Source organism: Chryseobacterium sp. MMO-72 (assembly GCF_037146035.1).
In the GTDB taxonomy this organism is placed as follows: domain Bacteria; phylum Bacteroidota; class Bacteroidia; order Flavobacteriales; family Weeksellaceae; genus Chryseobacterium; species Chryseobacterium indicum.
On record NZ_JBBCWG010000005.1, the window covers coordinates 171653 to 229323 of the forward strand.

56 protein-coding genes (2 of these 56 running past the window's edge) are annotated in these 57671 nt (G+C 35.1%); 28 read left to right on the forward strand and 28 right to left on the reverse strand.

Annotated elements, in window-relative coordinates; genetic code table 11:
* On the forward strand, nt 1-5 hold the final stretch of the coding sequence (locus tag WFH39_RS09515; protein ID WP_336689726.1) for a Maf family nucleotide pyrophosphatase. Its footprint begins 565 nt before the window's first position; 5 of the gene's 570 nt are visible here — the last part of the coding sequence; its start codon lies beyond the left edge, outside the window; its stop codon occupies nt 3-5.
* Between the two features lie 71 nt (nt 6-76).
* A complete protein-coding gene (porW, locus tag WFH39_RS09520) occupies nt 77-2662 on the forward strand; it encodes a type IX secretion system periplasmic lipoprotein PorW/SprE (protein ID WP_336689727.1) in 2586 nt (861 codons plus the stop codon).
* Between the two features lie 17 nt (nt 2663-2679).
* On the opposite strand, the gene tsaB is transcribed toward porW, so the two are convergent.
* The 12 genes from tsaB to rpiB all read right to left on the reverse strand — a co-directional run bounded on the left by tsaB (nt 2680) and on the right by rpiB (nt 12972).
* The gene (gene tsaB / locus WFH39_RS09525; protein WP_336689728.1) at nt 2680-3363 is read right to left on the reverse strand and encodes a tRNA (adenosine(37)-N6)-threonylcarbamoyltransferase complex dimerization subunit type 1 TsaB; all 684 of its coding nucleotides are present in this window, start codon (nt 3361-3363) and stop codon (nt 2680-2682) included.
* A gap of 53 nt (nt 3364-3416) precedes the next feature.
* On the reverse strand, nt 3417-3848 hold the full coding sequence (locus WFH39_RS09530; RefSeq protein WP_336689729.1) for a hypothetical protein: 432 nt from the start codon (nt 3846-3848) through the stop codon (nt 3417-3419).
* Between the two features lie 15 nt (nt 3849-3863).
* Complete coding sequence (locus WFH39_RS09535) at nt 3864-4616, reverse strand: SDR family NAD(P)-dependent oxidoreductase (protein ID WP_336689730.1); 753 nt, start codon at nt 4614-4616, stop codon at nt 3864-3866.
* 9 nt (nt 4617-4625) lie between these two features.
* A complete protein-coding gene (locus tag WFH39_RS09540) occupies nt 4626-5456 on the reverse strand; it encodes a hypothetical protein (protein WP_336689731.1) in 831 nt (276 codons plus the stop codon).
* 2 nt (nt 5457-5458) lie between these two features.
* Entirely contained in the window at nt 5459-5830 is a 372-nt protein-coding gene (locus WFH39_RS09545; protein ID WP_214587798.1) for a YraN family protein, read from the reverse strand.
* On the reverse strand, nt 5830-6333 hold the full coding sequence (locus WFH39_RS09550; protein WP_336689732.1) for a hypothetical protein: 504 nt from the start codon (nt 6331-6333) through the stop codon (nt 5830-5832). The genes WFH39_RS09545 and WFH39_RS09550 overlap by 1 nt, the downstream gene beginning before the upstream one ends.
* Nucleotides 6334-7719 carry an AAA family ATPase gene (locus tag WFH39_RS09555; RefSeq protein ID WP_336689733.1) on the reverse strand — a complete coding sequence of 462 codons (1386 nt, stop codon included), beginning with the start codon at nt 7717-7719 and terminating at the stop codon, nt 6334-6336.
* Nucleotides 7720-7730: 11 nt separating this feature from the next.
* On the reverse strand, nt 7731-8687 hold the full coding sequence (locus tag WFH39_RS09560; protein WP_336689734.1) for a S66 peptidase family protein: 957 nt from the start codon (nt 8685-8687) through the stop codon (nt 7731-7733).
* A complete protein-coding gene (locus WFH39_RS09565; protein ID WP_076391058.1) occupies nt 8680-9369 on the reverse strand; it encodes a LysE family translocator in 690 nt (229 codons plus the stop codon). The genes WFH39_RS09560 and WFH39_RS09565 overlap by 8 nt, the downstream gene beginning before the upstream one ends.
* Before the next feature lie 90 nt (nt 9370-9459).
* Nucleotides 9460-9942, reverse strand: coding sequence for a hypothetical protein (locus WFH39_RS09570; protein ID WP_336689735.1), 483 nt, complete (start codon nt 9940-9942; stop codon nt 9460-9462).
* Nucleotides 9943-10049: 107 nt separating this feature from the next.
* Complete coding sequence (gene rnr / locus WFH39_RS09575) at nt 10050-12203, reverse strand: ribonuclease R (RefSeq protein WP_336689736.1); 2154 nt, start codon at nt 12201-12203, stop codon at nt 10050-10052.
* A 334-nt stretch (nt 12204-12537) separates the two neighbouring features.
* Complete coding sequence (rpiB, locus tag WFH39_RS09580) at nt 12538-12972, reverse strand: ribose 5-phosphate isomerase B (RefSeq protein WP_116098708.1); 435 nt, start codon at nt 12970-12972, stop codon at nt 12538-12540.
* A gap of 637 nt (nt 12973-13609) precedes the next feature.
* Here rpiB and WFH39_RS09585 point away from each other — a divergent pair.
* Complete coding sequence (locus WFH39_RS09585) at nt 13610-14800, forward strand: phosphoglycerate kinase (RefSeq protein WP_336689737.1); 1191 nt, start codon at nt 13610-13612, stop codon at nt 14798-14800.
* Between the two features lie 860 nt (nt 14801-15660).
* Here WFH39_RS09585 and WFH39_RS09590 read toward each other — a convergent pair.
* The 8 genes from WFH39_RS09590 to WFH39_RS09625 all read right to left on the reverse strand — a co-directional run bounded on the left by WFH39_RS09590 (nt 15661) and on the right by WFH39_RS09625 (nt 24947).
* Nucleotides 15661-16482, reverse strand: coding sequence for a class I SAM-dependent methyltransferase (locus WFH39_RS09590; RefSeq protein WP_336689738.1), 822 nt, complete (start codon nt 16480-16482; stop codon nt 15661-15663).
* Between the two features lie 112 nt (nt 16483-16594).
* The gene (mnmG, locus tag WFH39_RS09595) at nt 16595-18457 is read right to left on the reverse strand and encodes a tRNA uridine-5-carboxymethylaminomethyl(34) synthesis enzyme MnmG (RefSeq protein WP_336689739.1); all 1863 of its coding nucleotides are present in this window, start codon (nt 18455-18457) and stop codon (nt 16595-16597) included.
* Nucleotides 18458-18654: 197 nt separating this feature from the next.
* Entirely contained in the window at nt 18655-19062 is a 408-nt protein-coding gene (gene ybeY, locus WFH39_RS09600; RefSeq protein WP_076391051.1) for an rRNA maturation RNase YbeY, read from the reverse strand.
* 7 nt (nt 19063-19069) lie between these two features.
* On the reverse strand, nt 19070-21229 hold the full coding sequence (locus WFH39_RS09605; RefSeq protein WP_336689740.1) for a patatin-like phospholipase family protein: 2160 nt from the start codon (nt 21227-21229) through the stop codon (nt 19070-19072).
* A 3-nt stretch (nt 21230-21232) separates the two neighbouring features.
* Nucleotides 21233-23680 carry a bifunctional UDP-N-acetylmuramoyl-tripeptide:D-alanyl-D-alanine ligase/alanine racemase gene (locus WFH39_RS09610; RefSeq protein ID WP_336689741.1) on the reverse strand — a complete coding sequence of 816 codons (2448 nt, stop codon included), beginning with the start codon at nt 23678-23680 and terminating at the stop codon, nt 21233-21235.
* A 3-nt stretch (nt 23681-23683) separates the two neighbouring features.
* Nucleotides 23684-23986: a type II toxin-antitoxin system RelE/ParE family toxin gene (locus WFH39_RS09615; RefSeq protein WP_108408670.1), complete on the reverse strand. Its 303-nt coding sequence runs from the start codon at nt 23984-23986 to the stop codon at nt 23684-23686.
* Nucleotides 23964-24302, reverse strand: a complete 339-nt coding sequence (locus WFH39_RS09620; protein ID WP_076391047.1) for a hypothetical protein — start codon at nt 24300-24302, stop codon at nt 23964-23966. The genes WFH39_RS09615 and WFH39_RS09620 overlap by 23 nt, the downstream gene beginning before the upstream one ends.
* 54 nt (nt 24303-24356) lie before the next feature.
* On the reverse strand, nt 24357-24947 hold the full coding sequence (locus WFH39_RS09625; protein WP_076391046.1) for a thymidine kinase: 591 nt from the start codon (nt 24945-24947) through the stop codon (nt 24357-24359).
* A gap of 60 nt (nt 24948-25007) precedes the next feature.
* Here WFH39_RS09625 and WFH39_RS09630 point away from each other — a divergent pair, with 60 nt between their 5' ends.
* The 5 genes from WFH39_RS09630 to WFH39_RS09650 all read left to right on the forward strand — a co-directional run bounded on the left by WFH39_RS09630 (nt 25008) and on the right by WFH39_RS09650 (nt 31019).
* Nucleotides 25008-26501: a hypothetical protein gene (locus WFH39_RS09630; protein ID WP_336689742.1), complete on the forward strand. Its 1494-nt coding sequence runs from the start codon at nt 25008-25010 to the stop codon at nt 26499-26501.
* A gap of 8 nt (nt 26502-26509) precedes the next feature.
* On the forward strand, nt 26510-27184 hold the full coding sequence (gene rsmI / locus WFH39_RS09635; RefSeq protein WP_076391044.1) for a 16S rRNA (cytidine(1402)-2'-O)-methyltransferase: 675 nt from the start codon (nt 26510-26512) through the stop codon (nt 27182-27184).
* Entirely contained in the window at nt 27185-28660 is a 1476-nt protein-coding gene (locus WFH39_RS09640; RefSeq protein ID WP_336689743.1) for a WG repeat-containing protein, read from the forward strand.
* A 290-nt stretch (nt 28661-28950) separates the two neighbouring features.
* A complete protein-coding gene (gene fabG / locus WFH39_RS09645; RefSeq protein ID WP_214587784.1) occupies nt 28951-29694 on the forward strand; it encodes a 3-oxoacyl-[acyl-carrier-protein] reductase in 744 nt (247 codons plus the stop codon).
* Nucleotides 29695-29699: 5 nt separating this feature from the next.
* A complete protein-coding gene (locus tag WFH39_RS09650; protein WP_336689744.1) occupies nt 29700-31019 on the forward strand; it encodes a DUF6056 family protein in 1320 nt (439 codons plus the stop codon).
* Nucleotides 31020-31022: 3 nt separating this feature from the next.
* Here WFH39_RS09650 and WFH39_RS09655 read toward each other — a convergent pair whose 3' ends face one another.
* Both WFH39_RS09655 and WFH39_RS09660 read right to left on the reverse strand, forming a co-directional pair.
* Entirely contained in the window at nt 31023-31757 is a 735-nt protein-coding gene (locus WFH39_RS09655) for a DUF1835 domain-containing protein (protein ID WP_336689745.1), read from the reverse strand.
* Nucleotides 31758-31760: 3 nt separating this feature from the next.
* The gene (locus WFH39_RS09660) at nt 31761-32801 is read right to left on the reverse strand and encodes a GMP reductase (protein ID WP_336689746.1); all 1041 of its coding nucleotides are present in this window, start codon (nt 32799-32801) and stop codon (nt 31761-31763) included.
* 401 nt (nt 32802-33202) lie between these two features.
* Between WFH39_RS09660 and WFH39_RS09665 the strand changes: the two genes are divergently transcribed.
* The 5 genes from WFH39_RS09665 to WFH39_RS09685 are packed head-to-tail and all read left to right on the forward strand — an operon-like array spanning nt 33203 to nt 36326.
* The gene (locus WFH39_RS09665) at nt 33203-33949 is read left to right on the forward strand and encodes a prolipoprotein diacylglyceryl transferase (protein WP_336689747.1); all 747 of its coding nucleotides are present in this window, start codon (nt 33203-33205) and stop codon (nt 33947-33949) included.
* 10 nt (nt 33950-33959) lie between these two features.
* Nucleotides 33960-34193 carry a hypothetical protein gene (locus tag WFH39_RS09670; RefSeq protein WP_271248779.1) on the forward strand — a complete coding sequence of 78 codons (234 nt, stop codon included), beginning with the start codon at nt 33960-33962 and terminating at the stop codon, nt 34191-34193.
* 12 nt (nt 34194-34205) lie between these two features.
* A complete protein-coding gene (locus tag WFH39_RS09675; protein WP_290263888.1) occupies nt 34206-34412 on the forward strand; it encodes a hypothetical protein in 207 nt (68 codons plus the stop codon).
* A gap of 13 nt (nt 34413-34425) precedes the next feature.
* Nucleotides 34426-35829 carry a radical SAM protein gene (locus tag WFH39_RS09680; RefSeq protein ID WP_336689748.1) on the forward strand — a complete coding sequence of 468 codons (1404 nt, stop codon included), beginning with the start codon at nt 34426-34428 and terminating at the stop codon, nt 35827-35829.
* A gap of 41 nt (nt 35830-35870) precedes the next feature.
* Complete coding sequence (locus WFH39_RS09685; protein ID WP_336689749.1) at nt 35871-36326, forward strand: hypothetical protein; 456 nt, start codon at nt 35871-35873, stop codon at nt 36324-36326.
* Nucleotides 36327-36359: 33 nt separating this feature from the next.
* On the opposite strand, the gene surE is transcribed toward WFH39_RS09685, so the two are convergent.
* Entirely contained in the window at nt 36360-37130 is a 771-nt protein-coding gene (gene surE, locus WFH39_RS09690; protein ID WP_235132182.1) for a 5'/3'-nucleotidase SurE, read from the reverse strand.
* 282 nt (nt 37131-37412) lie between these two features.
* Here surE and WFH39_RS09695 point away from each other — a divergent pair, with 282 nt between their 5' ends.
* Nucleotides 37413-39542 carry a carboxy terminal-processing peptidase gene (locus WFH39_RS09695; protein ID WP_336689750.1) on the forward strand — a complete coding sequence of 710 codons (2130 nt, stop codon included), beginning with the start codon at nt 37413-37415 and terminating at the stop codon, nt 39540-39542.
* 70 nt (nt 39543-39612) lie between these two features.
* Here the strand turns inward: WFH39_RS09695 and WFH39_RS09700 are convergent, their stop codons facing one another.
* The gene (locus WFH39_RS09700; protein WP_336689751.1) at nt 39613-40116 is read right to left on the reverse strand and encodes a superoxide dismutase family protein; all 504 of its coding nucleotides are present in this window, start codon (nt 40114-40116) and stop codon (nt 39613-39615) included.
* Nucleotides 40117-40261: 145 nt separating this feature from the next.
* Here WFH39_RS09700 and WFH39_RS09705 point away from each other — a divergent pair, with 145 nt between their 5' ends.
* The 9 genes from WFH39_RS09705 to WFH39_RS09745 all read left to right on the forward strand — a co-directional run bounded on the left by WFH39_RS09705 (nt 40262) and on the right by WFH39_RS09745 (nt 48832).
* Nucleotides 40262-41164 (forward strand): AraC family transcriptional regulator, encoded by a 903-nt coding sequence (locus WFH39_RS09705; protein WP_336689752.1) that lies wholly within the window; start codon nt 40262-40264, stop codon nt 41162-41164.
* A gap of 222 nt (nt 41165-41386) precedes the next feature.
* Complete coding sequence (locus WFH39_RS09710) at nt 41387-43627, forward strand: TonB-dependent receptor (RefSeq protein ID WP_336689753.1); 2241 nt, start codon at nt 41387-41389, stop codon at nt 43625-43627.
* 70 nt (nt 43628-43697) lie between these two features.
* A complete protein-coding gene (locus WFH39_RS09715; protein ID WP_290263868.1) occupies nt 43698-44348 on the forward strand; it encodes a hypothetical protein in 651 nt (216 codons plus the stop codon).
* A 305-nt stretch (nt 44349-44653) separates the two neighbouring features.
* Nucleotides 44654-45976, forward strand: coding sequence for a 2TM domain-containing protein (locus WFH39_RS09720; protein ID WP_336689754.1), 1323 nt, complete (start codon nt 44654-44656; stop codon nt 45974-45976).
* Nucleotides 45977-45981: 5 nt separating this feature from the next.
* Nucleotides 45982-46290 (forward strand): 2TM domain-containing protein, encoded by a 309-nt coding sequence (locus WFH39_RS09725; RefSeq protein WP_336689755.1) that lies wholly within the window; start codon nt 45982-45984, stop codon nt 46288-46290.
* Between the two features lie 30 nt (nt 46291-46320).
* A complete protein-coding gene (locus tag WFH39_RS09730; protein ID WP_336689756.1) occupies nt 46321-46887 on the forward strand; it encodes a methyltransferase family protein in 567 nt (188 codons plus the stop codon).
* A gap of 539 nt (nt 46888-47426) precedes the next feature.
* Nucleotides 47427-47720, forward strand: coding sequence for a 2TM domain-containing protein (locus WFH39_RS09735; protein ID WP_336689757.1), 294 nt, complete (start codon nt 47427-47429; stop codon nt 47718-47720).
* 35 nt (nt 47721-47755) lie between these two features.
* Entirely contained in the window at nt 47756-48031 is a 276-nt protein-coding gene (locus tag WFH39_RS09740; RefSeq protein WP_235132173.1) for a 2TM domain-containing protein, read from the forward strand.
* 57 nt (nt 48032-48088) lie between these two features.
* Nucleotides 48089-48832 carry a LytR/AlgR family response regulator transcription factor gene (locus WFH39_RS09745; protein WP_235132172.1) on the forward strand — a complete coding sequence of 248 codons (744 nt, stop codon included), beginning with the start codon at nt 48089-48091 and terminating at the stop codon, nt 48830-48832.
* A gap of 62 nt (nt 48833-48894) precedes the next feature.
* Here WFH39_RS09745 and WFH39_RS09750 read toward each other — a convergent pair whose 3' ends face one another.
* Nucleotides 48895-49791, reverse strand: coding sequence for a hypothetical protein (locus tag WFH39_RS09750; RefSeq protein WP_336689758.1), 897 nt, complete (start codon nt 49789-49791; stop codon nt 48895-48897).
* 112 nt (nt 49792-49903) lie between these two features.
* Between WFH39_RS09750 and WFH39_RS09755 the strand changes: the two genes are divergently transcribed.
* Nucleotides 49904-50665: a glycine-rich domain-containing protein gene (locus WFH39_RS09755; RefSeq protein WP_336689759.1), complete on the forward strand. Its 762-nt coding sequence runs from the start codon at nt 49904-49906 to the stop codon at nt 50663-50665.
* A 16-nt stretch (nt 50666-50681) separates the two neighbouring features.
* Nucleotides 50682-51032, forward strand: coding sequence for a hypothetical protein (locus tag WFH39_RS09760; protein ID WP_336689760.1), 351 nt, complete (start codon nt 50682-50684; stop codon nt 51030-51032).
* A gap of 71 nt (nt 51033-51103) precedes the next feature.
* Here the strand turns inward: WFH39_RS09760 and mnmA are convergent, their stop codons facing one another.
* Complete coding sequence (gene mnmA, locus WFH39_RS09765; RefSeq protein ID WP_336689761.1) at nt 51104-52291, reverse strand: tRNA 2-thiouridine(34) synthase MnmA; 1188 nt, start codon at nt 52289-52291, stop codon at nt 51104-51106.
* 117 nt (nt 52292-52408) lie between these two features.
* Between mnmA and WFH39_RS09770 the strand changes: the two genes are divergently transcribed.
* Nucleotides 52409-52936, forward strand: a complete 528-nt coding sequence (locus WFH39_RS09770) for a hypothetical protein (RefSeq protein ID WP_336689762.1) — start codon at nt 52409-52411, stop codon at nt 52934-52936.
* On the opposite strand, the gene WFH39_RS09775 is transcribed toward WFH39_RS09770, so the two are convergent.
* Both WFH39_RS09775 and WFH39_RS09780 read right to left on the reverse strand, forming a co-directional pair.
* Complete coding sequence (locus WFH39_RS09775) at nt 52933-53883, reverse strand: Gfo/Idh/MocA family protein (protein WP_336689763.1); 951 nt, start codon at nt 53881-53883, stop codon at nt 52933-52935. The genes WFH39_RS09770 and WFH39_RS09775 overlap by 4 nt on opposite strands.
* 128 nt (nt 53884-54011) lie before the next feature.
* Entirely contained in the window at nt 54012-56549 is a 2538-nt protein-coding gene (locus tag WFH39_RS09780; RefSeq protein WP_214587758.1) for an ATP-dependent Clp protease ATP-binding subunit, read from the reverse strand.
* A 152-nt stretch (nt 56550-56701) separates the two neighbouring features.
* Here WFH39_RS09780 and WFH39_RS09785 point away from each other — a divergent pair, with 152 nt between their 5' ends.
* The gene (locus tag WFH39_RS09785) at nt 56702-56926 is read left to right on the forward strand and encodes a uroporphyrinogen decarboxylase (RefSeq protein WP_336689764.1); all 225 of its coding nucleotides are present in this window, start codon (nt 56702-56704) and stop codon (nt 56924-56926) included.
* A protein-coding gene (locus WFH39_RS09790; protein WP_336689765.1) for a glycosyltransferase crosses the window boundary here: on the forward strand, nt 56926-57671 show its 5' portion. It continues 349 nt past the right edge of the window; 746 of the gene's 1095 nt are visible here — the first part of the coding sequence; its start codon is at nt 56926-56928; its stop codon lies off the right edge, out of view. Before WFH39_RS09785 ends, WFH39_RS09790 begins: the two co-directional genes overlap by 1 nt.

Consider the following 57671-nt stretch of genomic DNA (forward strand, 5'->3'; position numbering starts at 1 on the left):
CGTAAAATTTTATTATTTTTACAAAATCATCAATTCTACTGATAATAAAAAGTAGATTAGCGAGTTATATTTAATAATGAAAAAGAATATTTTATTCCTTTTGATACTCTGTATCGTTGCTTCATGCGCCACAAAGGTGAAAAAGCCGGAGCAGCGGTCTAAGTTTATGAAAGGATTTACCACATATTACAACACATTATTTAATGCAAAAGATGCTTTAAATAATGAGTTTGAGACCCGCGATAAAGGACATAAAGATAATTTTTATGCGCCTTATATTCCCATTCTTACCTATGAAGATCAGCCTTTGGGAAGTGATCTGGGGCAATCTGCAGCTTTCGCGGAAAATTCTATGAAAATGGGAGAGATCAACCGTCCTCAGCAAAACAGCGATTCTCGCGGCGGCCGTACTCCGGGAATACCTTCAGGAATGCCCGGAAATCCGATGTCGGGAGGACCGGGTTCAGCTACAGGAGAGCCGAGCCAACCCGAACAAAAAGGAGCAACGACTCTGGAAATTGCAGAAGCAAAAGCTTTAAAAGCAATCAACAAATATTCCGTGCTGCGACATGGAGAAGAGCAGAACAAACAGATTTTTGATGCGTATATGATCCTTGCACAGGCGAGAATTTACAGAGGAAAATCTCTTGAAGCTCTTGATGCACTTAATTATGTTTTTACGCACATGAAGGATGATAAAAGGCTTCCTTTAGCCAGAATTTATCAGGGGTTAGCGTATGATCAGATCAAAAATTACCATAAAGCTCATGAGACTTTTGCCAAATTAAGAGGGGATAAAATTTCCAAGCAATACGAAAAATTATTAAGCATTTATTACGCTGAATCTCTTTTGGATGCCGGAAAAAAAGAAGAAGCAGTAAAAGAGCTGGATAATGCTTTTGAACTGAACAGCAACAGGAAACTAAAGAGCAGAATTGCTTATCTGAGAGGGCAGGTTCTGGAAGGTCTTAATCAGAATGAGAAAGCCAGAGAAAGCTTCATGGCTGCTTATAAATACGCCAATGATTTTGAATTTGAGGTAAAATCCCAGATCGAAATTGCCAAAACCTTCAACGGAAACGGAGATTACAGCGGAGCAAGAAAATACCTTGAAGACATCAGTAAAAAAGGAACTTACGGATCGCGAAAGAATGAATTTTATTATGCTTTGGGACTCATGGCCAATAAAGCCGGAAAAAAAGAGGAGGCTCAGGAATTTTTCAGAAAATCTCTGAAAGAAAAAGTTTCCGACGGGCAGATCCGAGGTCTTACATACTATGAAATCGGGAAGGGATATCTGGATAAAAACGACTACATCGGAGCCGGAGCGTATTATGATTCTGCCTTGGCTGTAATGACGTATGAACCTTCCAAGGTTCTTCTTACGGATCAGTCAACCTACATCAAAAAGATTTCAAAAAACTATTATCTGATCAAAAAGAACGACAGTATTCTTAATCTGGCAAAAATGTCTACCGATCAGAAAACAGATTTTTTCAATAAATACATTGCTAAAATCAAGGCAAAAGAAGAAAGGGAAGAACTGGAAAGAAAACGTGCAGAAAGATCCAAAGGATTTGATACGGGAGATTATAATGCAACTTCCATATTTGCCAACAGCTCAAATTCTTTTGAAGATTTCGGAGTGGCAACCAAAGGATTTTATTTCAGTAATACAGGAACCGTTTCTAAAGGAACACAGACCTTTAAACAGACCTGGGGCGACAGAGCTTTGGTAGATAACTGGCGTTTTTCCAAGAAAATGGCAACCATTGAAGATTTAAAGAATGATGCTCTGGGAACTACTGCAGCGCCAAATCCGAGACGTTTTGAACCGGCTTTTTACATAGAGCAGATTCCGACGGATGTTGCAAAACTGGATCAGCTGAAAAAAGACAGAGATACCGCTTCTTTAGGTTTGGGAGTTATGTATCAGAATTATTTTACCAATACCCCTTTAGCTACAAAAACCCTGTATGATCTGGTGGATGTAAAACCTGAAGAAAAAGTAATGCTGCAGGCTTTATACGAGATTTTTGCCATGAATTATGAAAAAAATCCACAAGCTTCGGAAAGAGCAAAACAAATTCTTTTAAAGGATTATCCTTATACATCATACGCTGAATTTGCAAGAAATCCTAAGAGCAATTCTTTCGTAAAATCTTCTGCAGATGTAGAAAACCAGTACAAACAGGCATTTGCTTTATATGAATCTGAAAAGTTCGGGGAAAGTAAAGATCTTATTGACCGTACGATACAGCAAAATCCGAAAGATGCTTTAGTTCCGAAATTATATTTGCTGAATGCATTTAACTCAGGAAAATCGAGTGGGAAAGAGGTAATGATTCTCCAACTGGAACAGATTGCCCTGAATTACGGTAAAACTCCGGAAGGCGAGAAAGCCAAAGAAATGCTTAATTATCTGAAAAGTGATCTGAGCTTTCAGGCTACCGACAACAGAGGAAATTCGATCCCTCAAAATCCGGGAAATTCCGGAAGCAATATTCCGCAGCAGCCGATGCAGCAGAATAATGAGATTGGCAAAACTCAGAAAATGCAGGGAAATAATTCCCAAAGCCAGCCGATGAACAATAATGGAAACGGCCCTCCAAAAAAACCGAATAATATGCCCGCCAATACAGTACCGGCAAAACCACAGTAAAAATAAAAAGCGAAGAACTACTCTTCGCTTTTATTTTTTTTCTTTACTCCATGAAAATCTTTGAGATAGAAAGGCTCAAAATAAGCAATATCTTCAAACTCTTCCCGATCTATTTTTTCAAGTGCTTTTTTAATAAGATATTTTGCAGAAGGATAAACGGTTTCATCAAATACGGCATTCGGAAGCTGTAAAATCTCTTTTGCTTTCTTGGCTCCATCTCCTGCAAAAAGGATTTTTTTATCTTTGAATTCTTCAAAAGAAGTTTCGTCTAAAATTTTAGCCTCCGTTGCAGAAATTTCTTTGCCTGTTTTTCCGTCATAAACCGCCGTATAAACCTCCATTCGTCTCGCATCGATCATTGGTATTATCAAATCGTAGTTTTGATCTAAAAAAGGCTCTATGATGCTTTCCATAGAATTTACCGCAATCAATGGAATTTTAAGTCCGTAGCAAAAGCCTTTTGCAGAAGCCGCACCAATTCTCAATCCGGTATAAGAACCGGGACCTTTTCCCAGACAAACCGCTTCAATCTCCTTCATGGAAATTCCGGCTCCTTCCAATGCCCATTCTACAAAAGTATGCAGACTTTCAGACTGTTTGTAGTTTTCAGAAACTTCTTCCGTTACGCACAATAACTTTTCGTTATCGGAGATGGCTACGGAACAGTTTTTTGACGAGGTTTCGAGATATAGAATTTTCATTTTTCAAATTTAAAATCAACAACAAAATCCAAATTGATTGTTTCAGTGCAAATTTATGGCTTTATTTCCACACTTTGCCTGCTCCAGAGTTTCCAGACCGATTTCTCTTTTTTCCAGATTTCCAGCAATGCAAGAATCATTTCGAATTTCTGGCTTTTGTAGGTTCCTGAAACTTTTATTTTTCTTCTAAGTGAGCAGATATTTTTATCTTTTTTAAGCTCTGAAATTTCAATCTGTTCGATCTTATCATAAATGACTTTTTTCGAGCTGAAATCTCTCTTAAAATCCGAATAGTTCTGAATCCATCCATTGGAATGCCCGAAAGAAACATCATCTTCGAATAAATCTAAAACTCTGGAATCGTTATTCTGTATCAGAGAATCCAGTTTTACCGTCTGAGAAAGGAGTTGTTTTTCGTCTTTTGAATACTTCTGTGAGTATCCAAAAATATAACAGAAGACCAATAACAAAGATAAGAGTTTCATAATCAAAAACTCAGATTAAGACTTTCTGTGAATGGTTCTTGGTTCCGCCTGAGCAGAAGGGTAGATCGTCATATCCGAAATACAGACGTGTTTCGGAGCATTGACGCAGTAAGCGATGGAATCTGCAATATCTTCGGCTTTCAGAGGCTCATAACCGGCGTAAACTGTTGCAGCTCTTTCGCTGTCTCCTTTAAATCTTACCATCGAAAAATCTGTTTCTACCGCTCCCGGCTGAATATTTGTTACTTTGATTCCGAATTCCGTCAGTTCAATTCGCATTCCTTCGGAAATAACATCCACTGCTTTTTTTGTGGCACAATAGACCACACCATTTGCATAAGTCTGTCTCGCTGCAACGGAACTGATGTTGACGATATGTCCTGAATTTCGTTCTTTCATTCCCGGAATGATCATTTTAGAAACGTACAGAAGTCCTTTCACATTTCCGTCGATCATCGAATCCCAATCATCCGTTTTTCCGGCAGACAAAGGATCTAATCCATGAGCATTTCCGGCATTGTTAATTAAAACATCAATATTTTTCCATTCCGAAGGAAGAGAACTGATTGCCGTTTTCACTTCTTCAAGATTTCTGACATCGAATTTCAAACTAAATATTTCGGTATATTGTGAAAGTTCATTTTTTACATCTTCAAGAACTTCCGACCTTCTTCCGCAGATAATTATTCTGTTTCCCTGTTTTGCCAGAAGTTCGGCGGTAGATTTTCCGATTCCGGAAGTTGCTCCGGTGATTAATACTGTTTTCATTTTTACTTTTTATTTTTGAATTGTATTATGGTCTTTTAATCTTTTCATCAGAAGTGTATAGATCCAAAATTCAAACCATGGAATACTCATTAAAAGCACCCAGATCAATAAAATTCCTTTTAGAATGGTCGTAAACTGCGATTTTAAAATCATTAAGAACAGATTCTGAATTTTCTGAACGATGGATTTTTCAATATTTTCAGGATTCAGTACTACAAGTTTTTCTGATATTGCATCAAACTCTCCATAAGAAAGCTCATTCGTAATGCCTCCATTGGGAACGGAATCCAAAATTCCATATATAATAAATGAATAGATTTTATCTCCATACCGATTCACAAACATGGAAGCCATCCAGTTTTTTGGAAGATCTATCATATCATTTTTAATGTGGTATGCTTTCGCGATATCAATGACTTTAATCTTTGTGTTGTTATTTTTCTGACTGAGATCTTTAACAACTTTTCTGAGATCTTCAATAAAAACTTTTTTAGACCTGTTGTCTTTAAAGATATAGTATGTACTGGAATTATAGACCTGCTCGGAAATGGAATAACTGTCTTTCTTTAATGCAGAATACACTCCGCAAAATAATCCAATTTTTAAAGAAAAAACGATGTTGACAATAAAAATAGCAGGAATATAAAGTTTAACAAACCAGTTGTAGTATTTCTGGCTGCGCGATAAAGCTTTGTATTTTTTTAGGATGATGACCAAAAAGGAACTTATCAGTAAACCTAAAACAAGGAAAAGGAAGCAGAAAAGAACAATTTTTAAAGGATAATTCTTTAAAACGTATCCTACAGTGCTGTATATTGTTTCCCAATGTATATTCTGCATAATCAGTTGGCGTCAAATGCTTCAAAAGCATCGGTGATATGTTCGATCATAAGATTTTTATTTTCGTCAGGAAGAACGGAAATGATATCAAATCGTACTTCCTGATTTTTATTGTATTCTTCCATAAAATAATTGGCAGCCGAAACAATCAACTTAATTTTTCGTTTGTTTACGGCTTCCTGTGGAAGATTAAACACATCGGTAGAACGTGCCTTTACTTCAACGACTACAATTAAACTATCTTTTTCGGCAACCAAATCCAGCTCTGCTTTTTGGTATCGAAAGTTTCTTACCAAAATTTTATAACCGTTTTTCTGTAAATATTCAGCGGCCAATTCTTCTGCTTTTTTACCAAAATCGTTGTGATCTGCCATTAAATTTTATTGAATCTTATTAAATCTAAGACATCAGATTTATATGAAAAATAATTTTCTTCAATTTTATGTATACAATCTGACGGTTTGGTTTTAGTTTTAAATTTTCTTATGTCTGCCTCAGAAATTCTAATTTTATAAAACTTACAATTTGACTTTTGTATTTTTTTTCCTATCCTTTCTAATGTTCCGATTATGTAGTTTGTAAATTCCTCACACGCTTTCAATTGCTTGCTTGCATCATTATTCGCTTTTCCTTTTTTTAATTCAATATGAAGTATAAATAATTTATAAAAAATAATATAATCAGCCATTTTCTTTAATCCAGATTCATTTGAAAAATGATTTAGAAAGTCTTTATTAACATCTATACCAAATTTGCAAAAAATAAAATTTTCTCCATTTATTGTAATTCTCATTCCTGCTTCTTTTTCCTCTAAAAACTTTCCTGAACAAATATATGTTTCACTAATTGATTCTTTAATAATCTCTAAAAAACTCATCTACTGATTATATTTTAAATTGAAATATAGACTATTAGAGATTTCGTTTAAATCTTCTATAGTTTTATCTAATGTTTTTACTTCAAATCCGTTCCTGTCAATTTTAATTGGTATAACCTCGGTTTGTTTTGCCTTATCATTTTTAAAGTTGAAAAAGTAAGCTCCAATATCGTCCAATCTAATAAATTCACCCTTTTCAACATCATATAAATCAGAAAATTTCTTTTTATCTTTAAGAGAAGAAAACATTATAAGATTATTAATCTCTCTAATTATATAGTCACTATGAGTACTAATCACTAATCTTAAACCTTTATTTATAAGTCTTGCAAAGATTCTAGTTAGCTTCACTTGATTATCAGGATGCAAATTAAGTTCTGGTTCATCTATTATTAATAAATCATTGTAACTAGCTAAATGTTTAAGATAAATAACTAAACTTGAAAGAGTTTTAACTATTGAAGAACTTTGATGAAATGAAAGTTTAATTTTAGGTGCTTTTTCACTTGCAAATTCTACGTTTCCTTCATTTGTTATATCAACTTTCCCTTTTAAAAGTTCTTTTTCTATCTCAAGAGCAAAGTCATAAAATATACTGTCTTTCTTCTTAATATTTTCTAAATCTTCTGCTACTCTTAAACCATCTCTAATTGGTTGGGGATATCTTGTTGATCTTTTTAGTAACAATTCTATTGGATTTATATCTTTTTTTCCGGCAGATAATTCTTTAATTAATTCAAATCTTTCATTATTATTTATAGATAATTCATCACTAAATGTATATATTGAATTTCTTTCAACAGGAAAAATTGTCGAAGAAGTAACAGGATAAAATGACAATATTGAATAAATACTAGAGAGAAGCAATATTTCTATAAAGCTAATAAAATCATTATTTTTTATTAATTTTTCACTAATACTTATCTTGACATCAAATGAATCCTCGCTTTTAAAAATACTGAAGTCAAATCCAAAAATTTTTACAGGCTCATTAATCTCTATTTTTTTTATATTTTCTATAAATTCTTTATCAGTTGTGATAGAAGTTATCTGAGTATCCTTAAAATACTTTTCGGATTTATTTTCTGATAGTGCAAAAATATTCCAAAGACTTTCCTTTACCGAAATAAAAATTTGATTTTTATATTCAATAAGTAATTCTTTATCTATATTTATTGTGGTTTCATTATTCTCTAATAAGTCTCTTAAATACTTTTTTTCTAAAGAATTTCTAATACTTCGATTATTGTGAGAAGTGAGAGCATAAATTAAATAAGCTAAATATGTTTTTCCTGTTCCATTAGGACCACAAAAAACAGATAATTTTTTACTAAGATCTATTTCTGCTGTTTTTATTGCTCCAAATTTTTGTACATGAATTACCATACATTACTTTTTTATAAATTTATAATATTCTTCTTAAATTCAACAATAGTCTTAGCCTTACTCTTAACCTCTAATCTCACATTTCCACCAATAATCAACGGTCTGTTGTCTTTGATGTGTCCATTCGGGAAACCGAAAACTGTTGGGAAATCATACTTTGAAATTCTGTCGGCAATTAACTTGTAGGCAAATTCATCAAAGCTTTCTTCGTATTGTTTATTTTCTTTTTCATCGCCCATATTGGTCATTCCGCCGATAATCAAACCTGAAATTTTATTAAAAACTCCGGCTAATTCAAGACTCATGATCATTCTGTCGAGAGCATAAAAATTTTCGCCGATATCTTCAATGAAAAGAATTTTATCTTTAAAATCAAAGGAATATTTCGTTCCTAAAAGCGCATAAATCAGGGCTAAATTTCCACCAACCAAATGTCCTTCCACCTTTCCTTTTTTATTAAACTGATGAGAGGAGAGGGTATATGTAAGAGATTTTCCTTTTAAAACATCAAAAATAAGATCGTAGCTTTCTTCGGTAACGCCAAAGCTCGATGTTTTTACAGTCTGTCCGTGAATGGATGCAAAGCCTTTTTTCAGCAGATAACTCTGGATCACCGTATTGTCTGAGTAGCCAATGTACCATTTCGGATTTTTGGCAAAGTTTTTAAGATTAAGCTCCTGAATAAGATGCTGACAACCGTAACCGCCTCTTGAAGCCCAGACTGCAGAAATTTCGCTGTCATTGAAAGCCCAGTTCATGTCTTTTAATCTTTCCTGCTCCGTTCCTGCGTAATTGTATCCGTTTGCATATTTCGTGTAAAGATGTTCTCCCAAAACGGTTTCGAAACCTTTATTTTTAATCATTTCGATTCCCTTTTCAAGCTGGGAAGATTCAACGGATCCTGCAGGAGAAATAATGGCTATTTTATCGCCTTTTTTCAGAGATTTGGGAAAGATAATTTTATTCATTTGTCTTTTTGTATTTTACTTCGGTTTTCTCTGCTTCTTCCAGTCTTTTATCAAACTGATTGAATTTCTTAAAGCTCTGCAAGAAAATAAAGAAACTGAATATGATGAGAATTCCGCCAACAATTCTTCTGATTCTGTTGGCTAATTTTTGGGTAAGTCTGTCATGAAACTGCTTTGCAAGGAATATTTTTACCAGATCGATAAAGAGATACGTTCCGATGACGATTCCGATGTATAAAATGAAATTACTGGTATCCGGATACTGATTTCTTACTGAAATAACGGTGACAAGCCAGAAAAGGATGACTCCGACATTCAGAAGATTAAAGAAAAAACCGTTGACGAAGGTTTTAAAATAATTTTGATTGATGAATTTTTCTTCTCCGGGAATATGCATCTTGGTTTTGGTAACCATCATCACAATTCCGTAGACAAAGATCAGAATGGCGGTAATTCTGTAAAATCCAGGATGTTTATCAATGAGCGTTACTATATCTGCACTCGCATAATACGCTGCCAAAATGCACAGAAGATCTGCAGAAATAACGCCTAAATCCAGTGCTAAAGCATGTTTCGGACCTCTCGAAAAGCTGGTTTCAATTAAAAGGAAAAAAATCGGTCCTATAAAAACCAGACTCAGCATGAATCCTAAAACGATGGCAGATAATATAAGTTCAAACATTCAGTGGTGTTTTCAATGAAATAATTTCATCTATTTATACAAAGTTAGTTTTTATGTTGTAAAAAGCAAATAAGAAAAGCATCGGATCAATTAATACTTATCAAACTCATACAATTCATAATATTCTATAAGTTTATCTTTGTATTCCTGCCTCAATTTCGGGAAAACATAAAAAATCCATTGCTTAGAATAGATATAATGCGCTAAAAAATTTCTTTTAAAGGAATAATATGATTCCAGATAGTTCTTCCAACTTTCATGATATTTTTCAAGTGAAGAAAGAGATTCAGGATCATTTTTTCTGATCTTTTCATGAAGTTTTATATAAATATTTTCAATTTCTTCTTTCCATGAATTTTCTTCAATTCTAAAATTATTAATTACATCGACATCAGATCCTTTACCGTCATCAAAACTTTTAATTTGGGATAAAGCAGATTTCAGAGACGGACTGTACGGTAAGCTGTCTTCTATAAAATGAGACTGATCGCTCTTTTCAGTAACTATTTTCTGTTCATTTCTTTTGCATTCAATACATAATAACAAGCCCAGTAAAACAGCTACAGTATTCATATTTCTTATAAATCTAAAACAGTATTTTCCCATCAAATAAATTTTAAGTAAAATAAAAAAAACTGCAATCTCTTGCAGTTTCTAAATATAGTTCTTTGTTGTAAAATCTAATCAACAATCTTGAAATCCAATTGTTTTTGAATCAGATTTGCTTTTACCACTTTGATCTGAACCTGATCTCCCAACTGGTATTTTTTACCATGCCTGTTTCCGTACACAGCGTGAGTTTTTGCATCATAAGAGTAAGAATCGTCGGTTAAATCTCTTAATTTGATTAATCCTTCCGCACCGTTTTCCGGGATTTCTACCCAGAAACCGAATTCCGCAACACCCGAAATAACCCCGTTGAAAGTTTCTCCCAAATGTTTTTCCATAAATTTCACCTGCATGAATTTTATCGAATCTCTTTCCGCATCTGCCGCCAGTCTTTCCATATAACTGCAGTGTTTTGCTTTTTCTTCAAGATCTGCCTTGTTCGGAGATTTTCCGCCATCAAGATAATGTTGCAACAATCTGTGTGCAATTAAATCCGGATAACGACGGATAGGAGAGGTGAAGTGGCTGTAATAATCGAATCCCAATCCGTAATGACCGATAGGTTCTGTAGAATAAACCGCCTTGCTCATGCTTCGCATCGCCAGAGTTTCGATCATATTTTCTTCGCCTTTTCCTTTTACATCGTGCAATAATTTGTTTAAAGATTCCGCAACTTTTTTGGTATTCGCCAAGTCCATTTTATATCCGAAAGTCGAAACAAAATCTCTCAAAGATTCCAGTTTTGCAGGATCCGGATCGTCGTGAACCCTGTAAATAAAAGTATTTTGTGAAATTTCTCCTCTTTTGTTCAGAGAAACAAATTCCGATACTTTTTTATTCGCCAACAGCATAAATTCTTCGATCAAATGATTGGAATCTTTGCTTATTTTAAAGTAAACTCCCACCGGTTCGTTGTTTTCATCCAGATTGAACCGTACTTCGCTTCTGTCGAAAGTAATTGCTCCGTCTTTGATTCTTTTCTGACGCATGATTTTTGCCAATTGATCCAAAACAAGAATTTCTTCTTTAAAATCGCCGTCTTTTCCTTCAATTCTTTCCTGTGCTTCTTCGTATGTAAATCGTCTGTCTGAATGAATTACCGTTCTTCCGAACCACTGTTTTTTGATTTCAGCTTTGTCATTCAGCTCAAAAACAGCTGAAAAAGTGAATTTATCTTCGTGCGGACGAAGCGAACAGACATCATTACTTAAAACTTCCGGAAGCATCGGTACAACACGGTCTACCAGATATACTGAAGTGGCTCTCTGGTAAGCTTCATCATCCAGAATTGTTCCCGGAACCACATAATGCGAAACATCCGCAATATGAACTCCGATTTCCCAGTTTCCATTGTCTAATTTTCTGATGGATAACGCATCATCAAAGTCTTTTGCATCTTTCGGGTCGATGGTGAAGGTTGTAATTCCACGCATATCCCATCTTTTTGCAACCTCTTCTTCATTAATGCTTCTGTCGATTTTATCCGCATCTCTTTCCACTTCTTCAGGAAATTCGTAAGGCAGTCCGTATTCGGCAAGAATAGAATGGATCTCTGTTTCATGTTCTCCGGGTGCTCCTAAAACCTGGATAATTTCTCCTTCCGGATTTTTATCTCCAGGTCTCCATTCCGTCATTTTTACGATCACTTTATTGCCGTCTTCCGCACCTCCAAATTTAGGTTTAGGAACAAAAATATCAGTATTAATGGTCTTTTTGTCGCAAACTACAAAACCAAAATCTTTATGAGGAACGATTTGCAAAGTTCCCACGAATTCCGTTCTCGTTCTTTCCAGAACTTCCAGAACAGAGCCTTCCAGCTTTTTACCTTTGTAAGTGTAGGTTACAATTAATACTTTATCGCCCTGCAAAGCATCTTTTACATTCTTTGAGTGTATAAAAATATCATCTTCAAGACCTTCCACATTTACATAAGCATTACCGGACTGGTTGAAATCGATAATTCCTGTTAACGTTCCTTTGATATTAAGGTTAACGATATATTTTCCTTTTTCTGTTTCTTTAATTCTTTCGGCAGCCTGCAATCTGTGCAGTGCCTGAATCACAAGTTCTCTCTGTCTTGGATTCTTATAATCTATTCCGTCTGAAATCTGCTTATAATTATAGACTTTTGTGGAATTTTCATTCATAAATCTAAGGATCAGTTTTCCGATTTCCTTTAGTTTATGTTCGTTTTTCTGACTTATATATTTTCTTTTTTTTGCCATTTTAATTTGTAATTAGTTAATTTTTAATTCCGATCATTTCAATCAGAATGATTTAAAAATACCGAATAATCGTGAGATTTTTAAATCTTAAAGTTTAGTTCACTGGTAAAAACCCATCAATTTTCCTTCCATTTATTCTACAACGGAAGTTTTAGTTTTGTATAAATTTAATACAAATATGGAGAAGAGTGGAGAAAAACCTTTTAATAATGTGTTTTTAAATTTTCTACAGGCTTGTATGGAAATAATAGATTGTAATTTCTATTGGACGCTGCAAATATACAAAATAAAAAATAAATAAGGCTTGCAATTTGATTTACAAGCCTTTATACTTTTAGCAGAATGCAATTTTATCTACTCTGTTCTGATGTCTGCCTCCTTCAAAGTCTGTAGAAAGGAATTTTTCAGCAATTTCAATAGCCAATTCCTTTGATATGAATCTTGCAGGGATCGAAATCATATTGGCATCGTTGTGCTGTCTTGCCAAGGAAGCAATCTCCGGCATCCAGCAAAGCGCACAGCGAATCTTCTGATGTTTGTTGGCGGTGATCTGAACTCCGTTTCCGCTTCCGCACAGCAAAATTCCCAGTTCATTTTCTCCGTTTTCAACCGACGTAGCTGCCGGATGTACAAAGTCCGGATAATCCACACTGTCTGTGGAAAACGTGCCAAAATCCTGAATTTCAAATCGTTCAGAAAGATAGTTCTTAACAATCTCCTTGTATTCATAGCCTGCGTGGTCTGCAGCAATTGCTATTTTTCTTTTCATAATACTTGTATTAAGCCTTTAATAGATTTATTCCACACAAAGTTAAGTATAATGTGGATAAGTCTTAAATTTTTGGGAGTTAATTGTGAAAACGCTTGTGGGTAACTGTTGAAAAAAGTTCTAAAACTAAAGTTTCGTAACATTGAAAAATTTTGTAATGGAATTTTACTTTCATAGATCCGACATTTTTTTTCACAAAGTTATTGGGGAGAATTCTCAGGATTTTCCATAAAATATTTATTAATAATAGTAAATTCTGAAAGTTACCCACAATTGTTAATAACGATATGAAATACTCTAATATCAATGGATTACAATGTATATAAGTTGTGAATTGGCTTAAAATTAAATGTGGTAAAGTATTTCATTAAAATTTATCCCCTAAACTAACAATACTCAACAACAGTATCATTTTTCTTTTTTTAAGAGAAAAGAAATTATGTTGATTGAGGAATGATGAGTCTGCGGGAAACTTTTTGAAAACTTTTCAAAGCTTGAATCGTTCTGAAAATTTTAAAATCTTACATTTGTGAAACAAAATTTGAACGAAATGAATGAACTCGACCTGCCGGAAAAAATGAAGCCAATGGATTCTCAAAGTCGGTTCACTTTACCCGAAAAAATATAAAATGTACATATGAAAACAATCAATGATTTCAATTTCAATGAAAAGAAGGCTCTTGTAAGAGTGGATTTCAATGTTCCGCAGGACGACCAGCTGAAAGTTACAGACAATACGAGAATTGTTGCGGTAAAGCCGACCGTAGATAAAATCCTTAAAGATGGCGGTTCTGTAATTCTGATGGCTCACTTGGGAAGACCAAAAGGAGAGGTTAAAGACGAGTTTTCGCTGAAACATATCGTAGACGAGGTTTCTGAGGTTTTAGGACAGGAAGTTAAGTTTGTGGACGAATGTGTTGGAGAAAAGGCTGAAAAGGCTGCTTCTGAGCTTAAGCCGGGAGAAATTCTTTTGTTGGAGAATCTGCGTTTTCATAACGAAGAGGAAAAAGGCGATGAAGCTTTTGCAGAACAGCTTTCTAAATTAGCAGATGCGTATGTGAATGATGCATTCGGGACAGCTCACAGAGCACATGCTTCAACGGCGGTTATTGCTAAATTTTTTCCATCAACTAAATTTTTCGGTTTATTGATGGCTAAAGAGCTTCAGGCGATTGATAAAGTACTAAAAAGCGGTGAAAGACCTGTTACAGCTATTCTTGGTGGTTCTAAAGTTTCAACTAAAATTACCATTATAGAAAATATTTTACAGGCAGTTGATAATTTAATCATCGGAGGCGGAATGGCGTTTACTTTCATTAAGGCTTTAGGCGGAAAGATCGGAACTTCATTAGTGGAAGAAGATAAGTTACCTTTAGCACTGGAGATTTTAGAAAAAGCGAAAGAGCATAAAGTGAAAGTTTATCTTCCGTCTGATACAGTAATTGCTGAAAGTTTCAGTAATGATGCTGACAGAAAAGAAGTGGATATTTACGAAATTCCTGAAGGATGGATGGGATTGGATGCAGGTCCGAAATCTAGAGATCAGTTCAATGATGTCTTGTTAAATTCCAGAACCATTCTTTGGAACGGACCGATCGGAGTTTTCGAAATGTCGAATTTTGCAGCAGGAACTGTTGCATTGGGAGACAGTATTGCCGAAGCTACAAAATTGGGAGCTTTCTCTTTAGTTGGAGGAGGAGACAGTGTTGCGTTTGTGAAGCAATTCGGTTACGGAGAAAAAGTAAGTTATGTTTCTACCGGTGGAGGAGCGATGTTGGAAAGTCTGGAAGGTTTGGAACTTCCGGGCGTTGCTGCCATTAACAATTAAGAAAATTAATTTATATACTTTAAGTCCGCCGAAAAAATCGGCGGACTTTTTTTATTAAGCTTTTTCAAACTCATTTTAAATTTAACCGCAAAAGATGCAAAAGACTTTATCGGATTAATGTAAAGTATTTCAGAAGTCTGCAAAGAGAAAAATCTTTGATTTTTTTACTTATGTATTCTTTTTCAGTTTAAGTATTAAATTTAATAAACTAAAGTGTTTAAATCGTTTGTTATATAAAAGTTTATTATGAAGCTTTAAAATTTTTATAAATTATTTTTAAAGTTTAAATATTGTTCTTAAAGTGCGATCAGTATTTTTAATTTTCAAATACGAAGAACAAATTAACAATTTTCATTTTTGATTTATCAAAGAATAAATTCTCAAATTTTGAAAATTACCAGAGTATTGAAATTTCTACAATTGACCAAAAATTTTTGCGGATTCATTTTTTACTTAGTTTGCTCATATTTGAGCCAATTTCAAAATTTACCCGAAAATCAAAAAATATGATGATGGTGTAATGATTAAAATTTTCAATATTCTCAAAAAGCTATAAATTGAAGTTTTTAAAATATTTTTGATTTTACTCAGTTTACATAAAATTCAAATTTGCTTTATGCGAAATGTGTTGGGTGAAAAAAAATAGAGTCAAATTTTGAGTTATTAACTTTTTACTAACAGATTTTAAAATTCTGGAGTGATTTTTTCCAAAATTTAATCTTGGAAAAAAATATTCTGAAAATTGAATCGAGTAGGGGAGTCGATAAATAATAAAATCCCGGAGAATTTCCCGGGATTTTGACTTTCAAGTCTCAAATTCTGAAAAATTGACCTTCAGAAATGGCTTAAATTTCGATTTTCTACTTTTTTTCGATAATGTATATCAAACTTGAAAATTCGTTCGAAAAAAGGGCTTTTACGTTAGAAATCGTTCCGAAGATAGTTGCTTTTAGCCAAAATAGGGATGATTTCTTATATTTTTCGCTCAACATTGAGATGTAATAAGAATCTAAAATCAAAGGTTTAATTTTTCTCATTTTCCAGTTGGGTTTTTTGGCAATCAGATTTTCCATGCCGTTTTTTGAAAAATGATAAATATGTCTCGGAACATCATACGCTGCCCAATATTCTTTATAATGTTTCGCATCGTAGGAAGTAGGATTGGGAACGGCAATAATCAACAGTCCTTTGTCTTTCAGTTTACGGTTGAAAATTTCCAGCATCTCGTCCTGATTTTCGATATGTTCAAAAACATGCCATAAAGTAATTGCGTCCAGACTTTTATCTTCAATGGAATGAATATTATCTAAAATAGTAGCTTTTGAAATTTTATTCTGGGCTGCTTTTCTTGCATCTTCATCCGGTTCAAAACCGAAAGTTTCGAAATCATTCTCTATAAACTTTACAAATTCTCCGGCTCCGCAACCGTAATCCAATACTTTTGATCCTTTGTTGATTCGGTCTAAAAGTATATTTTTTTTGTACTGCAAATTAAAGGACTGTAAAAATTTATACAGTTTTTCTTTAAGACTTCCGGAATCCTGATGGTGGGAAATATAATCTTCACTTTCATAATATTTCGAAATATTGGATGGAATAGGGGAGGTCTTGAAAACTCCCTTTGTATCTGTTTCAATAATTTCAAAAATTTCCTGAGATAGAAAATGATCTTTTATTTTCATTTGATTTTTCTTTAAAATTAAAAATTAAGATATTCAGACCTTTGTATAAGCTCATAAATACCTTAATTTTTGATTGTATTTTTATGAATGTTTCACGTGAAACATTTTCGTTTTAGCGTCCTAAATAGACCAATAAAACGTTAATATCTGCAGGCGAAACTCCGCTGATTCTTCCAGCCTGTGCAATTGTTTTTGGTTTTACATTCGTCATCTTCTGCTTTGCTTCAGCAGAAAGACTTGAGATCTTAGTATAATCGAAATCTTCCGGAATTTTTATGTTTTCCAGACGGTTCAGTTTGGCTACATTCTCTTTTTCTTTCTCAATATAGCCTCTGTACTTAATATTCACTTCTGCCTGTTCTCTTACTTCATCATCAAATTTAGTAGAAACTTCGTTGATAAAGTCAATCTGATCCAGCTTTTCCAACGTCATATTGGGTCTTGTAAGAATCTGCGCTGCTCTGTAAGCCTGATCAACAGGGCTGCTTTCGATCGTTTCCAAAATAGGATTAATTATTCCCGGCTTTAAAGAAGTTTCGCGAAGGAAGTTTTCAAGTTCCTCACTTTGAGCGACTTTCTCATTTACTCTTTTTAAACGTTCTTCTTTGGCTAAGCCTAAATCAAAAGCTTTTTGAGTTAATCTGATGTCTGCGTTATCCTGTCTCAAAAGAAGTCTGTATTCTGCTCTTGAGGTAAACATTCTGTACGGCTCTTCTGTTCCTTTTGTGATAAGATCATCAATTAAAACTCCGATGTAAGCTTCGTCTCGATTAAGGATAAATTCATCCTGTTCTTTTACTTTGTTGTGAGCGTTAATTCCCGCAATAAGACCTTGTCCGGCTGCTTCTTCGTATCCCGTTGTCCCGTTGATCTGTCCCGCGAAGTACAAGTTATCAATTAATTTTGTCTCCAAGGTATGCTTCAATTGGGTAGGAGGGAAGTAGTCATATTCAATAGCATAGCCTGGACGGAATACTTTTACGTTTTCGAATCCCGGAATATGTTTCATTGCTTTGATCTGCACATCTTCAGGAAGGGAAGAACTGAATCCGTTTACATAGATCTCAACTGTTTTCCAGCCTTCAGGTTCTACAAACAACTGGTGTCTGTTTCTCTCTGCAAAACGGTTGATCTTATCTTCAATACTCGGACAATATCTTGGCCCTAAACTTTGAATTGTACCATTGAACATTGGGCTTCTGTCGAAACCTTCACGTAAAATATCATGTACGGTTTCGTTGGTATAAACGATGTGACAGCTTAATTGTTTGGTTAATTTAGGAGTGTCTAAATAACTGAATTTTTGAGGATTTTCATCTCCTTTCTGTTCTTCCATTTTAGAATAATCCAGACTTCTTCCGTCTACGCGGGGTGGGGTACCGGTCTTCATTCTTCCTGCTTCAAAACCTAAAGAAACGAGCTGTTCTGTAATTCCGAAAGCTCTTGGTTCACCCATTCTTCCGCCTCCTAATTGTTTATCTCCAACGTGGATCAAACCATTAAGGAAAGTTCCGTTGGTAAGAACTACAGAACGTCCTTTTATCTCTATTCCTAATGACGTAACCACTCCGGCAACTTTATTATTTTCGATAATAAGCTGCTTTACCATGTCCTGAAAGAAATCAAGATTGGGTGTATTTTCTAAAGCCAAACGCCATTCTTCTGCGAAAAGCATTCTGTCGTTTTGTGTTCTTGGTGACCACATGGCAGGACCTTTGGAAAGATTCAGCATCTTGAACTGGATCGCAGATTTGTCTGCTACAATTCCGGAATATCCTCCCATCGCATCGATCTCTCTTACGATCTGTCCTTTTGCAATTCCTCCCATTGCAGGGTTGCAGCTCATCTGTCCGATGGTCTGCATATTCATTGTAATAAGCAGCGTCTTTGAACCTAAATTGGCTGCTGCAGCGGCGGCTTCACATCCTGCGTGACCGGCACCGACTACGATTACATCATATATTTCTGAAATCATTTTTTTTGCTTGTTTTAAGCCTTAATTTTTACTCTTTTTTACAAATGTTTCACGTGAAACATTTGTAAATTTTATTGTCTTAAATCTGTTCTGTTGCGCTTTATTTAGCCCCGATCGCAGCATTTGTCTGAGCTCATTTTCTTTTGAAAAAAGAAAATAGCGAGTGCGGAGAGCGGGATTAAGCTCCTAAAAAAAACTTAATGGTATTTTGCTAAATAATGATCTTCTTTTCCTCGCATCTGCAGTTCTTCTTCTTCTGTTTTATCTTTATATCCGCAAAGGTGCAGAATTCCGTGAGCCAAAACTCTTCGTAATTCTTCTTCGTAATTTCTGGATAGGGTAGAAGCGTTGTCTGAAATGCGCTGCAAAGATACAAAAATCTCGCCGCTTATGGTCTTCCCTTTTACATAGTCAAATGTAATGATATCAGTATAGTAATCGTGCTGTAAATAATCCTGATTTACCTTGAGTAAATATTCGTCGTCACAGAAAATATAATTGATCTCGCCCAACTTTTTTTCTTCTGAAAGAATAAGGTCTTCCAGCCATTTTTTGTATTCTGTGTTTACCGATTCGGGTAAGTTTTCGTAAAAAAATTGTATCATTTTGTAATTAAAACCAGTGTCCTAAAATAACACTGAATATGCCTTTTTGATTGTTTTTAAGTGAATGGCTGAAGTTGATTTTGATCTGCCCGAAAGGAGATTTGTATCCAGCCGTTAATCCTACTGAACTGAAGTTTAATTTTACCGCATCCTCAAAGGTTATATCATTGGAAAGGTTGGCAAAAGAGAAGTTTCCGCTCAGGAAATAGTTTTTATTGAATTTAAACTGAAGGTCGTTTGAAATTAAAACCACATTATTACTATTTAGCTGAGCAAAATAGAACCCTGAAAAGCTTCTGTAGTTTACGATATTCTGTTCAAAAATTCCGCCCAGTCTGTATTTGTAAAAGTCGGGAAGGTTTTCTCCGATGGTAATTCCTCCGTAAAGATTGAGTCTGTAGGAAAATTGTTTTGAAAGAGGAAGATTTATTCTGATATCTGCTTTTACCTGAACGAGTCTTTTTTCTACTTCAGATTTTAAAAGATCAATTACTTTTCCTTCTGCATTAATGTAAATTCCGCGGGTAGGGAAGTCTCTGTCGTTTTGGGTGTCGCTTTTCAGAAATATGTACGGATTAAGAAATCTGCTGTATCTTTTATTATCGCCATTGAATTCTGCTTCGAAATAATCGTGACTGATCCCGCCGCCGATGGCAAACTTATCTTTCCAGATCGACTGAATATAAGCTTCATTTCTCAGCCAGATCCATTTGTCGACTTCATTGTTATTGACGTCTTTCAAATTAAAGCTCATTCCCGAAGAATAAATTCCGAAGCCCGGAATGTATCCGTTATCAATAAAATAGTTTAAATAATATCGGGGTTTATCTCCTACAACAATGTCCAGCGAAAGATTTGAATTTCGAGATAAAAGTCGTTTTGCTGAATAGTTTAAAAGAAGTCCGGTTTTGAAAATTTCGTCGTAATGCAGTCCGAATTTTAGAAAATGTCTTGTATCGTCTTCGGTAACGTAGAGCTTAAGGTAATTTGAATTGTTTCCGGAAATTATATCGTAATTGATGAATTTGTAATTGTTGGTGGCGACCAATTTATCAATCTGTTTATTGATGCTTCCGTAGGTTTGGAGAGAAGGGAGCCGCAGTCCCATTTTCCCTAAAACATAATTTTTACCGTAAATTCTGCTTCCTTCAATTTCGAGACTGTCAATTTTATAAACATTAGAATAAATAGGGCTCATTTGCTGTCTTATTCTGTCGAAAGGTCTCTTGGGTAGCTGATCGAGAATATCGACGTATTTTAAGCCTTCTACGTAGCCGCTGTCGAGAATTTTTTTCTTATCATCATAGCTTGTGGCTGTCATGCCCGTTAAATTAGGTTTAATGTTGATATCGGTATACTGATACTGTCTTTTGGTATCTTTTTTAATTCCGAAATCGATGACCTGATTTAAGATGGCAATAATGCTGTTCAGATCTTCACGTTTGGAAAGATCCTGATTAAGATCAACCCCGATAACGATATCAATTCCTTTATCTTTTAAAGGTTTGGAAGGGTAGTTCACCGTCATCGCTCCATCAATATAAATACTGTCGTTAATTTTTACAGGATCCATGAGTGACGGAAATGCAGAACTTGCCATAATCGACTGTACCAAATCTCCTTTTTCAAAAATCTGCATATTGCCGCTTTCCAGATTGGTGGCGACACACATAAAAGGAATCGGGAGTTTGGAGAAATCGTCAATATTGGAAACATTTTTGAAAAGTTCCTTCAACAGATAGACATTTTTCTGTCCGGAACTGATGGAAGAGGGAAGGGTAATTTTTCCGTTTTTAAGAGGAATAGACAAAAGATATTTGTCAACGGATTTATTAAAGAAAGTTGTTTCCTGTCGTTTTGCTTTGGGATCAGTGATTAAAGAATAGAAATCGGTGTCCATTACAATCTTTTCTATCTCTTTTCCGGAATATCCTGAAGCGTACAGTCCGCCTACAATGGCTCCCATACTTGTTCCTGCAATATAATCTACTTTTACGCCCAGAGAATCCAGCACTTTAAGTACGCCTACATGAGAAAATCCTTTAGCTCCGCCACCTGCAAGAGAAAGTCCTATTTTGGGATTTTTCGAAATAACGAGGTCTTTCTTTACCTGAGACTGAATCAGAAGCAATTGAAAGGCAAATAAAATAATCAGGAGCTTTCTCATAGGCTAATCTTTAATATAAATCCGTTTCACACGGGGCGAAATGGAGGTTAAAACTTCATAGGTTATTGTTTTGCAGTAGTCTGCGAATTCTTTTAAACTTGGTTTTGCGTTAAAAACGGTAACAGTATCGCCTTCCTTTACATTCGGGATATGATCTACATTAATCATCATCATATCCATACAGATGCTTCCTACAATCGGAGCAAGGGTTTTGTGGATTCCTACATTTCCGACCTGGTTTCCGATTAATCTTGGGATTCCATCGGCATATCCTACAGGAATAGTGGCTATTTTTGTCTGATGATCTGTTTTAAATCGACGGCTGTAACCTACTGATTCTCCGTTTTCTACCGTAGAAATTTGAGAGATTACCGTTTTAAAGCTTACGACAGATCTCAGTTGTTTCTGTATTTCACTATTTGGTGATTCTCCTAACATTCCAATCCCGATTCTTACCATATCATATTGATGATTGGTGTAATTGGTTATTCCTGAAGAATTTAAAATATGTCGGATAGGAGTGTACCCTAATTTTTCTATCAAATAGGTTGAGTTTTTTTCAAAAGTTTCAAGCTGATGGAATGTAAATTCTTTTTCATCCGGCAAATCTGAAGAAGAAAGATGGCTGAAAATACTCTGAACTTTTACATTCATTGAATTTAAAGTCTCACTTAACTGATCCAGTTCATTGCCTTTAAAACCAAGACGATGCATTCCTGTTTCCAGTTTGATGTGAATCGGATATTTTTTATCATATCCGGATTTCTGAACGGCTTCATAGAATAATTCCAGAACTCTGAAACTGTAAATTTCCGGTTCCAGATTATACGCAATCACCGTTTCATAACTATGCTGTTCAGGATTCATAACCACAATAGGAACCGTAATTCCTTTTTTTCTGAGTTCTACACCTTCATCAACAAAAGCAACCCCAAGATAATCTATGTGATGATGCTGCAAAAATTCCGAAATCTCATAACTTCCTAAACCATAAGAGTTTGCTTTTACCATCGCCATCATTTTTGTGGTTGGTTTTAATAAAGATTTATGGTAATTGATGTTATGAAGAATAGCATTTAAATTAATTTCTAAAACCGTATCATGTTTTCTGAGCTCAAGCAGATCTTTAAGTCTTTCTATTTCAAATTTCCTTGCTCCTTTTAATAAAATGATCTGGTTTTCAATTTCTGTAAGATATTTACTTTCAATCAATTCCTTAGTATTGATGAAAGTAAAAGTTTTAGTTTTAAATAATTCACTAAATTTTGATATTTCGTCACCGATCAGGAAAACAGAATCGAATTTCTGTTCGTTTACAAGCTCGGAAACTTCTTCATAAAGTTCTTTCGAATTAGAATTTACCCCTACAATATCTGTAAGAACCAGAGATTTTTTCGGTTTATTGTATTCATTAAGAAATTGAAGCGCGGTTTTCAGAGAATCAAGATCAAGGTTAAAAGAATCGTTGATGACAATGTTGTTCTTAATTCCTTCAATCGCTTCAAGTCTCATTTCAACGGCCTTTAAAGCGTTGATTTTTTCGACGATCTTTTCGTTTTCAATACCAAGTTCCTTTAAAACCGTTACAAGCGCCAAAGCATTCGTTAAAGTCGCTTCATCTCTCTGATGCACCGGAAAAGAAATTTCTTCGTTGAAATAATGTACCGTTACATCTTCGTTTTTCGAAATATTGTTTTTGAAGTAAACTTCGTTGTCATCCTTAAAGCCGTAAGAAATTAATTTTTTACCTGAATATAATGCCTTTATCTTTTTGTCAACCAAAGAATTATCTCCGTTGTAAATAACCGTTTCAGAATGTTTGAATAATTTGATCTTTTCATCAATCAGCTCCTCCTCCGATTGGAAGTTGGCAAGATGAGCAGTTCCGATGTGGGTAAGCAAACCAATCTGCGGATGGAAAATATTTTCGAGCTTTTCCATTTCGTCTGGCTTTGAAATGCCTACTTCAAAAATTCCTAATTGATGAGAATTATTAATCTGAAGCAGAGAAAGAGGAAGTCCGATCTGGGAATTGAAACTTTTTGGGCTTTTCACCGTTGGAAATTCATTCCACAGACATTGATACAGCCACTCTTTTAAAATCGTTTTTCCGTTACTTCCTGTAATTCCAATGGATCTTAAATGAGCATTTTCAAAATGAAATTTAGCTAATTTCTGAAGAAATTCAACCGAATTTTCAACAATGATCCACGTAATATTTTCAAACTGCGGATGATGATGTTCGGAAATGATGACATTTATTCCACGGTCGATCGCAGATTCAATGAATTTTTCTCCGGAATTTTTTGGAGTATTGATCGCTATAAACGCAGTATTTTTAGTAGAATAAATAATTCTGCTGTCGAAAGCGATATTCCTGATTATTATATTTTTGTCTCCAATAATCTTCGCATTGGTGATTTCTGCGATATGGTTTGTCGTGTAGTTCATAAACTACTTTTCTGTAATTAGGTTATAATTAGAATCAGGATTTCGGAAGTTATTAATCATATTTAAAAGATTTATTTGATTTCCTGAAATTTCATAAATGATAGAGTTGTGTTTCGTAATTAATAATTTGTGAAACGCTGTGTCTTCATATTTTTGATGAATAAGATTTCCATTTTCAAGCAGAGAAATTTTTCTTTCTAAAATTTCATAAAAATCTTCCAAAACATCGAACCCCCAGTTTTCAATAAGAAAATCTTCTAGAATTTCTAAATCCGATTTGGCTCTATTTGTCCAAAAAATATTCATTTTTCTTTTTTGCAATTCTTTCCTTTGCTTCATTCATCACTGCCATATGTTCGGTTATCCGTCCGTTTTTTACGTCGTCTAAACCTTCCTGAATAGCATTGAGAATATCATCATGCGAAATTTTTTCCGGTTCTATAATTTCCGCAATCTTCAGCAATTCCTCCGGAAGAAATTTTTTCTCTTTCATTTTTCTGAAAAACGTAGGCTCGGAAATTCCGCTTTTTTCAATGATGTATTTCATTTTGAAAGGCGAATTTTTCAGAATCTCGTCAATAGAATTGCTGATCTTGATGTAATTTTTAATTTCTAATATCATTTTCTGATAGTTTTCACTATTAAATTTTAAACAAAATTAATAATAAATTTGATATTAAATCTCTTTTTTATTCAAAACTTCATCCACAAAAACTCTTCTGCTTACCGCATCGTAAGATTCTGTCTCTCCAAGTTCTACAAGATCTTTTCCTGCGGAAGTTCTCATGGAATAGTTGGCAAGATTTCCTGTTCTTCTACAGATTGCGTGTACTTTTGTAACATATTCTGCAGTTGCCATCAGATTCGGCATTGGTCCGAAAGGTCTCCCGAGAAAATCCATATCCAGACCTGCAATAACTACTCTTATTCCGCCATTTGCCAGTTGATTGGCTATATCCACAATGCTTTCATCAAAAAACTGTGCTTCATCAATTCCTACTACATGACAATTGGAAGCCAGCAAAAGAATTTCGCTGGGATTTTCTACCGCCGTGCTTCGGATTTTATTCTGATTGTGCGAAACCACATCTTCATCCGAATACCGCGTATCCAGTTTTGGTTTAAAAATCTCCACATTCTGCCCTGCCATTTCAGCTCTTCTCAGCCTTCGGATCAACTCTTCGGTTTTTCCGGAAAACATTGAGCCACAAATAACTTCCATCCAACCACTTTGTTTGGAATGATTAATTGTATTTTCTAAAAACATTTGTTAAATTAGCCGTATATTTTTAAGATCAAAAGTAAGCAATTTTAACAAGATTCTTCTATGCAGAACATCCAAGATTTAAAGGAAAAGATTTTTTTTGAATCCAAGAATATCATTGGTATTTTGGATAAAATAAGCAACGTAGACGAACTTTCGTCAAAGCAGGATCTTGTGGAAGAACTTGCCAACAGGATTTCGTTTCTGCGTCTGCTGGAAAAAAATTTAGAGTATTTCGGAAGTGAAAATTCTTCGCTGATTTCAGAAAATAAAGAAAAATTTTCTTCACCCGCTCCTTTGCAGGAATCCCATGATTTCAGCAGTGAAGTAACGGAAGAAGAAGCTATTTTCAATAATGAGCTTAATGAAATTGACGGAAGCGAATCCGGAAATTATTCAACTGAAGTGACTGAAGAAGAGGCAATTTTTAACAATCAATTAAATGAGATTGTAGAAGGTGAACTTCACGAAACTTTAATTAATTTTGCAGAAGAAAATTCGCAGGATGAAATTCAGAATGATCTGAAAGAGAATGAAGATGTTTTCAATGCTCAGTTAAATGAACTTGATGAATATGAAACTTCTGAAAATAGCGGAGCGGATCTGAATTTTGTGGATGAAGAAAGAATTCTGGCAAATTCCGAACCCGAAAATGATGAAGAGCTCTCGGAAGAAATGTTTAATGAAAACAAAACAGAAGAAGAAGTTATTTTTAATCATCAGTTAAATGAAATTGATGAATTTGAAAACGAAATTTCGGACAATCGTGGAGATATTCTGAATGATTTTGATGAAGAAGAAAAGATTCAAAGCAATTATCAGTATAAAAATGAAGAAGAACTGAAAGAAATTCCAAGCATTTTTGATGGTGAAGTTTTAGATGAAAATGAGGAAATTTTAGTGGAAGAAAATGATAATCAGTATTCTTCCCGCACAATGATGGAACAGGGCGAATTGGCGACCGATACTTCAAATGCTGAAAACATCGTTAATGAAATTAAAAACGAAGCCGTTGTTGAAGAAAAACAAGAGCAGCCTATTTTAGCGGAAATTAATGACAGAAGAAAAATTGTTGAGATAAACAAACCTGTTTCGGAAGAGAAAGAACATTTAAAATCTGATGAAAGCTTTGAAAATCTCGAAGCCTATCATCATGATAAAAAGATAAAACTGGCAAATATCAAAGGTCTGAAAGCAGTACAGTCGCTTTTTGATGATGATCATCTTGAAAGAGATATGCTGGAAAAAGCAACTCCTGTTGAGAAAAAAGAAGAGACAGGAAGTATTTTAAAGACCAATATTCCAACCGATTTTATGGAAGCGGAAAAGAAAAAGCCTGAGTTTAAACTTGATTTGAATGACAGGATTGCTTTCACAAAAACACTGTTCGGAGGAAGCCAGACGGAACTGAATGAAGTGGTGAATAACCTGAACAGTTTCAGAACACTGGAGGAGGCAAAAGAATACCTGAGTGATCTTTATTATGCCAAAAAATGGAGCAAAGTGGACGAATATGCACAGAGACTGTGGATATTGGTGGAAAATAAATTTTTATAAACTAAATTTTGAGCGGAATCTTATATTTTGTTCCTACACCGATCGGGAACCTCGAAGATATGACCTACAGAGCGGTAAATGTACTGAAAGAGGTTGATTATATTTTATGTGAAGACACAAGAACTTCCGGAATTCTTTTAAAGCATTTCGAGATTTCCAAGCCTTTAAAATCTTATCATTTACACAACGAGCATCAGACAACGGAAAAAGTAATTACAGACCTTAAAAGCGGTCAGAATATTGCGATTATTACCGATGCAGGAACTCCCGGAATCTCAGATCCGGGTTATTTGCTGGCAAAAGCAGGTTCCGATCATCATATCGAAATGATCTGTTTACCGGGAGCAACCGCTTTTGTTCCGGCTTTGGTGGTTTCAGGATTACCGAATAACGAATTTCTATTTGCCGGATTTCTTCCTCAGAAAAAAGGCAGACAAACGAAGCTGAAGCAGCTTGCAGAAGAGAAAAAAACAATCGTTTTATACGAAAGTCCGCATAAAATCAATACCACACTGGAGCAGATTAAAGAATTTTTCGGCGAAGAAACCAAGGTTAGCTTAAGCCGTGAGATTTCCAAAAAGTTCGAAGAAACCAAACGCGGAACAATTCTTGAACTCATTGAGTTTTCCAAAAGCAAAACGTTAAAAGGTGAGATTGTTCTCATCGTAAATAATTCCATTTAATTGAAAAATTTAATTTTCGTGCTGCTTTCGTCGGTCTGTTTCGGGCAGACGGATCAGTATAAACAGATACTTTTAACAAAAAAAATAGGCAAAGAAGTCCGTTTCTATTCCAAAGGATACGGAATGATTTCTGACGTCAAAACCGGAAAATCCGGAATTGTAGATTCTCTGGGCAATATCACCTTTGAGTATCCCGCAAAAAGTGAAATTTCACATTTATGGAAAAACAGGTTTGTTTTGAGGGTAAAAGCGGGAAATTCCAATGGAAAAACGGCGATCATTGATGCAAACGGAAAGGAAGTTATTCCTATGGATCTTTTCAAATTGAGAACCTGGGAAAATAAAGACAGGCTGATTTACTCAAAAAAAGGAAAGGAATGTGTTTACGATTTTAACGGAAAAGAAATTATTCCGTTCTCTGAAAAAATAGTTTTTGGAAGCGAAAACAGATTCTTTGTTAAAAATAACGGAGTCTGGCTGATTTATGATTTTGATGGAATACAGATTTCAGACCGTCCTTTTACCGATGATCTTCGTTTCTACAAAAGCAGAACTTATCTTTCGAAAGGTGAAAAATCGGGAGAAGTTATTGATAATAATGGTAAAACCTTAAGTACGATTTCGGATCATAACGTGGACAATATCAATGCGTTTCCTTATTTGGTAACTTTGGATACTTCCAAAAATAAATACGGAATTATTGATGAAAAAGAAAATACCATTGCCGATGAAATATATGATCAGGCTTTTGTGGGCAGAGAATATATTTACCTTACCAAAGAAGACAAAGTAAGCATTTTTTCTAAGAAAGAAGGGAAGGTGTATGATCTTGATTATCATTATGTAAACCCACTTTTTAATGGATTGTTTAAAACCTCTCAAGATCAGAAAAATCCTAAAACTGCCGTTGTGCGTCTAAACGGAGAAGTGGTTTTTCCGAAGGAATATGACAGGGTAGAAGGATTGAGCATTGCAGGAGAAAAATATCTCTATCTGAGAAAAGACGATGAAGAAAAAATTCTGGATAAAAATTTAAAAAATATCCTGAATGACGATTACCAAATCGAAAAAATATTCCCCAATACACTGATTGTCAATAAAAACGAAACCTTTTACACATTTTCACCAAAAACAGGAAATTATAAAGAATTAAAAGGATTTAAAGAAGTAAAACCTTTTGAGCTTTATCCTACTTTAGTCGGAAAAAGCATAGACAATTTCTACGGGATGATGGATGAAAACGGAAATGAAATTGTTCCTTTCGTCTACAATGACATCACCACTTTTTTAGGTGTTAATGAATTTGTGGTGAAAAAAGATAATAAATTCGGCGTTACCAACGATAAAAATGAGCCTTTAACGGAAATTGTCTATGATAAGTTTTTTCCGGATAAAAAAGGCATCAGACTTACCAAAGGAAAAGAAACAGAATTTATCTACTTTACAGAGCAAAAAGACAGAAGTTTTATTGATTAATTGCATAAGTGGAAAATATTTGAGGTCTTTGCTGAGTGAAACGCCTTTGCGAACACAAGAACAGTTGGTATATAAAAGAATCTTAGCGACCCTTTGCGTTAAAAAGCAGTATGATTAATAACGAATATCAAAAAAACAGTCATAAATTTTCGCTAAAAAAGTGATTTAAAATGCATTGAATAACATTTTGTAATATCTTTGCGCACTGTTTTATTTCTGTAAAATTAAATGCTGTATATTAGCCAACTTTCAAAAGGCTAATACGTTATAAAGAAAAATAATTGTCATATATGAAACTATTAGAAGGAAAAGTAGCGCTAATTACGGGAGCTACACGAGGAATCGGGAAAGGAATTGCCGAAATGTACGCCGAACAGGGTGCAAAAGTAGCATTCACTTACGCCGGATCTGTAGAAAAAGCGAAGGAATTGGAAGCAGCTTTAAGTTCTGTAACTCAAATTAAAGGATATCAGTCTGATGCATCAGATTTTGATGCCGCTCAAACTTTAGTGGACGAAGTAATGGCTGAGTTTGGAAAAATTGATATTTTGGTAAACAATGCGGGAATTACAAAAGACAATCTGCTTCTGAGAATGTCGAAGGATGACTGGGATAAAGTAATTAAAGTAAATTTAGATTCTGTATTTAACCTTACCAAAGCGGTGATTAAGCCCATGATGAAGGCAAAAGCAGGATCAATCATCAACATGACTTCTGTAGTAGGAATCAGCGGAAATGCAGGACAGGCGAACTATGCAGCTTCTAAAGCGGGAGTTATCGGTTTCACTAAATCTGTCGCATTGGAATTAGGTTCAAGAAACATCCGTTGCAACGCAATTGCTCCGGGATTCATTCAGACAGAAATGACGGATGCTTTAGATGACAAAGCAAAAGAAAAATGGAACGAAGCTATTCCGATGAAAAAACTGGGACAGACCAGAGATATTGCAAATGCATGCGTATTTTTAGGAAGTGAAATGTCTTCTTACGTTACAGGACAGACGTTAAACGTTGATGGAGGTCTTTTGACATAAAATATATGAAAACGGTACAGAATATTACCTTATTCTTGTCGGTTTTACTACTAATCGGTCTGGTTTACTTTTCTTTTTTTAATGTATATCAGACCGATGATTATATCTATTCCTATGGAACAAAAAAATTAGGATTTTTAGGGAATGTCTGCGATTTTTATATGCATTGGGGAGGAAGATATTTTGGCTACACCATTAATATGGTGAATCCTGTTTCTAAAGATCCGTTCAATATACTCCCGAAAATTTATCCTGTATTTTTACTCACTTCATTTCTTGCAGTCGTCATTTTAAATTTCAGACTGTATTTTAATTATACCTTTACAGAAGCCCTAAAAAAGAGCCTGTTATTGTTTTTTATTTATACGGTTGGATTAATCAGTTTACCGGAACATTATTTTTGGATCACAGGATCTAATGTCTATTTCCTGCCGGTTATTTTATCATGTCTTTTATTCTTTTTTTATGGAAAGTTTCAGCAATCACACAAAAAACTGTTCTTCTTTTTAAGCGCTGTTATCATTTTTATTCTGATGGGGGCAAATGAAATCATTGCGCTGCTTTTGTTAGGAGTATTGAGCTTTATAGGCTTTGAAAAACCATCAAAGGAAAATAAAATTCTTTTAACCATCGGAATTATCGGATTTCTTATCAGCTTTTTAGCTCCGGGAAATTTTAACAGAATGGTAAAGTCTGATGATGCTTTTTATTGGATATGGACCAAAAGAGCGGCTTTTTTCACTTTTAATTTTGGGTATATTTTTATAAAAACAGTATTTCTTATTCCTTTGTTTACAGCCTTATTTTTTGAAGAATTTACGATCTTAAAAAGCAAAATTAACTTTACCAAAGCCTGTATAATCTGCATGATTTCATTGCTGCCTTTAATGTTTTTGGGCTATCTTATTAATATTGTAGGAAGACAGAACGATAATATTGTCATCTTCTTTTTAGCTACCCTTTCTTTTCTTTTACTATACAAAAAGGAGAATTTAAAAAGACTTTGGTGGATCAGTTTGTTTGTCATCTTTCTGCCGGAAACAGATTTTTTCAGTCAGAGTTATTCAGGGTTTAATATAGATTACAACATGAATAATTTCGTTAAAGAAATTTTTGTAACCGATTTAAAAGAATATGATAAGGAAATAAGAGACAGAATTACAGTCATTCAGAATTCTAAAGAAGATTCTTTAAAGATTGACAGAATCAGGGAAGTTCCTAAAATCCTGTACTTTGATGAATTATCTTCCGCAAAAGAAGAGAAAAAGTACGTTAATGATCAGTTGGAAAAATTTTTCAGCAAGAAAAGCATTGTTGTAAAATAAGCGCTATTTTTCCTGAAAAACTTTATCATAAATAAGCTTTACCTGCAAATCTCCGAATCCGAAAATTCCCAACTCCTCACGGAACTTTTCAAACACCTCACTAAAATCTGTTATGCCGTTCAGGATTAAATTTTGAATAAAAACTTCAGGATTAATGTTTTGATAAGCAGTAATTAATTCAGGTGAAAAATGAAAGCAATCAGATTGAATTTCAGAAAGTTGCTTTAATTTATTTTGATGATTACTTTGATAAGCTTCCCATAAATTCAGCCCCAATTCAAGATCCTTTTGTTTAAATAAAACTCTTGAATTTAATGTTTCTTCCAAATCAAAACGGTCAGAATCCGAAAATCCCTTCCATTGGTTTTCTTTCGATGCTTTTGGAAAAATCCTGTAGATGTTGATATTTTTATCCTTCGGAATCAGCGTTAAGCAAAACCACATATTAACCTGACAAAAAAGATCATCTTCAAACCAAAGATGTACCTCAGAATCTTCCGGAATCTGCATTATTTTATTGCATTCTGAAACCAATTTACGGTAATAATTTTCTTTTGTATCACCATAATTTTCAGCAATAAATTCTGATCTTACTTTCCAGAAAACATCCAGATTTTCAGCCTGTAAAGAACCTGCAACTAAAGCTTCTCTACAGATAATCATCTCGCTGGAAATTGTTGTTTCTTTCAATTGTTCAGCGAGACAATCACCATTTATAATGTTAAATATTTTGTTCAATAGTTACTCTTTAAATATCTGATTTTCCTGCTCCTGAACTCTGATGAAAGTCGTTCTTTTCGACAGCTCTTTCAGTTTTGAAGCCCCCACATAAGTACAGGTAGAACGAACGCCGCCTAAAATATCTTTTACCGTTTCCAGAACCGGACCTTTGTAAGCTACTTTTACGGTTTTTCCTTCCGAAGCACGGTATTCTGCAACACCTCCCGAATGTTTATCCATGGCTGTTTTCGAGCTCATTCCGTAAAAAAGTCTGTATTTTTTGCCGTTTTCTTCCACCATTTCACCACCGCTTTCATCGTGTCCGGCAAACATTCCGCCCAACATTACAAAATCTGCACCGCCGCCAAAGGCTTTCGCCACATCTCCCGGAACTTTACAGCCGCCATCCGCAATAATATGGCCTCCTAAACCATGTGCCGCATCAGAACACTCTATAATTGCCGAAAGTTGAGGATATCCCACTCCGGTTTTCACTCTCGTTGTACAAACCGAACCGGGACCAATCCCGACTTTAATGATATCTGCACCGACTAAAAGAAGTTCTTCCACCATTTCTCCGGTTACAACATTTCCGGCAATGATAATTTTATCTGGAAAATTTGCCCTTGCCTTCTTCACAAATTCAACAAAATGCTCAGAATAACCATTGGCTACATCAATGCAGAGAAACTCGATTTTAGGATGCAGATCGAGGATGGTTTTTATCTTTTCTTCGTCTGCTTTTCCGGTTCCCGTGCTTAATGCGATATACTGATAAATGTTTTCCGGCTGAGAATCTAAAAAATCTGACCATTCTTCCACAGAATAATGCTTATGAACCGCTGTGATGATTTTTTCTTTTGCCAGTTCAACCGCCATTTCAAATGTTCCCACCGTATCCATATTAGCAGCAATCACAGGAACGCCTTTCCATTTTTTTCGGGTATGTTTAAATGTAAATTCTCTTTCAAGATCAACTTCAGAACGGGATTTCAGGGTAGAACGTTTCGGACGGAACATTACATCCTTAAAACCCAGTTTAATATCATATTCTATTCTCATAATTCGGATAATTATTTTAATTAAATTTATGAAAAAGATTGATTCTAATCTTTATTTAAAAGGATTTTATAAATTATTTAATACAATTTGAACCTTTATTTAAAAGCTAACTAAATCATAAATACGATCAGAAAAATCGACATATGAAGCTGAAGCGTTAAGAAAATTACAATTTATTTCGTTAAAAAATTCCCACTGTTTGAAGCGCGAGGCAAATTTTTAATCAAAAGACCCCAATTGAATTCGCGCAAGTTTTGGGAATTTTAGGAATGAATTTTAATTTTTAGCATTCAGATTCAAAGTCTTGAACTTTTCGTTCTTTTGTTTCAAGACAAAAGAACCACATATAAAATTTAAAGAAATTCGAATAAGTTTTAATTAAAAATAATACTTTTGAAACCATGGAATTTCCTGTGACCTTTCACCTATTTGGTAAAACGATTCTCGCTCATCCGCTGTTTGAAGCGGCAGGAATTTTTATCGGAATGCGGTTTTATTTTTATCTAAAACGAAAATCGAAAGAGAAAATGTCTTTCAATACGTCGGCTGCGGTATTAATTGGTGCAACAGCGGGAGCATTAATCGGATCAAAATTAATTGGAAATCTCGAAAACCCCATCAGACTTTTAGAGCATTTTGATCTGAAAATCATCTGGACAAATAATACAATTGTTGGCGGATTGGCTTTTGGCTTAATTGGTGTTGAATGGGCAAAAAAAATTGTCGCGCATAAAGAAAGTACCGGAGATTTGATTGTCTATCCACTGATCTTAGCAATGATTATTGGCAGAATCGGCTGCTTTCTTACCGGAATTTATGAAGAAACATACGGAATTCCTACTGATTTTATTTTCGGAATGCATCTGGGAGACCAATTTCTCAGACATCCTGTGGCATTATATGAAATAGCGTTTCTCATTCTTTTATGGATCGTTTTAAAAATTATCCAGAATGCAAAAAAATATCCTTCAGGTTTCGTTTTTCAGTTGTTTATGGTCAGTTATTTTAGCTTCCGACTGTTGCTGGACTTCATCAAGCCGAAAGTAGAAATTTTAGGAAATTTAGGAACCATACAGCTTGTTTGTATAGCCGTAATTTTTTATTATTTCTTAAAATTGAGAAAAACAAAATTTGTAACTTCACATTAAATATCAAATCATGAAATTACTCACATTTCTTGAAGTCGGAGATCTTGGTGGTCTTGTTGTAATGATTATCGGGATTATTGCCTTTGTATTATTGATGATATCGCTTGTTGTTGCCGTAATTACAAAAGTTATTTACGAATGGAATAATGAAAGAAAATTTTCAACGGGTCAGTTTTGGATGACTGTTCTGATTTCCATGCTTGTTGGCGGATTGATCAGTGGTTTTGTTTGTGGTGGAATGTAAAAACAGTTAAGAATGGATTTGTTGATTTCAATAATAACAGCACTTTTTATATTCGGAGGAATTATTTTTGGAATTTCATTTATAGTAGCAAAAATTACCGAAGCTATTTTTCATTGGAAGAATGAAAATTTTTCAAAGAAGCAATTTTGGCAGACTGTCACTATTTCCATGCTTATCTGTTTGATAATTAGTGGAATTATTTGCGGAGGAGCTTTATAAATTAAAAATTATTATGCCAGTAAGAAATTATACCTATTACGATTATACCATAAGTCTTTGTCCCGAATGTCTGAAAAGAGTGGGAGCAAAGATCATTATTGAGGATGAAGTAGTTTTTATGACGAAAAGATGTCCGGATCACGGATTTTTCAAAACTAAAATTGCTTCTGATGTTCAGTATTATAAAAACATCAGAAATTACAATAAAGCTTCTGAAATGCCGCATCATTTTGGAACCGATGTAGAATATGGCTGTCCTTACGATTGTGGTTTATGTGTTGATCATGAGCAACATAGCTGCCTTTCTATTGTGGAAGTAACAGATCGATGCAATCTTACCTGTCCTACCTGTTACGCAATGTCTTCACCACATTACGGAAGTCACAGAAGTCTGGAAGAAATCGAAGCGATGTTTGATATCATTGTTAAAAATGAAGGCGAACCGGATGTTGTTCAGATCAGTGGAGGAGAACCGACAATTCATCCTGAATTTTTTAAAATTATGGATATTGCGAAGTCGAAACCCATCAAACATTTAATGCTGAATACGAACGGGGTAAGAATTGCCAATGATCCCGGTTTTGCCGAAAAACTGGCAACGTACGCTCCGGAATTTGAAATTTACCTTCAGTTTGATTCCTTTAAACCGGAAGTTCTGGAAGATTTCAGAGGAAAAGATTTAACAGACGTACGAATGAAAGCTTTAGAGAAATTGAATGCTTTAAATCTTTCTACAACCCTCGTCATTGTTCTTCAGAAAGATAAAAATATTGACGAAATCGGAAAAATTATTGATTTTGCCCTGAAACAGAAATGCGTCCGCGGAATTACCTTTCAGCCTGTAGAAATTGCAGGAAGAAACCGCGAAGATTCTGCTCATGAAAAAATTACTTTAACTGAAGTGAGGCAGGAAATTCTCAATCAGTTTCCTTTGCTGAATTCGGATGATATCATTCCGGTTCCGTGCAATCCCGATGCTTTGGCGATGGGATATATTCTGAAACTGGAAGGCGAAACGATTCCTTTAACACGATACATCAATCCTGCTGATTTACTGAACAATGAAACCCGAAATACCATTGTTTACGAACAGGATACCGGATTGCAGATGCAGCTTCTGGATATTTTCAGCACCGGAATTTCTGTGGATAAAGTAAAACCTAAAGTTAATCAGTTATTGTGCTGTCTTCCTGACGTTTCCGCACCTAATCTGGATTACGATAACCTGTTCAGAATTATCATCATGAACTTTATGGATGCGCATGATTTTGATGTCCGCGCTGTGAAAAAATCCTGCGTTCACATTGTGAATAAAGACCTGAAAATGATTCCTTTCGAAACCATGAATTTATTTTACCGTGATGATAAAAGCAAATATCTGGAGGAATTGAGGAAAGAGGATAGAGTTTTATTTTAAGACATTAAAGAATGAGATCAAGGATTAACATCGAATCATTAATGATCGTATATTTTTTAACGTTTTTATCTACAATAGTCTTTACTTTCATTATTATTGATGATTTTGGAAGTTTTAAGATATTATATATTCTGAGAGATATTTTTTTTGTTTCAGCATTGATTTTATTTTGGAATTTTTTCTTTAAAATTCACACAAAAATTATAATAACTGATGGTATGATTATCTTTAAAAAATTTTTTAAAACTGAAACAATTAAAATAGATGATCTAGATTTTTGTTTTGAAAAAATAGAAAGAGCCAAATATCAGTCGTACAATGTTTTATATCTTGTTAAAGATAATAGAGTGGTAGAAAGAATTTCAAGTTTTGATTATTCCAATTATATTGATCTTAAAAAAAAACTTAATCTAACAGAATATCAATACATAAGATTTTCCGTCTTTGATATGATTAGAATTTTATTCGGTGTAAGAGTTTCTATTGCAAAAAAATAAGGCGTAAAAAAATTTACGCCTCAATATTTATATTTAATCAAATTTCATTACCTCATTCAGCGTATTCATATACTCATAAGCGGTAAGATCGAATTTCACCGGAACAATAGAAATGTACCCATTTGCTAAAGCGGTTTCATCGGCGTCTTCAGATTCGTCCATATTGTTGAAATATCCGGTCAGCCAGTAATATTTTTTCCCGTGAGGATTTACCCTTTCATCAAAGCTTTCTTCCCATTTTGCGTGTGCCTGTTTGCAGACTTTTACCCCTTTTATTTCCTCTTTCGGAAGTTTCGGAATATTTACGTTTAATACAATTCCTTTCGGCATAGGGTTTTCCAGAGTTCTTTTCACAATATTCTGAATGTATTCTTTTGCCTGCGTAAAATCTGCTTCCCAACTGAAATCCAGCAAAGAAAATCCGATGGCAGGAAGACTTTCCACACCCGCTTCTACCGCAGCAGACATTGTTCCCGAATAAATCACATTAATGGAAGAATTCGCTCCGTGATTGATTCCTGAAACCACAATATCCGGTCTTCGCGGAAGAATTTTGTCAAGAGCCATCTTTACACAGTCAACAGGAGTTCCGCTGCAGGAAAAATCCTTTTGCGGACCTTCGAGATGTACTTCTTCGTAACTTAAAGTAGAATTTATGGTAATCGCATGACCTTTACCGCTTTGCGGAGAATTGGGTGCTACAACAACTACTTCTCCGATTTCGTTCATAAAACTGATAAGATTTCTGATTCCCGGTGCTGTAATTCCGTCGTCATTCGTAACCAGAATAAGTGGTCTTTCCATATAAATTTTTTAATTGTAACAAATATACTATAAAAGACTTTCTTCGGAAAAAACTTTGGGTTTAAATATTTTGGAGTGTGAAATAATGGTTTTTGAATTTTTGATCTTTTAAACCATACTTTCAACAGTAAAAATTAAGATAAATCCTGATCTTAATAAAAATCCTTAAAAGTAACAGATATTTAGAAATAAGGTATTAAATTTGATAGTTTGTAACGGAGAATAAAAAATAACTACTTATTACAATACTTTTTTAAAATTAATAAAATACATTACAGATTTATGTGGAAAAATTTTAAGCTAAATAAATTTTTACTCCTAATTCCATTAACAAGTCTAATGTTTTGTTTCAACTCGCCAAAGAATGATGACGAAAAGATGCAGACGATAATGGTGAGCGTGAAAAATACACTTTCTTATTTGCATTACAGCCCAAAACCCATCAACGATGCCTATTCTAAAGATGTTTATAAGCATTATTTCGAGATGGTAGATCCGGGAAAAAGATATTTCATTCAATCGGATATGGATGAATTCGGGAAGCACGAAACGAAACTGGATGATTATATCAATCAGGGTGATCTTACTTTCTACAAACTTACTATCGACAGATTATACCAGAGAGTAGACGAAATCGATAAAATTACACAGGATATTTTCAGCAAGCCGATTAATCTGGAAGAAGATGAAACGCTTATTTTAGAACCGAAAATGAAAAAAGTTCCTGCAAACAAGCAGGAGCAGTATAACGAGTGGAAAAAATTCATCAAATACAATATCCTTCAGGAAATCGAATCGATGAACAGCAAAGAAGAAGCTCAGAAAGAGAAAAAAGATTCTGTACAGAAATACAACCTGAAAGATACCATAAAATATCAGCCTCTTGCGCCGGATCAGAAGCTCAAAAAAGCAACCGATGAGGTGAAAGATCTTGTGAAAGAAACCTTTACGAGATTCAAAAAGAGAAAGAAAATGGACTGGTTTACCGTGTACATGAATGCTTATACGGAAGTTTTCGATCCGCACACCAACTATTATTCTCCAAAGGATAAAGAAGATTTTGATACCAATTTCACCGGAAAAGTAATCGGAATCGGAGCCATTATTCAGGAGAAAAAAGGAAATCTTTATCTGGGAGCTTTAACGATCGGTGCTCCGGCGTGGAAATCCAAACAGCTTTCTGAAGGGGATAAAATCTTAAAAGTAAAATCTAAACCGAAAGAAGATGCGGTAAATGTCGTAGGAATGCTTTCTGATGAAGCCGTAAGACTCATCAGAGGTGAAAAAGGAACTCCGGTCACTTTAACGGTTCAGAAAAAAGACGGAACGATAAAAGATGTAACCATGATCCGTGAAGAAGTTGCCATTGAAGATACTTTCGCGAGAAGTATTATTGTAAACTCTCCGAATGGTAAAAAATACGGTTTCATTAATTTGCCAAGCTTCAACGCGGACTTTGAAAATCCTAACGGAAGAAATGCTTCAGATGATATTAAAAATGAGATCATTAAGCTTAAAGCTCAGGGAATTGAAGGGATTGTTCTGGATCTTAGAAACAATGGAGGAGGTTCTTTAACGGAAGTTGGAGACATCATGGGACTTTTCATGCAGGCAGGACCGTATGTACAGGTAAAAGACGGAAACGGGAAAATTCAGACGTTAAAAAATAAAAATGAAACTCCGATCTGGACAGGACCATTGGTAATCATGCAGAACGAACTTTCTGCTTCAGCTTCTGAGATCTTAGCAGGAGTAATGCAGGATTATGGAAGAGCAATGATTATCGGTTCGCCGCAGTCTTTCGGAAAAGGAACCGTACAGACTTTTGTGGATCTGAACAGATTCTTAAATACAGAAGACGATTTCGGATCTTTAAAACTGACGATCCAGAAATTCTACAGAATTACAGGAGAATCTACTCAGAGAAAAGGAATTGTTTCAGACATTCAGATGAAAGATTTCTTTACCTATGCGGAGATAGGAGAAAGATATGACGATTATGCTCTGGCTTGGGATAAAATTCCTTCCACAAGTTTCCAGAAGCTTAATTATTTCAACATTCAGGCATTGGAAAAAGCAAGCAACGACAGAATGGCTAAAAATGCAAAATACCAGTTGCTTTTGGAGTCTGCTCAGTGGAGAGAAAAACTGGATAAAGAGGAAACCATTACTTTGAATATCAATAAATTCAATGATGTAATGAAGCAGAGAAAAGCGCAGATCGAAAAATTCAAATCATTAACGAAATTTGAAAACGGTCTTCAGTTTACAATGTATCAGAACGAAATTGAAAGAGAGAAAAAAGACGAAGCCTTCAAGAAAAAATCTGAAATCTGGATCAAAAATCTGAAAAAAGACCTTTACCTTCAGGAAGCAATGAATATTATTGCAGATATGAGTGTAAAATTTTAATATTCAGATCGAAATATAAAAATACCGCTACTTTTTGTTAGCGGTATTTTTTATTGATAGAAGCGAAAAATTATTTAATCTCCACACAACCCACTCTTCCTCCTGCATTACCGGTTGGCTGCGTATGAAAATCGTCGGCCGCGGCGTGAATAATCATTCCCTTTCCGATAATGTTTTTAGAATCATCAGAACATCCGAGACACCATTTATTCGTTTTAAAAGTCAGCGTTGCCACACCATCCTGATTGGCAACAAGATTTCCGATATCTCCCATGTGGAAATGCTCTGCACCCCATTTTCCATGATCGTTTTTAGATGGATTCCAGTGTCCTCCCGTAGAAGTTCCGTCCGCTGCGGAGCAGTCTCCTTTTTCATGGATGTGTACTGCGTGAATTCCCGGCGTAAGATTCGTAACATCCAGTTTCATAATAACTTCGTCTCCTTTTTGGGTGAATTTTGCCGTTCCGCCTGTTTGAGTGTTGCTCTTAGACAGAACCTGATACGTCTTTGTTGTTCCGCATGAAACCGCAAAAAACGCATATCCTGCCAATAATGCTAATGTTGTACCTTTCATTTTTAAATGATTTAAAGTGATTGTCGGATAAAGTTAGACAACATTTTTCAAAGCACATTACAATTCCTTTCTTTTTTCATCAATAGCAATAAAAGACAAATCATTTTCATCCGATGTCGGTACCTTTGCAGGAAATGCTTTTAACTTGGAAGAATACAGAAAAAGAATGGTGAAAGCTATTCAGTACATTGACGACAATCTCGATACCGAACTTTCCTTAGAAAAAGTTGCGGAAGTTGCAGCGTATTCTCCCTTTCATTTTCACAGGATTTTCAGACTGATGACCAATGAAACCCTTCAAAGCTATATCATTCGCAAAAGAATTGAAAAAAGCGCCTTTTATTTGGCTGTAAAAAAGAACATAAGTGTAAAAAATATTTATCTTGAATTAGGTTTCTCCAACCATTCGGCATTTAACAAATCATTTAAAAAGCATTACGGAAAATCTCCCTCAGAATTCAGAAATTCGGCTCCCGAAAAATTTCATAAAATTCAATTAAAACAAAGCAAGAACGGACAAACGGATGCGGTTTTCCAACAATACATTTGCAATATAGAAAACCTGTTAAAATGGACCGCAATGAATTTAAAAATTAAAGTTACCGAACTTCCGGAGATGAATCTCGCAGCAGTAATGAGCCTTGGAATTGCTAATGTTGAATCCTCTTACAACACCTTAATAGATTGGGCAGAAAAGAAAAAGCTATTTCCCGCAGAAAATATAAAAATGATTTCCGTTTATCATGATAGCTTTAAAGTGACCCCTCCCGATAAAGTAAGAATTCACGCCTGTATGCTCCTGCAGGAAAAATTACAACAGCAGGAAGACCAGATTTTCCCTGAAACCCTTGAAGCCGGAAAATTCATAGTCGGAAGCGGAGAAGTCACCTTAAATGACTTTGAACAATGCTGGGTTTCCCTTTTTCTATGGATGAATGAAAATCATTATTCTGTAAGAAAAGCTTTTCCTTTCGAAATCTACCATACCAATTACAAAGAACATCCCGAAGGAAAAATGCTCGTCGATTTCTGCATTCCCATCAATTAAATTCAACGCAGTTTAATAATACAATTAGTAACATTCCCCTCCTTTGGAGGGGTGGCGAAAATTCAAAGAATTTTTGACGGGGTGGTTAATATATTTTACAAAGTAAATTTTCAGCACCAGAAAATCAAAAACTACCACTCAGATTCCAAAAACAACCACTCAGCAAGAAAAATTTAAAAGCAGCGAAAATTCGTTATACTTTTGAATCGAAATAAAACAGCTATGAAAACAAAATTATTATTTCTTACCACTTTTTTATCATTTGCACTAAGTTTTGCCCAAACCAGAATTTCGGGAAGAGTTATGTACAAAAATAGAGGAGTAGGAGAAGTAAATGTTACCCTGAAAAATACCTACGACGGAGCCACAACCGATTCCAACGGAAACTTCTCTTTTGAAACCACAGAAAAAGGCAGCCGTGTTTTAGTTTTTACCCATCCGAAATACATTGATGTTGAAAAACCGATTGTTATTGAAAATCAGGAAGTTTCTGTAAATGCGGAACTGAAAGAGCAAATTAATGAAATTGATGCAGTAGTGGTTTCGGCAGGCTCTATCGAAGCAAGTGACAAGAAAAGATCAACAACATTACTCACTCCGATTGATATTTACACAACAGCCGGAGCGGAAGGACAGATTACATCGGCATTAACGTATCTTCCGGGAGTTCAGAAAGTGGGCGAAACAGAAGGTCTTTTCATTCGTGGAGGAACAGGAACGGAATCCAAAATTTTCATGGATGGAAGCTTAATCAACAATTATTTCTCCAATTCAGTTCCGGGAATTGCAGGAAGAGACCGTTTCAATACCTCTCTTTTCAAAGGCAATGTTTTCTCAAGCGGCGGATATTCTGCATTGTACGGTCAGGCTCTTTCGGGGGCACTGATGCTGGAAAGTGTGGATCTTCCGGATCAGAGTTCTTACGATTTCGGTGTTTCTCCCATCTTTTTAAACGCCGGATTTCAGAGATTGGGCGATAATAAAAACTATTCTTACGGAGCCAGTCTTGGATATTCAAACTTAAAGCTAATGCAGGAAATTTTCAATTTTAATACCAATTTTTCCGAAGCTCCACAAAGTATAAACAGCGATCTGAATTTCAGATTTAAAACAAAATCAGGCGGATTTTTCAAATATTACGGAAAATATGATTCCAACAGAATGGCAGTGCAGACTCCAAGTCTGGAACCGGAAGATTATGACCTGTCTCTCGTAAAACTGAAAGGAAAAAATACCTATCATAATCTCTCTTTCAAGCAGAAATTCGGAAAATATTTACTGAATGCAGGAGCATCTTATTCCTATAATCAATCAGACCTTGATTTTTCAACCCAAAAAGGCGAAACCCAAACCGGAAGCACAAAACTTCTGAATGACGGAAATTACATCAATTTTAAAACAGTTTTAGAAAGAAAAATAAATAAAATCAGTGCGTTACGAGGAGGTTTTGAATTCAACAGTACCAGCGAAAAATTAAATTTTAACGATTTTGTAACCAAGAACTACAAAGACCTTATCTCTTCAGCTTTTGCAGAAACAGATTTAGGATTCAGTAATCAGCTGTCAGCAAAAATAGGAGTGAGAGCAGAGCATTCTTCCTATCTTGGGAAAAGTAATATTGCGCCTAGACTGGCTTTAGCTTATCGCCTTGCCAAAGACTGGACAACCTCATTCGCTTACGGAATTTTTTATCAGAATCCTGAAAGCAGATACATCAACGGTCCGGCAAATTTAGACTTCCAGAAGTCGCAGCATTATATCTTTCAGGTGCAGAGAACAACGGAAGGAAGAAGCCTGAGATTTGAAGCTTTTTACAAAAAATATGATGATCTTCTGAAGGTAAAAAACCTACAGTACATTGACGGACAGAACCAATTTGTTCAGACAGCGGATAACAACAGCGGTTTTGGCTATGCAAAAGGCTTGGAATTATTCTGGAGAGACAAAAAAACATTCGACAATATCGATTACTGGATCAGCTATTCATTTTTAGATTCAAAAAGAGATTTTATGAATTATCCGATGAGTTTAAAACCAAATTTTGCTTCCGAACACACCCTTTCCGCAGTAGCCAAAAGATTCGTTCCGGAATGGAAAACAGGCTTCAATATTTCCTACACCTACGCAAAAGGCCGTCCATATTACGACATCGCAACGCAGGATGTGAATGGTGAACAGAAATATTTCGTAAGACATGAAGGAAGATTAAAAGATTACAACGCATTAAATTTCAGCTTGAATTATCTTCCGAATTTAGGAAAGAAAGATTCAAAAACATTTACGGTTCTGGTACTGAGTGTAACCAATATTTTAGGATCTAAAAATGTGTACGGCTACAATTTCTCAATGGACGGATCAAGGAGTTCTGCAGTAGTTCCTCCGGTAAATACCTTTGTTTTTGTAGGAGCCTTCATCAGCTTCGGAGTCGACAAAACGCAGGATGCCATTAATAATAATCTGTAAAAGTTATTTCAATTCAATTAAAAATATATCTTTATTCAAAACAAAAATTAATTTAAAAAAATTAGAAAACATGAAAAAATACCTGTTAACCTTTGCTTTAAGTCTGATCAGTTTAACCGCTTTTGCTCAGACAGATTATGAAAAAGTAATGTCTGATAAAATTGCCAAAATTGAAAACTGTAAATCTCTTGACGAATTCCAGACTTTGGCGAATGACTTCGACAGAATCGGAAAAAAAGAAACCAAAGAGTGGCTTCCTGCTTATTACGCTGCATTTGCGTACATCCAGAAAGGAAGAATGCTCATGAGAGACGGTAAAATGTCTGAGCTTTCTGCACAGGCAAATATTGCAGAAAAATATCTTGATCAGGCAGAAAGTATTGCCGGAAAAGACAATGCAGAAATTCACCTGTTGAGAAAAATGTCGTATTCTCTTAAAATGATGGAAAATCCTACGGAAAGATACATGACAGACGGAATGAAAGCCATGGAAGAATTGAGAAAAGCAGAAAGTCTGGATCCCGGAAACCCTAGAATTGCTTTAATAAAAGCCGAAGATACTTACTTCACTCCGGAACAGTTTGGCGGAAGCAAAACAAAAGGGATGGAACAGTTTAAAGATGCTTTAGCAAAATTTACGACATACAGTCCAAAATCTAAAATCGCTCCGAACTGGGGAAAAGCAGAAGCCGAATATTTTATAAACGGAGCTGCGAAATAATGTAAAAAGTCTGTTTAAACTATTTAATCACAAAACCACAAAAGATTTTGAAGCATTTTAAAAGTTAGTAAACCCAAGAATTAAAGAACACAACAGTTTTTAAAAATCTTTGATTTTTATTCTTTTGAGCGCTTGGATTATTATAGAAATTAATTTTAACATTGTCTTTTGTGCCTTAAAATTTAAATAAAACCTTCTTCACGGAAGGTTTTTTTCTGCCCTTCAGTCACAAAAAATAACGGTTCGGCTAAAAATAATTTTTAATACTTTTATTAAAGCCTAATTTTGAACAAAGAAAGCTCACAATGAAATACAAAAGCATTATTATATTACTCTGGATATCGCTGGCAACAACATTTTTCTTCTTTTTCGTTTTTAATGACGAAAAAACACTGGAAAATTTTGCCATCACCCTTTTGGTATCCACGATGTACTCATTCGTTCTGGGAATTGGAAACGGCATCATCAACGATTTTCTCAACAGGAAATTTCCATGGTCCGAAACCACAAGAACGAGAGCGATTATAAGCATAGTCTCTATTCTTATTGCCAATACGGTTTTGGTGTATTTCTGCAATTATATGAATTTTGTGGTGATCCAGAAGGCAACAACAACAGAAGAGTTCTTTTCCGGCAAATACAATGTTTCCAACTGGTTCATGATTAATATTGCCCTGCTCATTTCAGCTTTTCTACATGCAAAAGGTTTTGTGGAAGAGCTTAGAAAAACATCCAAAAAAGAAGTTGTCGAGCAGAAGTTAATTGCCAAATCTGCCAATGCCCAGTTTGAAAGCCTTAAAAACCAGTTAGATCCACATTTTTTATTCAATTCTCTGAATGTTTTAAGCTCGTTAATTGATGAGAATCCAAAACAGGCGCAGAAGTTTACGGCTTCAATGTCAAAGATTTACAGATACGTTTTGGAGCAGAAAGACAAAGAACTTGTAACGGTGGAAGATGAGCTTGAATTTGCCAAAACCTATTGCGAATTGCTGAAAACACGATTTGAGGACAGCGTAGATTTTGTTTTCGAAGTTAAAAAAGAAGATTACAAAAGATTTGTTGTTCCGCTGTCTTTACAGTTGCTTCTGGAGAACTGCATCAAGCATAATTTTGCCACTTCTTCGAAGCCTCTCATCATTAAAATATTCTCTGAAAATGATACGTTATGTATTGAAAATAATTTACAGGTAAGAGAGCAGATCAAGGAAAGTTCGGGGATCGGTCTTGCCAATATTGTACAGCGCTATTCTTTACTCACGAAGAAAAATGTATTCATAGAAAAGTCTGAGGATTATTTTAAAGTAAAACTTCCGGTACTTTCTTCTAAGCCGGATGTAGTAAGTGAAATAAGCGAAACCAAAAATGAATCTTACGAACGCGCGCACAAACGGGTAAAAGAAATAAAAAGCTTCTATGGAAACCTTATCTCTTACTGCATCATCATTCCTTTTTTAATCATTTTAAATCTCATCACCAGTCCGGATCATCTGTGGTTTTACTGGCCGATGTTAGGGTGGGGAATCGGACTTGCAGCACACGGAATGAGTGTTTTTGCCATTGGAAGAGGCTGGGAAGAAAGAAAGATCAGGGAAATTTTAGAAAAACAAAACAGAACATTTAAATAAGCATCATGGAAAATATAAGCAAAGACGATTTCAGATACAAAGAAGCCGAAAGACACGTTAAAAGAATCAAAAGATTTTACTTCTCCGTTTTCATTTATATTGCGGTTAATATTTTCATTTTATATCTGAATTACACAGAATTAAAACCCAATGAATCGATTTTTCAATTGAAATTTTTCGCGCTTCCTTTTTTCTGGGGCATCGGAGTTGCCATTTCGGCAATGAGAACGTTTATTCCGGGGTTTATGCTGGGAAATAAATGGGAAGAAAGAAAAATTAAAGAACTGATGGAAAAGGAAAAAAACGGCAGATAAATTGTTCATCACTTCCAAACACCGTTTGATATGAAAACTTTACAGATTCTCTTCGCCATTTCTATGGTGGCTTGGTTTTTAAGCGAATTTCTTTACAAAAACATCCTGAAATCCGGAGAAAAAGATAATAAAAAAGATAAATCGACTTTAAACTTATTATGGATTGCCATTCCGCTTTCAATTCTAAGTGCCGTTACGGTTTCTTATATTACAAGATTTCCCATTTCTGATGAGGTCTGGATTTATTACTTGGGAACAGTTTTTATATGGATTGGAATTATTTTAAGATTCATTATCATTCGTTCTCTGGGAAAATATTTTACGGTGGATGTTACAATCAAAGAAGGTCATACAATCAAAAAAGAAGGATTTTACAGATATCTAAGACATCCGTCTTATGCATTTTCATTGCTCACTTCATTGGGTTTAGGACTGTATCTGAACAACTGGCTTTCTTTGGTTCTGGCTTTTTTAATTCCCTTTATTGCATTCAGCTACAGAATGAATGTCGAAGAAAAGGCTTTAATTGAGCAGTTCGGAGAAGAATATCTGAAATACCGGAGAAAAACAAAAAAGCTGATTCCTTTTGTTTATTAAATTATTTATTTACAGATTTTTAATCAACAAAATCAGGAAAGTTGTTTAAAGTAAAATGGTAGAAAACTCTATAGAGTTTTATCTGTGTAAACAGCATATTCGCAAGGCGTTCTGCGTTCCTTAGGAACGCTATCTTTAGAAAATTTATCGTATTTAGATACCAATCCTATGGATTGATTGACGGATTTATTCTTATTTCTACACAGATTCTGCTCCTAAAGGAGCAAACTATTAACTTCAGAATTAAAAAATCCTCGCACTGTCATTTCGACGAAGGAGAAATCTATTCAGTTTAACAATTATTCGATATAGAAATTGATTACTGATTTTAGCTAAAAAATGCGTTATACTTTCGCAGTTTTCCTAGCCAAACAACTAAAAACATAAAATCAAGAAATCCCGATTCTCCGTTGAGTCGGGATTTTTACAATTCAGGATGCATAATCTACGGTTCGGTCAGTTAAAATTGATTTGAGGCTGTTTTCTGTCCTACATTTGTCTCAACAAAAACAAACAATTAATCTTTAAAAATAAAAAATATGGAAACTTACACCAACAAAGAAGAATTAGCGTACGAAAAAGCATCAAGAAGAGTAAAAGAACTGAAAGGATTTTACGGAAACCTTACTTCGTATTGCCTTGTGATTTCATTTTTAGCCGTGCTGAATATTTTAACATCACCGCAATATCTTTGGTTCTTCTGGCCGATGTTAGGATGGGGATTAGGTCTTGCGGCACACGCAGCAAGTACTTTCGGGATCGGAAGAGACTGGGAAGAAAGAAAAATAAAACAACTGATGGACGAAGAAAGAAGAAATACGAAATCTTTATAACCAACATTCAATTTTAACTTTAAAAATAGATTATCATGAACTACAATCAGGCACAGGAAAGAGTAAACGATCTTAAAAAATTCTACAAAAGCCTTTTATGGTTTGGGATCGTGGCAGTAATTATTTTCGGAGACGATATTTTAGAAAAAGGAATATTTAATTTTTCATTATGGGACGGATCAATCATTCTTACCATCTGGGGAATTATTTTAACCGTAAAAGCCGTAAAACTGTTCCTTCTGGACTCTGAATGGGAAAGAGAAGTGATGGAAAAAGAAATGAAAAAATCAAAAGAGCCGCTGAAGTTTTAAAACTGACAATTTTTGATTACTTTTATTTCGAAATTATAAAACTAAAACAGGAACTCAATGATCAAGACTGTTATTATCGAAGACGAAAAACCCGCTTCAAGAAAACTGGAAAGAATGCTTAACGAATTTCCTGAAATAGAGATCGTTGCGAAAATAGAATCCGTAGAAGAAGGAGTACAGTGGTTTTCGGAAAATGAACATCCGCAGCTCATCTTTTCAGATATTGTTCTGGGAGACGGTCTGTCTTTCGATATTTTTGAAAAAGTTCCGACAAAAGGATTTATCATTTACACGACAGCTTTTGATCAGTACACTCTGAAAGCATTCAAACTGAACAGCATCGATTATCTTCTGAAGCCGATTTTAGATGAAGATCTTGCCGGAGCAATTGAGAAATTCAAATCATTTATTCCTTCAGATAATTCCGTCAATTCACAGGAAATTAAAGAATTAATTAAAAAAGAAAAAAGTACGCTTTCCAGAATTCTGGTGAAGATAGGCTATAATCTGAAAATTGTACAGACACATGAAGTAAGCTGCTTTTTCAGCGAAAATAAAATTGTTTACTTGCAGACTCAGGAAAGAACGTATCCTTCGGATTTCACACTGGACGAATTGGAAGAAGTGCTGGATGAAAAGAAATTTTTCCGTGTAAACCGGCAGTTTATCATCAATTCAGATTATATTAAAAACATCCACACTTCGCCTAATTACAAAGTTGAACTTGAATTTCAGCCACAGGAAGAAATTACCGTAAGCCGCGACCGCGTAAAAGATTTTAAAGACTGGTTGGTAAGTTAAAACCCAAAACAAAAAACTTTAAACCTAAAAACTCAAATCTATCAACCATCAACTATGGTCAACTACCTGTAATCAATACGGTTAGATTCCGTGTCTTCAAGCTGTTTGATAATTGATTTCGGGATTTCATCGCTGTCGATCGGGAAACTGATGGAGTCTGAAATAAAAGTTTTGCGGTCTGCTTTCTGAAAGATTTCAAACAGGGCAATCGGTTCCTGATTAAAACTGATACATGTACTTATAAAATGCAACTCATGGAGCTTATACTCTGGATTTTTCAGCTTTTCCTTGATATCTTTTATTCTTGAAATAAAATGACGCTGGCGGATGAACGTGTTGCTGTTCATGATGATAAAGACATAATCGGAATAGGCCGTTATTTTTCCAAAATATTTATGACGGTCGCCGCCGCTTCTTTCGACGAAATATTCTCCGGACGTTTCGGATTTGTAGATTTCCGTCGCAGAACGCCAGATCCTGTCTTCTTTCGCCTGTAAAGGATTTTCCGGAAGATTTCGGTTGTAGGAATACCAACAGCCGACAAGACGATCCAGCAAAGCGGTGTTTGGCTTTACATTATTCATATCAATCCTCAGATCGTTAAAATTGAATGATTCTGTGTTGGAATTAATAAAATCGATATAACTGGAATATCCCAAAACTTTTACGATTGTGCTTAATTTAGCAAGATTAGGTTTGCTTACTGCTGCGTTTTCATTTTGATAATACTTCTTTAATTTATTGATAATCAAATGTTCATAAAGGTAATTTGAACCTAAAAGATCCGGACTTTTTTTGCTGTTTTTCTCTGAATTTTCCTGGATGATCAGGTCGTTAAGTTCTGAAACAATATAAGACCATTCGGTTTTGGATACATCTTCCCAGTGATGTTTTTTCAGGAAATGCAACGCCAGAAAATTCATTAGTTTTTCTATGTGTAGTATATCTTCTTTTTTCATCTTTCAATTTATAAGACTAATATAAGATAATTTTAAAACCAAATGAGACTGTTGCAAGACTTTTATATCTCAACATCCAACGATATTTGAGTAGAAATTAAAAGTTAAAACAATGGAAACAAAAATGGTATTACAAAATGATCCTCTCTGGAATAGGCTTCAGGAATTCTCATTGGATGAATGTGCTGCCGATTTTCCTTTCTCAAAGAAACTGGCGAAAGAAGAAAACTGGACAGAAACATTTACCCGAAAAGCGATTGATGAATACAAAAAATTCGTTTATCTCTGCTGCAAACTTCCAAGTGGTGCTTCGCCGAGCGAAATTATAGACAAAGTATGGCATATGCATCTCATTTACACGCAAAACTACTGGGAAGAATTCTGTCCCGAAGTATTGCAGCAGAAACTGCATCATCAACCATCACAAGGCGGAGAAAGCGAAAATGAAAAACATAAAAGCTGGTTTGCGGAAACTTTAGAAAATTATGAGAAAATATTTGAGCAGGAACCGCCGAAAGATATCTGGAAACCGGTTCAAATTCCTTCAAAAAAGAGAAAAATATCGCCTTTTGTTAAAATTTGTCTTCTTTTAAGCAGTGCTTTTGTAATTTATTCCTGCACAAAAAAAAGTAGTGAAGGTTTTAGTATCTTCTTCAGTTTAATTTTCTTCTTCATCATTATTGTAGTGATTATAAAAGCATTCAGCAAAAGTAACGGACCGAATAAAGATAATAAAGATAACGGAAGCGACGGCGGCTTTTTTTACACCTGCGGAAGCGACAGTTCTCACGGTGACGGAGGTTCCGGTTGCGGCAGTTCCTGCGGAAGCAGTTGTGGAAGCGGATGCGGTGGTTGCGGAGGTGGAGGAGATTAACCGAAATAGAATACACATGAAAAAAATCCTTATCCACACAATTCCGGTGCTCATAAGTCTGATCTGGCTTATTGCAACCAACCATACTTTAGATCCGATTTCTTTGAAAGGACACTATTTTCTCAAATTCTATTTCATTCTCGTCCTTGGATTTTATGCCTCTGTTTTTGCGCTGAAATTTTTTGGAGAAACCATTTCAAGAACAACTTTTTACTTCCTGATTTCTATATTTCTATTGGGAGTTGTAAAATTAGCCAAAGGAATTTTCTTAGGAAAACCAATCGGTTATTTAATGATGATTTTAATATTGGAAATTATTGTATCTGTGTTCGTTAATTTATTCTATGTAAACCATAAAATGAAATAGAAATTGATGATTTTCAAACAAAAACCCCGAAACAAAAATGCTTCGGGATTATTATTTAGATAAGATTTATTTTAGGAAATAACTCCGCTTCCGATCAGCTCTTCGCCGATGTACCACGATGCAAACTGCCCTTCTGCAATGGCAGACTGCGATTCTTCAAATTCCACATAGAATCCTTCTTCAAACTGGTGTAAAGTTGCCTTCTGCAATGGCTGTCTGTATCTGAATCTTGCCATTACTTCCATCGATTCTCCGTTTTTCAGTCTTAGATCTTCGCGAACCCAATGCAGTTCAGAATTGTCAATTTTTAAGGCTTTTTTTAGCAGTCCCGGAAACTGATGTCCTTCTCCCACGAAAAGAATATTGTTTTCCATATCTCTGGAGATGATAAAACAGCTTTCTTTGTGTCCGCCGATTCCAAGTCCTTTGCTTTGTCCGATCGTGAAAAACTGAGCTCCCTGATGTTTTCCGATAACTTTACCATCTGTTTTTTTGTAATTGATTTTTCGGCTGAGGTATTCTAATTCTTCCTGTTTTGATGAAAATTCAGGCGTTTTTTCAGCAAAAAGGGGAGAATCTTTGAAAATTTCCACGATTTCACCTTCTTTCGGAACCAATTGCTGCTGTAAAAACTGTGGTAAACTTACTTTTCCGATAAAACACAATCCCTGAGAATCTTTTTTGTCTGCCGTTACCAAGCCGATTTCTTTGGCAATTTCTCTAACCTGAGGTTTTGTAAGTTCCCCAATCGGAAATAATGCTTTAGAAAGCTGATCCTGACTTAGCTGACATAAGAAGTAGGACTGATCTTTATTGTTATCTTTTCCGGCAAGTAAATGGAAAATTTCCTTTCCGTTTTCATCGATCGTTGAATCTACTCTTGCGTAATGTCCGGTTGCGACTTTATCTGCACCCAGAGACATTGCCGTCTTCATAAAAACATCGAACTTTACTTCTCTGTTGCAAAGAACATCAGGATTCGGAGTTCTTCCTTTCTGATATTCGTCGAACATATAATCTACGATTCTTTCCTTGTACAGATCGCTCATATCGATCACCTGAAACGGAATTCCAAGCTTTTGAGCCACCATTAAGGCATCATTGCTGTCCTCGATCCACGGACATTCATCTTCCAGCGTTACCGAAGCATCGTTCCAGTTTCTCATAAACAAAGCCACCACTTCATGACCTTGCTGTTGCAGCAGATACGCTGTAACACTGGAATCCACACCTCCGGATAATCCTACTACTACTTTCATGTTATTTCAATTTTACGAAACTCTTAACGGGAGTTCTTAGTTTGACGCTGCAAAAATACAATTAAAAAGATTCGCAAAAAAGTGATAATTTTAGACATCGATAAAAACAATTTAAATATGAAAAAATTGATTATTTCTTTATGTGTTTCATGTTCCGGCTTGCTGTTTTCTCAGGTTGCTGTAAATGCTTCTCCTGAAAGCAACAATCGCTGGACTTTCGGCGGCGGAATCGGCTTTGGTTTCGGAAGCAACAATTACTTTAATCTTTCAGCTGCTCCAAGAGTGGGTTACCGACTTACGGAGGATCTTGAAGGCGGAGTTTTGGGAAGTATTTCCTGGCAGAAATCAAATGCTTACAGTTCCACAATGTTTGGAGTAGGCCCTTTTCTGAATTATTATATTGCAAGAACCTTTTTTGTAAGTGCCAATTATCAGCATTATTTCATCAATTATAAAGATAAGTTCTATGATTTTAAAGCCAATGCGGATGAAGATGCCCTTTATCTTGGAGGAGGTTATATGCAGAGAATCGGGAATAATTCTTATCTACAGTTAGGTTTGATGTATAATGTTTTATGGAAAGAAAATTCGAGTATTTTCTCCAGTGGTTTGGTTCCGAATATCGGATTTGTGGTGGGACTTTAGGAATAAATTTTTTCCAGAAGATCAACCAGATCTAGACCGTCTTTCAGTAGAATAGCATTGTTTTTTTCGCCTCGTAAAGATTTGAAGATTTCCAGATACATTTCCTTTAGATTTTGCTCATTGGAAGTGGATGTAATTTCAAATTTATCTGGGCAGTCAGCAATATGCTGAAAAGTAATTTCATTGAAATATTGCCCTGATATTTTAAGAGTGCCTTTTTCTGCGATAATATTGAGCGAAGTCTCCTGATTTTTTTCAAAAACAGAAGTCGTGAAATTGACGGAAACTTTTGTTCCTGTTTTACCCTGAAGAACAAGCAGGGCAGTATCTTCAATTTCCGAGATATTAAAATTTCTAAAAGAGGTTAAATCTTTGAAAAGAACAGTGAAATCGTCCTTAAAAACGTAACATAAAAGATCCAGAAGATGCGAAAACTGGGTATATAAAATGCCTCCGTCCATATTCTTTTTTCCCTTCCATGAATCTTTAATGTAATATTGCTCACCTCTGTTCCAAAAAGCGTTAAGCTGAATATTATATATCTTTCCTAGTTTTTTAGACTCTACAATTTCGCTTAGGAATAAAGTTACGGGGGAAAATCTGTTCTGCATCACCAGAAAAACATGGCTGTTATTTTGATGTGCAGCTTCTCGAAGAGCGGATGCCTGCTCCATGTTAAACACAAACGGCTTTTCAATCAGTACGTTATATCCGTTTTCTAATAATATTTTTGCATGCTGAAAATGCAGATGGTTTGGTGTTGCAACCACAACAAGATCTGTATGTAATTTTTCTTCCAGAAAATGCTCCAGAGAATGAAAGTGTGTTTTGGAGTGAGATTCTGCATGCGAATCTATTTCTGCATTAATGTGGATGTTGGGAATCTGCTCAAGAACCGCCTTATGCTTTTTTCCCATAAATCCTGTTCCTAATATAGAAATATTCATATTCTTCAATTGAGTTGTAAAAATAGTAAAAACTTAAGATTTACAAATGCTAAGAGTATGTTTAAATAAATTAAAAAAAAGCATCAGGAAGTTTCCCGATGCTTTTTTATTATGATTAAATTATTTGCTTACGATTGAGAAGACTTTTCTGCGGCAGATTTTTTTGGCTTAGAGCTTTTTCCTGCCAAACCATCTTTTGCTTCATTCAGATCAAGAACTACCGTTTCTCCTTCTGTCAATTGTTTGTTTACCAGCATTTCTGCCAATAAATCTTCAATATATTTCTGGATCGCACGTTTTAATGGTCTTGCTCCGAAATCTTTATCCCATCCTTTTTCAGAAATAAAGTCTTTTGCTTCTTCAGTCAATTCCACTTTGTATCCTAATTTTTCTAATCTTGAATACAATTTGTTCAATTCAAGATCAATGATTTTCTTAATGTCTTCTTTTTCAAGAGAATTAAAGATAACGATATCATCAATTCTGTTCAGGAATTCAGGTGAGAATGCCTTTTTAAGTGCATTTTCAATCGTGCTTCTTGCTCTGGAATCCGTTGTTGATTTTTTCGCAGAAGTTCCGAATCCGACTCCGTCTCCGAAATCTTTAAGATCTCTGGTTCCAATGTTCGAAGTAAGAATAATGATCGTATTTCTGAAATCGATCTTTCTTCCTAAACTGTCGGTTACGTGACCTTCATCTAAGATCTGCAACAGGATATTGAATACATCAGGATGCGCTTTTTCAATCTCATCCAAAAGAACCACAGCATAAGGTTTTCTTCTTACGGCTTCTGTTAATTGTCCTCCTTCCTCATATCCAACGTATCCCGGAGGCGCACCCACCAATCTTGAAACGGCAAATTTCTCCATGTATTCACTCATATCGATTCTGATTAAAGATTCATCAGATTCGAAGAGTTCTCTTGCCATTACTTTAGCCAGCTCAGTTTTACCAACTCCGGTTGTTCCTAAGAAGATAAAGGTTCCGATTGGGCGGTTTGGATCTTTAAGACCGGCTCTGTTTCTCTGGATTGCTTTCACAACTTTTTTCACCGCATCTTCCTGACCAATCACTTTTCCGTTCAGGTTTCCATCCATTCCGGCAAGTTTATCAAGCTCGTTTTTACCAACTTTCGTTACAGGAACACCGCTCATCATAGAAACTACTTCCGCCACATTCTCTTCTGTTACGGTTTCTTTTTTCTCTTTTACATCTTTGTCCCATTTATCCTGAGCAGAATTCAATTCCATCTGAAGCCTTTCTTCTTCATCTTTCAGTTTTCTCGCTTCCAGATAATCCTGCGCTTTTACTGCTTTTTGTTTTAATTCCTTGATTTCTTCGATTTTCTTTTCAAAATCTATGATTTCGGTAGGAACTTTCATGTTTTTAATATACACCCGAGATCCTGCTTCGTCCATCGCATCAATCGCTTTGTCCGGTAGGAAACGGTCTGTAATATATCTTGATGTAAGATTTACACACGCAGCAATTGCTTCAGGTGTATAAATTACATTATGGTGTTCTTCGTATTTATCTTTGATCTGATTTAAAATCTGAACGGTTTCATCAATAGAAGTAGGTTCCACCATTACTTTCTGGAATCTTCTTTCTAATGCGCCGTCTTTTTCAATATATTGACGATATTCATCTAAAGTCGTCGCTCCGATGCATTGAATTTCACCTCTTGCCAAAGCCGGTTTGAACATATTGGAAGCATCTAAGCTTCCTGTTGAACTACCCGCACCAACAATAGTGTGAAGCTCATCAATGAATAAGATTACGTCTCTGTTTTTCTCCAGTTCCGTCATGATTGCCTTCATTCTCTCTTCAAACTGACCACGGTATTTTGTTCCCGCAACTAAACTTGCAAGGTCTAAAGTGATTACGCGTTTTCCGTAAAGAACTCTGGAAACTTTTTTCTGCTGAATTCTTAAAGCCAGACCTTCTGCAATTGCAGATTTACCAACTCCGGGTTCACCGATCAGTAAAGGATTATTTTTCTTTCTTCTTGAAAGAATCTGAGAAACTCTCTCAATTTCTTTTTCACGACCGATAACAGGATCCAGTTTTCCGTCTCTCGCCAGAGAAGTTAAATCTCTACCAAAATTATCCAAAGTAGGCGTTTTGCTTTTTGCAGAACCTAAGTTTCCTGTAGGCTTTCTCATCTGCTCGAAGTCCTCCCTTTCGTCATCGTCGTCGTAAGCACTCATCTGTGGTGCCTGTCCGGAATTTTTTAACATAGTCTGATATTCTTTTGAAACTCCTTCGTAATCAATATCATAAGCTCCTAATATCGTCGAAGTAGGGTCCTCATATTTATAAAGAATGCCTAAAAGCAGATGAACGGTATTAATTTCATTGCTTTTGTATTGTCTGCATTCAAGCTCAGCACGTTTAATGGCATGATCTGCCATTTTCGTGAAAGAAATATTGGTAACCTCCTCAGAAATAGGATTAAGACTTGCTGTATTTAAAGTTTCAATTTTTCTTCTGATTTGTGTAAGATCCGCATTAAGGTTTTGAAGGATTTCTTTTGCAGAGTTTTCTGTTTTTATAATACCTAAAAGTAGATGTTCTGTATTAAGAAATTCACTCTTGAGCCTTTTAGCTTCGCTCTTGCTTTGTTTGAACACCTGGCTCAAACCTTGTGAAAACTTATAATCCATAATATATCTCATTAGAATAAAAGCAACATTGCCATTTATTCATTATCTAAATTACAAATATTTTACCAAAAAGCAATAAATGACTTTATGGCAGAAAAAATTTTATTATCTTATTGAAAATGATTAAGTTTGTCCTCCCGAAATTTTTATTCATGAATTCTGATTTTGCTACCTATATAGGATATTCTGCATCTGTTTTTATTGTATTGAGTTTCATCTTGAAAGATGTAAGAAAAATCAGGCTCGTAAATATGTTCGGCTGTATATGTTTTGTCATTTACGGAATATTTAGCGGGATGCTCTGGCCGGTAATTATTCCGAATGGACTTATCTGTTTTATTCAGATGTATTATCTAATATTTGGTAAGAAAAATTAATGAAGAAGAAAATAATAACCTCGGCATTCAGCAATCTTTATACGGATCAGAGAATAGAGAAAGTATGCAAAACCCTTTTCGACAGCGGGTATAATATAGAACTTATAGGGAATGACTGGGGAGGAAACGAAAAAATGGAGCGCCCGTATCCGTTTGAAAGAATAAAAATAAAATCTAAGACTTTAAAAACGGCGTATTTTGAGTTTAACTGGAAGCTTTATAAGGAATTAAAGAAAAAAGCTGACAAAAATACAATTCTTCATGCCAATGATATAGATGCGCTTCTGCCAAATTATCTTATTTCAAAAAAATTAAATATTCCTTTGGTTTTTGATAGTCATGAAATTTTTACGGAAATGCCTGCAATACAGAATAAGCTTTCACAAAAGGTTTGGAGGATATTGGAAAGAAACATTGTGCCCAAAATTAAATTCATGATGACAGAGAGTGAAAGCTATGCCGAATGGTTTAAGGAAAAATATAAAGTAGATCCTGTTGTTGTAAGAAATATTCCAAGAGAAATTATTTCTACTCCCGTAATTCCGGAAAATAATCCTAAAATAATTCTTTATCAGGGAGCTGTTAACCAATCCCGTGGAATTGATAAAGTCATCATTGCTATGCATTCTATTCAGAATGCCGTTCTCAAAATTGCCGGAGATGGTCCTAAAAAAAAGGAGTATGAAAATCTTGTCATAAAGGAAAAGCTTCAGGATAAAGTTGTGTTTCTTGGAAAGCTAAAGCC

Excerpts from the sequence above, each read along its gene's own strand:
- WFH39_RS09555 (WP_336689733.1), bottom strand. The coding sequence starts at position 7,719 with ATGGTAATTCATGTACAAAAATTTGGAGCAATAAAAACAGCAGAAATA.
- WFH39_RS09630 (WP_336689742.1), top strand. The coding sequence starts at position 25,008 with ATGCAGAACATCCAAGATTTAAAGGAAAAGATTTTTTTTGAATCCAAG.
- WFH39_RS09750 (WP_336689758.1), bottom strand. The coding sequence starts at position 49,791 with ATGAAAAAAGAAGATATACTACACATAGAAAAACTAATGAATTTTCTG.
- WFH39_RS09710 (WP_336689753.1), top strand. The coding sequence starts at position 41,387 with ATGAAAACAAAATTATTATTTCTTACCACTTTTTTATCATTTGCACTA.
- porW (WP_336689727.1), top strand. The coding sequence starts at position 77 with ATGAAAAAGAATATTTTATTCCTTTTGATACTCTGTATCGTTGCTTCA.
- WFH39_RS09530 (WP_336689729.1), bottom strand. The coding sequence starts at position 3,848 with ATGAAACTCTTATCTTTGTTATTGGTCTTCTGTTATATTTTTGGATAC.
- fabG (WP_214587784.1), top strand. The coding sequence starts at position 28,951 with ATGAAACTATTAGAAGGAAAAGTAGCGCTAATTACGGGAGCTACACGA.
- WFH39_RS09715 (WP_290263868.1), top strand. The coding sequence starts at position 43,698 with ATGAAAAAATACCTGTTAACCTTTGCTTTAAGTCTGATCAGTTTAACC.
- WFH39_RS09785 (WP_336689764.1), top strand. The coding sequence starts at position 56,702 with ATGAATTCTGATTTTGCTACCTATATAGGATATTCTGCATCTGTTTTT.
- WFH39_RS09725 (WP_336689755.1), top strand. The coding sequence starts at position 45,982 with ATGGAAAATATAAGCAAAGACGATTTCAGATACAAAGAAGCCGAAAGA.
- WFH39_RS09685 (WP_336689749.1), top strand. The coding sequence starts at position 35,871 with ATGATCGTATATTTTTTAACGTTTTTATCTACAATAGTCTTTACTTTC.
- WFH39_RS09585 (WP_336689737.1), top strand. The coding sequence starts at position 13,610 with ATGAAAACAATCAATGATTTCAATTTCAATGAAAAGAAGGCTCTTGTA.
- rpiB (WP_116098708.1), bottom strand. The coding sequence starts at position 12,972 with ATGAAAAGAAAAATAGCAATTGCTGCAGACCACGCAGGCTATGAATAC.
- ybeY (WP_076391051.1), bottom strand. The coding sequence starts at position 19,062 with ATGATACAATTTTTTTACGAAAACTTACCCGAATCGGTAAACACAGAA.
- WFH39_RS09675 (WP_290263888.1), top strand. The coding sequence starts at position 34,206 with ATGGATTTGTTGATTTCAATAATAACAGCACTTTTTATATTCGGAGGA.
- WFH39_RS09760 (WP_336689760.1), top strand. The coding sequence starts at position 50,682 with ATGAAAAAAATCCTTATCCACACAATTCCGGTGCTCATAAGTCTGATC.
- surE (WP_235132182.1), bottom strand. The coding sequence starts at position 37,130 with ATGGAAAGACCACTTATTCTGGTTACGAATGACGACGGAATTACAGCA.
- WFH39_RS09720 (WP_336689754.1), top strand. The coding sequence starts at position 44,654 with ATGAAATACAAAAGCATTATTATATTACTCTGGATATCGCTGGCAACA.
- WFH39_RS09650 (WP_336689744.1), top strand. The coding sequence starts at position 29,700 with ATGAAAACGGTACAGAATATTACCTTATTCTTGTCGGTTTTACTACTA.
- WFH39_RS09755 (WP_336689759.1), top strand. The coding sequence starts at position 49,904 with ATGGAAACAAAAATGGTATTACAAAATGATCCTCTCTGGAATAGGCTT.
- mnmG (WP_336689739.1), bottom strand. The coding sequence starts at position 18,457 with ATGATTTCAGAAATATATGATGTAATCGTAGTCGGTGCCGGTCACGCA.
- WFH39_RS09625 (WP_076391046.1), bottom strand. The coding sequence starts at position 24,947 with ATGTTTTTAGAAAATACAATTAATCATTCCAAACAAAGTGGTTGGATG.
- WFH39_RS09570 (WP_336689735.1), bottom strand. The coding sequence starts at position 9,942 with ATGAATACTGTAGCTGTTTTACTGGGCTTGTTATTATGTATTGAATGC.
- WFH39_RS09550 (WP_336689732.1), bottom strand. The coding sequence starts at position 6,333 with ATGAGTTTTTTAGAGATTATTAAAGAATCAATTAGTGAAACATATATT.
- WFH39_RS09780 (WP_214587758.1), bottom strand. The coding sequence starts at position 56,549 with ATGGATTATAAGTTTTCACAAGGTTTGAGCCAGGTGTTCAAACAAAGC.
- WFH39_RS09745 (WP_235132172.1), top strand. The coding sequence starts at position 48,089 with ATGATCAAGACTGTTATTATCGAAGACGAAAAACCCGCTTCAAGAAAA.
- WFH39_RS09620 (WP_076391047.1), bottom strand. The coding sequence starts at position 24,302 with ATGATATTAGAAATTAAAAATTACATCAAGATCAGCAATTCTATTGAC.
- WFH39_RS09665 (WP_336689747.1), top strand. The coding sequence starts at position 33,203 with ATGGAATTTCCTGTGACCTTTCACCTATTTGGTAAAACGATTCTCGCT.
- mnmA (WP_336689761.1), bottom strand. The coding sequence starts at position 52,291 with ATGAAAGTAGTAGTAGGATTATCCGGAGGTGTGGATTCCAGTGTTACA.
- WFH39_RS09700 (WP_336689751.1), bottom strand. The coding sequence starts at position 40,116 with ATGAAAGGTACAACATTAGCATTATTGGCAGGATATGCGTTTTTTGCG.
- WFH39_RS09535 (WP_336689730.1), bottom strand. The coding sequence starts at position 4,616 with ATGAAAACAGTATTAATCACCGGAGCAACTTCCGGAATCGGAAAATCT.
- WFH39_RS09775 (WP_336689763.1), bottom strand. The coding sequence starts at position 53,883 with ATGAATATTTCTATATTAGGAACAGGATTTATGGGAAAAAAGCATAAG.
- WFH39_RS09735 (WP_336689757.1), top strand. The coding sequence starts at position 47,427 with ATGGAAACTTACACCAACAAAGAAGAATTAGCGTACGAAAAAGCATCA.
- rnr (WP_336689736.1), bottom strand. The coding sequence starts at position 12,203 with ATGGCAAAAAAAAGAAAATATATAAGTCAGAAAAACGAACATAAACTA.
- WFH39_RS09670 (WP_271248779.1), top strand. The coding sequence starts at position 33,960 with ATGAAATTACTCACATTTCTTGAAGTCGGAGATCTTGGTGGTCTTGTT.
- WFH39_RS09560 (WP_336689734.1), bottom strand. The coding sequence starts at position 8,687 with ATGAATAAAATTATCTTTCCCAAATCTCTGAAAAAAGGCGATAAAATA.
- WFH39_RS09610 (WP_336689741.1), bottom strand. The coding sequence starts at position 23,680 with ATGAACTACACGACAAACCATATCGCAGAAATCACCAATGCGAAGATT.
- WFH39_RS09605 (WP_336689740.1), bottom strand. The coding sequence starts at position 21,229 with ATGAGAAAGCTCCTGATTATTTTATTTGCCTTTCAATTGCTTCTGATT.
- WFH39_RS09545 (WP_214587798.1), bottom strand. The coding sequence starts at position 5,830 with ATGGCAGATCACAACGATTTTGGTAAAAAAGCAGAAGAATTGGCCGCT.
- WFH39_RS09680 (WP_336689748.1), top strand. The coding sequence starts at position 34,426 with ATGCCAGTAAGAAATTATACCTATTACGATTATACCATAAGTCTTTGT.
- WFH39_RS09615 (WP_108408670.1), bottom strand. The coding sequence starts at position 23,986 with ATGAATATTTTTTGGACAAATAGAGCCAAATCGGATTTAGAAATTCTA.
- tsaB (WP_336689728.1), bottom strand. The coding sequence starts at position 3,363 with ATGAAAATTCTATATCTCGAAACCTCGTCAAAAAACTGTTCCGTAGCC.
- WFH39_RS09770 (WP_336689762.1), top strand. The coding sequence starts at position 52,409 with ATGAAAAAATTGATTATTTCTTTATGTGTTTCATGTTCCGGCTTGCTG.
- WFH39_RS09660 (WP_336689746.1), bottom strand. The coding sequence starts at position 32,801 with ATGAGAATAGAATATGATATTAAACTGGGTTTTAAGGATGTAATGTTC.
- WFH39_RS09730 (WP_336689756.1), top strand. The coding sequence starts at position 46,321 with ATGAAAACTTTACAGATTCTCTTCGCCATTTCTATGGTGGCTTGGTTT.
- WFH39_RS09590 (WP_336689738.1), bottom strand. The coding sequence starts at position 16,482 with ATGAAAATAAAAGATCATTTTCTATCTCAGGAAATTTTTGAAATTATT.
- WFH39_RS09695 (WP_336689750.1), top strand. The coding sequence starts at position 37,413 with ATGTGGAAAAATTTTAAGCTAAATAAATTTTTACTCCTAATTCCATTA.
- WFH39_RS09740 (WP_235132173.1), top strand. The coding sequence starts at position 47,756 with ATGAACTACAATCAGGCACAGGAAAGAGTAAACGATCTTAAAAAATTC.
- WFH39_RS09565 (WP_076391058.1), bottom strand. The coding sequence starts at position 9,369 with ATGTTTGAACTTATATTATCTGCCATCGTTTTAGGATTCATGCTGAGT.
- WFH39_RS09540 (WP_336689731.1), bottom strand. The coding sequence starts at position 5,456 with ATGCAGAATATACATTGGGAAACAATATACAGCACTGTAGGATACGTT.